The sequence below is a fragment of the Geobacter sp. genome (assembly GCF_030834625.1).
Taxonomy (GTDB): domain Bacteria; phylum Desulfobacterota; class Desulfuromonadia; order Geobacterales; family Geobacteraceae; genus Geobacter.
In genome coordinates this window covers 167213-224662 of the sequence record NZ_JAUQXO010000075.1, presented here as the reverse complement: position 1 = coordinate 224662, position 57450 = coordinate 167213, and the positions used below count along the sequence as shown (strand labels likewise).

The window sequence follows — 57450 nt, the reverse complement described above, 5'->3', positions numbered from 1 at the left end:
TTACCATCATTCTGAGGATATTCATCCGCCGGGCATACTCCAGGGAATCGTCAAAGCTTCTGCGAATAATGTCGCGGGCCGTGGAATAGCCCAATGCCCGCAGGTGCTGTGCGATTTCCAGGGCCTCCCGGCGTTCGTCCCTGAGATTGAAGATGAGGAGGTCGCGGGTCTTGCTCGCCTCCACGTCGGGCCGCTTCTCCAGGGCGTTCAGGAGGGTGAGAATGTTGAAGGCGAAGCCGGTGGCGGGCGCCGGGTACCCGTAGCGCTCCGTCAGGTTGTCGTAGCGTCCGCCGCTGCAGACCGCCTCGCCCATCCCCGTCACAAATCCCTCGAACGTGAGGCCGCTGTGGTAGTCAAGCCCCCGGATCTCGCCCAGGTCCAGGGTGAGGTGGTCGGAAACGCCATGTATGTCCAGGATGTCCAGCACCTGGGCGATGTTGTCCAGGGCCCGGCGAGAGGAATCAGTGGTCACCACCCGCGCCGCCTCGGCCAGAACCTCGCGCCCCCCGAAGAGCCGCGGCAAGGCAGCAAGCTCATCCTTAACCCGGTCCGCGATCGGTTCGGTTTCGAGAATAACCCTGACCGCCGACGAGTCCTTCTTGCCGACCGCCTCCTGGAGCCTCCGGCGCGCATCGTCACCGAGGCCCGAGGCTGCCATCACTCCGCGGATGAAACCCACATGCCCCAGATCCACCTTGAATTCCTCGAACCCCAGCCCCTTGAGGATCTCCACCGCCATGGCCACCATCTCGGCGTCGGCCTCGGGAGAGTCGAGGCCGATCAGCTCGACACCGGCCTGAAACGTCTCGCGGCTCCGGCCCGATTGGAGTTCCACATGCCGGAGCACCCGGCCGTTGTAATAGAGGCGGTGGGGGAGGGGATACCCCCGCATCCGCGTTGCAACAATGCGGGCCACCTGGGGGGTGATGTCGGACGGGATGGCAAGGAGCTTGCCGGTCTGCCGGTCATCGAAGCGGAAGGTCTTTTCCCTGAGCTCCTCGCCGAGGCCGGCGGCCATTACCTCCTGGAACTCCAGGAGCGGGGTGATGATCCGGCGGAAGCCCCAGAGCTCGAACACCCTGCGGATTTTCCCCTCAATGTAGCCGATCTTGTCAGCCTTTTCGGGGAGAAAGTCGGTGACCCCCTTGGGGAGAGGGGCTTCTATGGGAGCGGGATTCGTCAACGGTATTCTCGGTTCGGTGGTGCGGAAGATAGTGAAAAAACGCGCAAAACGCGGGAAATCCTAGCAGTATAGAGTTCTGATGTCAATCAATTATATCCACGAAGACCAACGGAAAAGGGGGCACATGAGCACCCCCTTTCCCGGTATTCCGAGGTTCCGTCAGCGGTAAAGGTTACTTACTCTACCCTCTTCACCGCCACCATGCTGGCGCCTTTGTCCAGGAGCCCTTCCTTCTTCACCACTTCCAGGGCCACAAGCTCCTTGCGGTCGGTGTCATAGAGGTAGTCGGCCAGGTAGTTCTGGCTCTGCTTGGTGTGCCAGATCTCGTCCAGGGACGACCCGTTCCAGGCGAAGGCGTAGACGCTGCTCTTCTTGTAGGCGCGGTTGTTGCCGATGACGAACATTCCCTCGTTCTTCGGCACGACAACCTCGCCCGCCGGCGTTACCGTGATCCGCTGCTCCAGGAAGACCCAGCGGAAGGGGTCGCCGGAGGTCCGGACGTTGGCCAGGTCTTCCCGCTTGAAGTACGTCTGCGAGCCACCGAACTTGTCGGCGCTCCGCCACAGCTCCTCACCGGTGGCGGAATAGACGATGAGGTAGCCGTCGTCGTTGATGACCACGGTGTTGCTGTTCCCCGCCGCGTCGCGGAACCGGTTGAAGTTGTACAGATAGCCGAAGCGGGGAAGCTGGAAGGGGTTTTTCAGCTCGAAGCGGTCGCCGTTTTTCACCAGTTCGTGGACATCGCCGTAGTAATCCTTGTCGGAACTCATCTGCTGGGCGTAGATCTTGTGGTCCTTCCCCTCAAGGGCGATCCCCCGGAAGTAATAGGGGAGCTTGGTCGCAACCCGCTTGAGGGAATCCTTGGCAGCCACCCACACCTGGGATGAGAGAGATTCGCCGTCCATGATCGTCACGTAGGCCTCGGGGGTCCCGTCACCGTCCAGGTCGGCCGAATCGACCCCGAGCACCCGCTCCCGCGGCGAAAAGGCCACCTCGGCCACCAGCTTCAGAACGTCGGCCTTGCGGTAGAGGCGCAGGGCCTGCTCGTCGGCCATGTAGAATTCCCGCGTCCCGTCGCTCGCCACCTTGCCGGGGGCGATGCCGATGAGAGTGCCTGACAGCCGCTGGCTCATCCATCCCCCCGACGCGGTCCGGGTAAGCTCCTGGGGTTTGACGATGTCACTCGTGGTGGATGCCTTCACCACATCCGACGCCGGCTGGGACGTTGACGGCCGCACCACATCGGAGGCGGGAACCGCCACGGGGGCTGCGACCGCTGCCGGTTGCGGAACCATCACCACCCCTGGTTTCACCTTGGCGGCGATCTCGGCCGCCATGCTCTGGCCCAGCTTGCCGGCGGCGGGTATCAGCTCGTCCTGGCTTTCTCCCTGCTGGAAGGCCCGGGCGATGACCCGGCCGCTCGGGTCCTTGGCCACTGCGTCGAGGCTGAAGACCTTGCCGAAGGCGATGTAGCTCCCCTTCACCAGCACGTCGGCCCCCACCGGGGAATCCACCGACAGCACCGAATCGGTGCTCAGGCGCGACGCGAACAGCGTCTGCAGCGTTGTCTTGAGCTCATCCTTGTTGGTGGCGCCGGTCACCGCAAACTCCGACACGTAGACCCTGATCTGGGCGGCAAGAAGGGGGGAGGCAATCATGAGGGCCGCAAGTAGCATTACGCAGAGAAAAGAAAGTTTTTTCATCATTGCTCCTGGAGGCTTTGTTACTCGGGTGTTCAGTAACGGATCAGCGTTTCGTTCTCAGCCTCAAATAATCGTCAACGGAGATTTCCGTATCCCGAAGAATTGACCGGATCAATCCTCTTCCCAGGTCTTCGCCTTTGTGGAAAGGAATAACCGTGCATCTGCCGTCCGGATGGCTGTAAAAACAGTGGCTACCCTTCTGTCTGATCTTTTCAAAGCCAAGCAGGAGAAGGATTGCTGCCATGCCTTCGGGAGAAATAATCGGCAACTTGCTCATACCGCCAGCTCAAGCTGATGAGCACCGATAAACGTATTCTGGGGGATGCTGTTCTTGTTCTGTTCAACGTCAAGACAGAGCGCGATGGCTTCTCTGATTCTTTCGTCAAGTTCCGAAAGGGTCTTTGCCTGGGTATGACAGCCTGGCAGCGCCGGCGCCGTAGCGACATACAACCCATCCTCATCCTGTTCTATAAGGACTGCGAAATGATATTTTTTCTTCGGCATGTACAGCCTCCTGTCTTGCTGCCATTCACCTCTGAATAGTTTGGGTCGGCCAACCGCCTGCGCTCGATGGGGGCCCGCCGGTTCAGATTGGCGAATCTCTATGCCGTTTTGACGATTTCGGCCAACAGCGTGCCGGGGCGAATCTGAAGAATTATTGCAAACCGCCACCACCATGTCAAAGCATTAGTCGTCGATCGGATTGCGCCAGAGCACGCCGCAACGAAAAGAGGGGAGAGTCGCCTCTCCCCTCGGGGTACTGCTGGTGCGGGACGGCTTAGTTGCCGCCGCCACCGGTGCCGGTCATGATATCATCAAGCATCTTGTTGGCTTCTTCCAGTTTCTGGTCCAGCTTCTTGAGATCTTCGGCGGAGTAGACCTTCTTCCCCTTCTTGATCTCGGCGTTGAGCTTCTTGATCTTCTTCTGGAGGGTATCGACCTCGGTGGCGCAGTTCTTGGACGCCAGGAGGCACTGATCTTTCTCTTCCTTGGTCATTTCTGCAGCGAGAACCGGCATGGTAGCCGACATCATGAAGGCTGCCATAACCATAACGGCCATTTTTTTCATTGGGTTACCTCCGATACGGATAATTGAATCTGCGTGTGTCTTCAAGTAAACCAGCCGGCGTTCCGATGTCAACTGGTCCGTTGGGGAAGGGCAGGCCCTTCCCGCAATGGGACCGTTGACACTTAGAACGCGTAGTTCAGCATGACGCGGGCCTGATAGGGATCGTCAGCGTCTTCTGTTGCGCCTTCATCATAGTAGTCGCCCAGGACGAAGTAAGCACCCTGGATGCTGGCGGTCATGTTGTCGAAGAGTTTGTAGCCCACTTCGGCGTTCACTTCGGTGCCCAGGTAGTTATCGCCGTCGTTGTTGGCGGCGGCGGCAAAGCCGGCGTTCACGTTCGCGAAGAACTTGGGGGTGATGTTGGCGTCATAGCCGACGAAGCCGCCGATGAAACCCTGGTTGTTGTTGTTGAAGGTGTTGACGATAGACCGGTCGGAGTTGATGTTGTACTTGTTGCGGAGCATGATCTGCATGTCGGCAGCGTAGAAGCTGTTCTCGCTGGCAGCCGAAGATATGGACTGGAAGGCGCTGCTGTCGTCGTTGGGGCCGGTGCTCTTGTCGCCGGAGGTGTAGAGGGCGGCGAGCTTGAAGGTGCCGATGCCGGCTTTGGCCTTGAGGGTGGCGCCGGCGGCAAAGGCGGAGAGATCGGTGCCCGTGCCCGGGGTGTCGCCGAACTGGTACATGCCGAAGACGCCCAGGGTGACGGGGGCGAGATTGAACTCGCCGTTCAGGCCGACCATGTGGGTGTAGGTATTGTCTGCTGCGCGGTCGTCGGTCAGGAGGTAATAGGAGCCGCCAACCTTGATGTCCTTGGTCAGGTTGTACTTGGAGTCAAGGTTCAAGAAATCACGGGTTGCCTTGCCGGGGAGGGTTCCGCTGTCATTAAACCGGAACCAGCCGAGGGAGTTGGTGAACCCGGCGTACTTGGCGGATACGAGGGCGCCGGCCATGTCGGCGTTGACCAATATTCCGCCGTAGGAGTCGATCCAGGGCTGAACACCGACCTTGGCGTTGATGGCGGTGGAGGGGATATTGAAGTCCAGGTAGACGTTCTTGGTCTCGAGGTTGGTCTGGTCGGCGCCGAGTCCGCCACCGGAGTTGCGTCCCGTGCCATAGGCTGAGTCACCCCAGCGGGAGTCGATCTCGAAGTGGGTCACCAGCTTGAGGTCGTCGTTGGCCTTGGCGATGTACATGAGGCGGGCCCGCTGCTCCACGTAGCTGCGGGTGGAAGCGTTATCAACGGGAATGATTTGTCCGCCCGTGCCTGTGCCGAAGTTGTTTACATACCCGAACACCCGGAACATGCCATGGAACTCGTTCTCCAGCGCCAGGGCCGGAACTGCCGTCGCAGCGGACAGGGCGCAGGCGGCGGTTGCTACCAAAAGCTTCTTTTTCATCAGTTGCCTCCTTCATTGGTGATAAAAACTGCAAGTGAGAGTGGTGTTGCCAAAAGTAGTGCTCTGTTCTGCCGTTTCGTCGATCACCACCTTTCTCAAGAGAAATGTCCAGACGTAACTGGCTGAGTACCCCCTCCAAAAACAAAAACCCTTTTCGCCCTTCTCAGGGAGGGGAAAAAGGGGTCTTTCAAATGACGCGCACTACCTCCGGGGAAAGCCCGGCGGCCGCGTGAGTGCATGCAATAAAGTGAGAATGGCGTGTAGACATCGGCACCTGTGTGTTCATGTCAAGGGTGAGATTCTACTTATTAGTTGTTTGCTGTCAATGGCAAAGTGCGTGGGCCACGATGCCATCGGTGCGAAATCATCAGGTGCTGCTTGATGAACATTACGATCTTGTTACGTTTTTGCTGCAAAAGAGTAAAATTGCAAAATGCTGTTTTAAAATTTTAGGCACACTATAGTAAGTTTCAAGGGAAAGTCAAGAAAAAAAACCCGGAAAGTCAGGCCTGTAAAGGTTTTAACCCCTTAATGCCCCATCTGGCAGAGCTCGGTCAGGACCCCGCGGCTCGTCTTGGGGTGGATAAAGGCGATACGGGCGGCGTGGGCGCCGTTTCTCGGCAAGCTGTCGATCATCCGGGCGCCGTCGGCAACGAGCTTCGCGATGGCTCCTTCGATGTCCTCCACTTCGTAGGCGATATGATGGATGCCGGGACCGTTCTTTTCAATGAACTTCGCCACGGGGCTGTCGTCGGCCGAGGGTTCCAGGAGCTCGATCTTCGATTCGCCGATCTGGAAAAAGGCGACGGTAACCTTCTGCTCGGCGACGTCCTCGGTACCCATGAAGGCCATGCCGAGGCTGTCGCGGTAGAAGGGGATGGCGTCGGCGAGGGATTGGACGGCTATGCCGATGTGGTTGATTTTTGTCAGCATTGAAAACCTTTCTTGAATAACACGGAGAAACGGAGAGCACGGAGAAAATCAGAAGATGATGCGTCTTATCCCCTCTTTCAGGTATTTCGTATAGAAGTTCAAGAGAAGTCCAACTCTCAATCCTGAAAGTTTCAAATAGGTCTGAAGCTGTGCCTCATGCACTGGGAGGATGGTGTCAACGCACTTCAGTTCAAGTACTATTCTGTTTTCGACAACCATATCCATACGGAGACCATCATCGAGGCTGACATTCTTGTAACGTACAGGCAAAACCTTCTGACGCTCGACCTGTAAACCAGCTTCTATCAACTCATAAGTAAGGCAGGCTTCGTAAACAGATTCAAGAAGTCCGGGACCAAGAGTGCTGTGAACGATGATTGCTTTGCCAATTACCAGATCCGTTAGCCCGGAATCTACTAGCTTTTTCTCCGTTTCTCCGTCTCTCCGTGTTATTCCCATAAAAATTACAGCACTACTGTCTCCCGGTGGACGCCGAATACGTCGCGCAGGACGTTGGCAATTTCGCCGAGGGTGGCGTAGGCCTTCACGGCGCCCAGGATGGGAGGCATGAGGTTGTCGGTCCCCTTGGCGGCAACGGCGAGGGCTGCGAGGGTTTCTTGCACTTTCGCGTCGTCGCGGCCGGATTTCATTCCGGCAAGGGACTTCTTCTGGGCGATCTCCACCTCTTCCTTGATCTTGAGGAGTTCCGGGGCCGGCTCACCGGTGACGGTGAATTTGTTGACACCGACGATGATCAGGTCGTCGGTTTCGATGGCCCGCTGGTAGGCGTAGGCGGAGTCCTGGATCTCTTTCTGCTGGAACCCCCGGGAGATGGCTTCGACGGCACCGCCGAGGGAGTCGATCTTGTTGATGTACTCTAGGGCGGCCAGTTCGATCTGGTCGGTGAGGGATTCCACCAGGAAGCTGCCGGCCAGGGGGTCGATGGAGTCTGCCGCGCCCGATTCGTAGGCGATGACCTGCTGGGTGCGAAGCGCTATGCGGACGGAGTCTTCGGTGGGGAGCGCCAGGGCCTCGTCGCGGGAGTTGGTGTGGAGCGACTGGGTGCCGCCGAGGACGGCGGCCAGGGCCTGGATGGTGACCCGCATGATGTTGTTGTCGGGCTGCTGGGCGGTGAGGGTGCAGCCGGCGGTCTGGGTGTGGAAGCGGAGCATGAGGGACTTGGGGTCCTTGGCGCCGAACCGCTCCTTCATGATGGTGGCCCACATGCGGCGGGCGGCCCGGAATTTGGCCACTTCTTCCAGGAGGTTGTTGTGGGCGTTGAAGAAGAAGGCGAGCCGGGGGGCGAATTCGTCCACGTTAAGGCCGGCCTTGATGGCCGCTTCCACGTAGGCGATGCCGTCGGCCAGGGTGAAGGCCACTTCCTGCACGGCGCTGGAGCCGGCCTCGCGGATGTGGTAGCCGGAGATGGAGATGGTGTTCCACTTGGGGACGTTGTCCTTGCAGTAGGCGAAGATGTCGGTGATGATCCGCATGGACTCCTGGGGGGGGTAGATGTAGGTGCCCCGGGCCATGTATTCCTTGAGGATGTCGTTCTGGATGGTTCCGGAGATCTTGTCCGGCGATACCCCCTGCTTCTCGGCCACGGCGATGTACATGGCCAGCAGGATGGCGGCGGTGGAGTTGATGGTCATGGAGGTGGAGACCTTGTCCAGGGGGATGCCGTCGAAGAGGACTTCCATGTCGGCCAGGGAGTCGATGGCGACCCCCACCTTCCCTACTTCGCCCTGGGCCATGGCGGCGTCGGAGTCATACCCCATCTGGGTGGGGAGGTCGAAGGCGACGGAGAGGCCGGTCTGGCCCGCCTGGAGCAGATATTTGTAGCGCTCGTTGGACTCCTTCGCCGTGCCGAAACCGGCGTACTGGCGCATGGTCCAGAAGCGCCCCCGGTACATGGTGGGCTGGACCCCCCGGGTGAAGGGGTACTGGCCCGGGAAGCCCAGGTCCTCCTCGTAGCCGGGGTAGTCGTCGAAGCCGGGGGTGAAGCAGCGTTCCATCTCGATATTGGACGTGGTGCGGAATTCGGCCTTCCGCTCGGGGGCCTTGGCGATATTTTTGGCCACGACAGTATCCTGCCATGCCTGTTTCTTGTCACTGATGCTCATTAATCTCTCCTTCTGGTGCGGTGGATGGCGTCATGTCCCCTGATGAAAACGACAAAGGGAGTGTCATGGGGCAGTGACGCAACGGAGCAGCTGGCTAGAGGATTTTCTTTACCAGTTCCCATGCTTCGGCGTTCACCTCATCCGGATGCCTGCGGGCCGAGGCGTCGATTCTGACCCCGTGCCACCGGGAAATTTCCTTGAGATAGAAGTCACGCATCTTCTGGTAATACTCGAGGCCCCCTTCGTGGTGGATCTGCAGGACATCCTCGACCCGCTCGTAGGCCTCTTCCGCCGGGACGTCGAAGAAGATGGTCAGGTCGGGATAAATCTCCGAGTCGAAGAGGAAACCCCGGGAGATCTTTTCCAGATGACGCAGGGTGTCGAAGTGATGGGTGTGTCCGTTTACCCAGGCGTTTGCCAGGGAGGATATGCTCGATTGCTTGCAGAGGACAATCTTGTCCTGCTCCAGCGCCGGGGCGACGACATTCTTGAAGATCTCGGCACGGACCGCACCTTCCAAAAAAAAGTCTGCCTGGATATCCTTGCCGAACGGCCAGTTGAAAACGTTGTCGATCCCCAGTTCCTTAGCCCGGCCGGAATCGGGGTTCGCACATTCAACAACGTCGTACTTATTTTCGACGAGCGCCTTGTGCAGCGCCACGATGCCTGCCTTGACCTGCTGGCCGGAGCCGCTTATTCCCTCAAGAACGATGAATTTTCCTTTTCTCACGGTACCCTCCTGAACGTTGGTATGTTTGTCTGGTGAGGCGTAATGGGCCGGCGCCGGGTAACGGTGATGCGTCCGGCCCATCCTGTAGTGCCCGTATACAGACTGACCCCGCCTTTTCGGGCAGGGTCAGCAGGTACGGTGAGGGCTCCCGTTCATCGCGCGGAGCCCTCTGCGTATCCATCCGCCCCGCGCCTAGAGAACGGCCTTGAGATAGGCGGCGGTCCGTTCGCGCTTGACCTGATCCAGCTCTTCCGGATTCACCTCAACGAATTTTTCGTCGGGCGTAACCTTGAACAGGGGCTGTCCCTTCTGGACGATGCTCCCGTCCGCCCCCTGCATGATGATCTTGTCGATGGTGCCGGAGAAAGTTGCCCGCACCGTGTTGAACATCTTCATGACCTCGATGATGTAGAGGGGCTGCCCTTTTTCGAAGTGCATCCCTTCGGTCACGAACGGCGGAAGGCCCGGCGCCTCCTGGCCGTAGTACATGCCGCCGCACATGGCGACAATCTCGTCGGCCTTGGTGGCCGGCGGCGGCACCAGTACCTTTTTCAGCCTGACCTGTAATTCCGGATCGTGCAGGTGGTCGGGGATGGTGACTTCTAGGTCTTCTTCCACCTTGAAGTCCCAGAACTTCACGGTCTCGGCGATGATGAACAGCATGCCGAGGAGTTCAAGGCCTGCCTCGAAGCCCACGTGGGCGGACTGGATCTCGCTCCACTCATCGGCGGAGAACCCGCCTTGGGGCTTCTCCTTGACGAGGATGGCCGAAAGGGTGTCGAATTCATGGAGCCCCAGCTTGAAGCGCTCGGACAGGGTCGTGTAGAAGCGAAGCCCCCTCTGGAGCAGGTCGTTGTCGTGGCTCCAGATGACGTCGGCCGCCGGCGCGGTGGGGTCGAAGGACATGTTCAGGTAGTCGTAGGTGTCGGCCAGGATCACGAAGGGGTTGTCGTGCCAGACCACCTTCCCCTGTTCCAGGGTGAAGTTCTTCCGGTTGATGGAGAGCCAGCCCGAGAGCAGATGCGGATCTTCCAGCAGCCGGTCCATGGGGCGGGTGACCAGTGTCCCCTTGCGGTCGAGGATGGCGCCCATGTCCTTGACGGCCTTGGGGTCATCGGGGAACTGCTCGGCCATCTTCTTGGCGTAGGCCTTTTTCATCTGGATGAAGGCGAAGACCGTATCGATTTTGCTGGCCTCTTCCTTCAGCTGGCCCACCAGGGTCAGGTAGGGGACGACAAAGCGGGTGGTCGGCTTGGCCATGACGTTCTGGCCGAGGAACCAGTTGACGAGACCGTAGTGGAACTCCAGGTTGGTGGCCAGGTCGGTGCCGCGCAGGGAGGTCTTGCCCAGTACTTCGGAGAGCTTCAGGTAGCTGGCGAGACGGTCCTCGCCCTTGGTGAGGAGCAGGGCAATGTTGGAGTCGTAGGCCCCGGCCACCTTGTAGCGCATGAACATGCCGGTGTCGGGGTTGACCATGCAGATCCCCTGGTCGTCGCGGATCTCACCTTCGATCGGCTTGGACCAGTAGCGGATCATGCCGCCGGCGTGGGGGGAGAGGGAGGAGTCGGTGGCGTTGAGGCGGGCCTCGGCGCCGGCGCCGAACCGGGGAATCCGCTCCGGCTTGGGGAGCCGCTTCTTGTGGCGCACCAGCAGGGCCATGGCCTCAACCAGGGATTCGACGATGAAGAAGTCGTTCTTGTCCTTGGGGTTGGTGAACTTGAGGGAGTAGCAGAGCTCGGAGACCCGGTGCTCCACCTGGATGCGGGTGTTCACTTCCATGAAGTAGTAGCGGTCCCGGTCGACGATGCACTCGAAGGTGGAGGCGGAATCGAGACCCACGGCGACGCCGAACTTGGCGGCATCTTCTTCCATCCGCTTCAGGACCTTGAGGTCGCTCTCCAGGGCCTTCACTTCGGCCTTGCGTCCGGCCTTCTTGGCCTTTTCAATGGCCAGGGCCAGCCCTTCCTGGGTGACGGAGATCTCCAGCAGTTTCTGCTCGTGCATCTGGAGGGAGCAGTCGCGGCCCCCCATGGAGACGCACCACTCGCCGTTGCCCAGGAGCTGGATCTCGTTGTGGCGGGTCTGCTCGATGTTCAGCTCCACCAGGACGTTCTTGTTGTCGCCGACGCCGTTGGCCTTGACCTCGTTGAGAACCTCCCGGACCAGGCCCGGGGCATCGACGGCCGCCTCCTTGATCTGGGCGTCGGTCGGCTTCTTGATGTTCAGGAGGGAGGCGCCGAGGATCCGCTGCCCCTTGCCGCCGCCGCCGCCGATGGCCTTGAGTCGGATCCGGCTGCCGGGGTATTCCCGGAACATGTTCTCGACTTCCACCTGCACCTGTGCGGAGAGCTCCTCGATGGAGTAGAGGTCGATCCCCTTTGCGTAGGAGGCGTAGAGGATCTCGTCGGCCAGTTCCTCAAGGGAGAGCTTGGTGTCGTTCAGGACCTTGGCATCAACGTCGAGCCCCTCGGCCTTCACCAGGGCCAGGAGCGCTTCCCGGCTCGGGTGCTTCTTGACCAGGGTCAGGGCGGTGACGTTGTTGATTCCCGGTGTGACGCTGACGCCAACCTGGAGGGCGGTCCGCTTGGCCTCGTCCTTCTTGCCGGCATCGGCCTGGGTGCGGGAGTTGGGACCCATGAACGACAGGCCGGCGTTCTCGATGGCCGCCACGAACTCCTCGTCTTCGGCCATGAAGCCGTAGCCGGCGAAGATGGCATCGTAGTTGTTGTCCTTGGCAATCTGGATGATCTGGCCGATCCGCTCGACCCGCTCCTCCTTGCTGGCGCCGGTGTAGTCGGGCACCCGGTGGACGCGGGTGGAGTCGGTCAGCTGGCGCAGTTCGGGGGCCAGGGCGTTGGCGTAGACGATGGAATCCTTCTCGGAGAGGAGGATGCCGTAATGGGTGATTCCCATCTCTTCAAAGACATCCATGGCCTCCTTGCGGATGGGGCCGCGGCAGACGATGAGCGGCTTCAGGTCCTCACAGGCAAAGGAGCGCACCCATTCGGAATCGGACATGCCCAGACGGCGGTCCCGGTGAATCAGGGGGTTGTTCATGTAAAGGTCGGTCATTGGTCGCTATCTCCAATCAATCGAATTAGAAAAAACTTTTTAATAACACGGAGCAACGGAGCACACGGAGAAAAACAACATCAAAAAAATAAAATGACAAAAACTGGTTCTGTTTAATTCTGTAAAACAATTTGTTTTCTTTGCTGTTCTCCGTTGCTCCGTTGCTCCGTGTTATTTGATTCGTTAATAGAACTCGCGCTGCGGGCCGCACATGGGGGACGGCTTGTAGTGCCGCATCAGGAAGGCGATGTTTTCGCCGAGGACCTGGCGCAGGTCGGTCGGCATAACAATGGAGGAGATGGAGCCCAGGGCCAGACCTTCCTTTGGGTTCATCAGTTCTTTTTCGTACCGCTGGTTCAGGGCAGCTTCCTGACCTTTCAGCCACTCGGCTGCTTCCTTTTCGGCATCCCGCTTGGCGGCGCCGGGGTCCGTGCCGGCCTTGACCCGCTCCTCGGCCCCCTTTTTGACCATCTCGGCCATGGCGCCACGAATCTTGCGCAGTTCGTCCTTGTAGACGAACTCCTTGCCGGCCGGCCCCATGACTGCCAGACGGGTGGTGGGGAGCGCCAGCACCAGGTCGGCGCCGGTGGGGTAGTTGTTGTAGGAGGCGTAGGCGCCGCCGAAGGCGTTGCGCAGAATCAGCAGAATCCGCGGGGTGCGGACATCGACGATGGCGTCGAGCATGGAGCGGCCGGCCTGGACGATGCCGCGGCTTTCCTGCTCGCGGCCCGGCAGGAAGCCGGTGGTGTCTTCCATGAAGATGATCGGGATGTTGTAGATGTTGCAGAACCGGACGAAGCGGGCGATTTTCACCGCCGAGTCGCAGTCGATCTGGCCAGAGGCCACGGCCGAGTTGTTGGCCACGAAGCCCACCACCTGGCCCCCCAGGCGGCCGAAGGCGGTAACCACTTCCCTGGCCCGTTCCGGCTGCAGCTCGAAATAGTCGCCGTGGTCGCAGATCTGCTGAATGACGATGGAGACGTCGAACGGCGTGTTGAAGCCGGTGGGGGAGTTGAAGGCCTTTTTCAGCAGGGTGTTGATCTCCCAGGTTCTGCGGTCCAGGGGATCGCTGGTTTCCTGGAACGGTGCACCCACGCTGTTGTTGTCGGGGAGGTAGGAGAGGAGCCGCGTCGCCGTGCGCAGGGCCGCCACTTCGTCGCCAACGGTGAGGTCAGCCACGCCGGATTTGCCGTGGACCTTGGGTCCGCCAAGCTCATCGGGGGTGATGTCCTCGCCGAGGACCGACTTGACGACGCCGGGGCCGGTAAGGCCGAAGAAGGTGTCGCTGGGCTGGATTACGAAGCTCCCCTGGCGGGGGAGGTAGGAACCGCCGCCGGCGTTGAAGCCGAACATGCACATGATGGAAGGGACCACGCCGCTGATCTTGCGGAGTGCCGTGAAGGCTTCGGCATAGCCGTCGAGACCGCCAACTCCGGCAGGGACGAAGGCGCCGGCTGAGTCGTTCATGCCGATGAGGGGGATTCCCTTCTCCCCGGCTAATCTGAAGAGACGGGCCAGCTTGTTGCCGTTGGTGGCGTCGATGGAGCCGGCGCGGACCGTGAAGTCATGGCCGTAAACCGCCACATCGCGGCCGCCGATATTCAGGATGGCAGTCACCAGGGAGGCGCCGTCAAGGTTCTTGCCCCAGTTCTGGTACAGGACGTTGGGGGCCTGGTCGGAGAGGACCTTGAGCCGCTCCCAGACGGTCATCCGCTTCTTGAAATGCTGCTTTTCGATCTGATCTATGCTGACCGACTTGATGGGGCGCTGGATGAGGTCGTATCCCTCCTTCATCGCCTCTTCGTAGGGGCCGGTCGTGCGGGAGATTTCGCCCGGAATGGTGAATTCTACTTTCTCGGGGGGGTCGAAGGGGTTCTTGAGTTGCGGTTTGATTGCATTCTTAGACATTGCGGCCATCCTTCCGGTGAGTAGATTTTATCAACAGTTCCATTGCGCAAATCCCTCCTGTTGAGTTCTTGTGAGCGGTTGTGCTTGAATATGTATACAATTTTGCATAAAAAAACAGGTTATTTTAAAGGGGGGGAGTGGTCAGCGGGTAACCACCGCCAGCACTTTGACTTCGTTCCCGTCTTTGGAGAGGAGTCGGTGTCTGAGGGATGAGTCGAAGTAGACGCAGTCACCCTCCTCGAGGGCGATCCGTTCGTCTTCGAGGAGCAGCTCCGCCGTTCCCTTCATGACGAAGAGGAATTCTTCGCCGTCGTGGCTGTAGGTGTTTTCCTCGGCGACCTTCTCGGTGACGGTGAGGAGAAAGGGTTCCATCTTCTTGTTCTGCTTGCGGAAGGAGAGGGATTCGTAGGAGTACCCCTGACTGGTGCCGGCCCGGGAGATGACCCGGGGGATAACCTTGCGCTCGCCCCGGCGGACCACTTCGTAGCGGTATTCCTCTTCATCCTCGGAGAAGAAGAGGCTGATCTTCACGTCGAAGAACTTGGCGATCTTGGACAAGGTCGCGATGGGAGGAGAGACGTTGTTGTTCTCGATCTGGGATATGAGGGCAGGAGAAAAGCCGGTTTCGCGGGCAACCGCCTGGAGTGTCAGTTTCTTGGCCAGGCGGAGCTTTTTGATCTTGGCCCCGATGTTGTATTCGGACATCTGCTACCCCGTGGAAGAAAGAAATAAAACCGGTTTTTATTCAATGTTTACATACCCTAAAGAGGTTTGTACTGTCAATAAAATAATTTTTATCTTGACTTAATTTATCAGGATAGACGGGGGATTGTGGGGGCGAGGAAACAGAAAAGAGGCTGTCCTCGGGGAGGCTTTAGAACGACTTTTTCAAAGGGTGAAGACGGGCCGGCGGAACAGGGATGGAAACCCCGTCCCGCCGGTTCGATTGGTTATTTGCGGATGGAGCGGGCGAGGATCTCGACGGTGTGCATGACGCGGGTGCGGTTGCCCCGTTGCTTGAGGCCGTCGGAGAGCTGCATCATGCAGCCGGGGCAGCCGGTTACCACTGCCTCGGCGCCGGTCTTGATGATGGCGGCGCTCTTCATCTGGTTGATGGCCAGCGAACTTTCGTAGTGGTAGACGTTGAAGGTTCCGCCGAGGCCGCAGCACTTGTCGGCCCCCTCCATCTCTGTCAGTTCCACGCCGGGGGTCCCCTGCAGAAGCTCCCGGGGCTGTCGCGTGATGGCGCGGGTTCTCAGGTGGCACGGGTCGTGGTAGGTGACGCGGATGTCGCCCCCGGCGCCGGTCTCCTCGGGATTAAGCCCCAGTTTCTGGAGGAGCTGGGATGCATCCACGGTCTTGTCGGCAATGGCCTTGAGGCGGGCCGCCAGTTCCGGATGCCGCTTTCCCATCAGGTTGGGGTAGAACTTGTGCAGGGCGCCGCCGCAGGTGGCGCAGGCGGTCATGATGTAGTCGGCCTCATACCGTTCCAGCGCGGCCAGGTTCTTTTCCGCCAGACCCCGCACCGTGTCCAGGTCGCCGCCGGACATCCCCGGAAGGCCGCAGCACTGCTGGTTCTTCGGAATGATCACCGTGCACCCCAGATGGCGGAACAGGGCCAGGGCTGCCTCCCCCACCTGGGGGTAGCAGAAGTTGGTCATGCAGCCAACGAAATAAATGATGCGCGGCTTCCCCGGCTCCCCTTGGATCACTTCGGGGTGGCGGTCCATGAACGGCTTCTTGGCGATGGGGGGGATGTGCCGCTTCCCTCCCACGAAGGGGAGCGGAAAGCGGAGGCGCAGCCCCGAGGTCTCCGGTATCTTGCGGAAGAAGAGGGGCCCCAGGATGCGGGCCGCCGCGGCGCCGAACTTCATCAGGGAGCGGTTTCTGATCACCCGACCCACCGCCGCGTGGAAGGTGGTGAGACCCCGCTGGCCGGAGAGGGCCTCTCGTGCCACCATGACGATCTCGTCCGTGGGGACGTCGTTGGGGCACTTCTCCACGCAGCTGCCGCAGAGGAGGCACTTGGACATGGCGGCATAGGTGGCGTCGTCCAGTTCGATATCACCTTTGAGAAGGTGCTGGGCCAGGGCGATCTTTCCCCGGGCCACGGCCGGCTCCTTGCCGAAGGTGGCGAAGGCGGGGCAGTGGGCCCGGCAGGCGCCGCACTTGACGCATTTTTTCAGTTCGTTTTCGACTCGTTTCAACGGGTCCACGTAAAAAAACCTTTCACCACGGTGGATTCTACGCAACTGGGAACATCTTCCCCGGATTGAGGATGTTGTTGGGGTCCAGGGCCGCCTTGATGGCCTGCATGGCCGCCACCTGGGCCGGTTTCAGCTCCAGGTGGATGTAGGGCTGCTTGGCCAGTCCCACGCCATGCTCGCCGGACATGGTGCCGTTCAGGTCCAGGGCCGCCTGGAACACCTCGGCGATGGCCTCGTGGGCCTTCTCCTCCTGCCCCGGGACGGACTTGTCGATCATGATGTTGACGTGGATGTTGCCGTCGCCGGCATGGCCGAAGTTGACGATGGGGATTGCGTACTTCTGCTGGATCTTCTCGATGGCCCGGATGACGTCCGGCACTTTGGAGCGCGGGACGACGATGTCCTCGTTGAACTTGTCCGGGTTCACGTCCCGAAGGGACGGCGACACCAGCCGCCGAACCTTCCAGAGGGCCTCGGATTCGGCGGCGTCCTTGGCCACCTTGCACTCCACGAGCCCCAGGGGCCTGATCAATTCCTGGATGCGGGCCGCCTGCTTCTCGATCAGGTCCCGATCCCCGTCCACCTCGATGAGGAGCACGGCCCTGCCGCTGGCCGGAATCCCCAGGCTGAAGCGCTTCTCCACGCACTGGAGGGTGGCGTAATCCATGAATTCCAGGGTGGTGGGGATGATCTTGTTGCCGATGATGGTGGAGACCGCCTTGGCGGCGCCGTCGATGGAGTCGAAGATGGTCAGCATGGTCTTCTTCGCCTCGGGAAGCGGCAGGAGCTTGAAGATGATCTTGGTGATGACCCCGAGGGTCCCCTCGGAGCCGCAGAGGAGCCGGGTCAGGTCGTACCCCACCACCCCCTTGTAGGTCTCGCCGCCGGTGCGGATGATCTCGCCGGTGGGGAGAACCACCTCGAGCCCCATGACGAAGTCCCGGGTGACGCCGTACTTCACGCAGCGGGGGCCGCCGGCGTTCTCGGCCACGTTCCCCCCCAGGGTGGAGAACTTGAGGGAGGCCGGGTCGGGCGGATAGAAGAGCCCCAGCTTTTCCACCTCCAGCTGGAACTGCTCGGTGACCACGCCGGGCTCCACCTCGGCGATGAGGTTCTCGGTGTCGATGCGAAGGATGCGGTTGAGCCGCGTCACCACCAGGACGATGCCTCCCCTCTTGGGGAGCGCTCCGCCGGTGAAGCCGCTGCCGGCCCCCCGGGGATAGACCGGGAACCTCTCGCGGTTGGCCAGCTTCAGCACCGCCGAAACCTCGTCGGTGCTGGCGGGGTGAACCACCGCTTCGGGGAGGAATTCCATCTGGGTGGCGTCGTAGCCGTAGCAGATCAGGTCCTGCCGGTCCGTGGCCACGTTGTCGACGCCGACGATGGTTTTCAGTTCATCGATTATGCGTTTGTCGAGCATTGGAAACCCTCGTTTTGAATAACACGGAGAGACGGAGAGCACGGAGAGAAACCTATCAAATCAGAAATGGTTTTTCGAATACCAGAGAATGGCAATCCTGGCGTTTTTCCCGAAAAACCATATGTTTTCGGTTTTCTCCGTGTGCTCCGTTTCTCCGTGTTATTTATTTTTTTGCTGCAACAGGCAACACCGTTCCCCCTTCGGGGATGACGTATGCGGTGTAGTCGGCCGGGAGGAGTTCCGTCGCCTGTGCCATGGCCTCGTCAAGGATCCTCGCCGGCGTCATTCCCATGGTCCTGACTTCCTCGGGGGGAAGGTCCGAGACGAGGATGACGCGGAATTTCTGCGCCTTCTGCAGCAGGGAGTAGGCGGTCTGGCCGTTGATCTCGTAGTGGCTCCGCAGCCGCACCTCGAAGGGGGCCAGATCCTGGAACCGGAACCAGTCGAAGAAGGTGGCGTTGCCGTAGCCGTCCCGGCACTGGGCCAGAAGGACCATGACGCCGCCCTCCTTCAGGGCCTGGCTGCCGTACTCCATGGCCTTGTGGGACTGGATGACGTTGATGTCCTTGGGGAAGCCGCCGCAGGAGACCACGACGAGATCTGCCTTCTCCCGGAGCGGCCAGGCGAACCGCTCGGCGTAGTACCGGCACCCCTCTTCGTGGGCATCCCGCCAGGGGCCGGCAAAGGCGGCAATGATCCGCTTGTCCGGGGAAAGGACCGTGTTCAGGATGAATGCGGGCTCCACCATGGCGCACGCCTCGACCATGGCTCCGTGGACCGGGTTCCCCGCCAGGTTGCCGGTGGTGGACAGGGGGTTCTTGCCGGTCCCCGCGCCGGGATTGAGCACGGCGAAGTGGCTTGCCATGCAGCTTGCCCGGGCGGCAACGCCAGGGAGGATGCTCTTGCGCCCCCCGCCGAAACCGGCGAAGTAGTGGAAGCCGATGGTGCCGGTGAGGATGACCCGGTCGGCCTCCACCACCCGGCGGTTCACGGTCACTTCTATGCCGTTGGAGGTCCGGCCGATGAAGGCCAGCTCCCCGGGGTCGTCACAGTCGTGGTCCACGATCCTGATCCGGCCGTGGAGGGGGCCGGCGATCTTTTGGTGCTCGTGCTCCGTCTGCTTCCGGTGGATGCCGAGGGCCACGAGGATTTCCATGTCCCGCTCCCGGATGCCGGCGGCGGCGAGCCGCTCCACGAGGATGGGGAGGTAGACCTCGCTCCCGGTGTAGCGGGTGATGTCGGAGGTGACGATGACGACCCGTTCCCCGGGGCGGAAGGAGCGGATCGTTTCGGCGCACCGGTCGAGGGCTGCGCCGATGATCGCCTCGGGGGGCTCCGTCGCCTCGGCAGCCGCCGGGCGGACCACCCCCAGGAGTCGGTCCGGGGGAAGGTTCAGGGGGAACGAAATGTCGCCGTAGTGCAGGTCCATGGAGTGATGATGGTTCCTCAGAAACCCTTGTGGTACTCGGATACCTGGCGGGCGAAGTTGCGGCCGAACTCGAAGCATGCCTCCTCGTCGGTCAGGGAGGGGCGGTAGGCGATCTGCATTCCCGGTTCTACGGTCTGGAGCCCCATCCGCTTGAACTCCTCGTAGGCTTCCTTCACGGCGCCGCCTCCCCAGCCGAAGCTGCCGAAGGCCCCGACGATCCGGTTTTTGGGGCGCAGGCCCCGCAGGTGGGTGAGGTATTCGGCAACGCTCGGGTAGAGGATGTTGTTGAGGGTCGGCGAGCCGATGAGGGTGCCGCGGCACTTCCAGAATTCCTTGATGGCGGCGCTGGTGGGGGTGGCCCGCAGCTTGATGACCCGGCAGTCGAGCCCTTCGGCCCTGATTCCCTCGGCAATGGGAACCGCCATCTTCTCGGTGCTCTGCCACATGGTGTCGTAGATGATGGCCACCGCCTCCCGGGCCTTGCCGTTGGCCATGTCCAGGTACATGTCGAGTACTTTGCCGGGGTTCTTGCGCCAGATGAGGCCGTGGTCCGGGGCGATCATGTCGATCTGGAACCCCTTTGCCTGGATCTCGGCGATCTTGTTCTTGATCATCTGGCCGAAGGGCATGAGGATGTTGGCGTAGTAGTCGACGACTGCGTCTTCCAGTTCCACAGTGGAATTGGAAGTCTCGTACTCGTCGTCGAAGCGCACTGCCGAGGCCACATGCTGGCCGAAGGCGTCCTGGGTGAAGAGGACCTTGTCCTCGCGGGCATAGGTCACCATGGAGTCGGGCCAGTGGAGCATGGGGGTTTCGAGGAATTCGAGGGTCCGCTTCCCGATGGTGAGGGTGTCGCCCGTTTTGACCGTCTTCACGTTCCAGCGGGAGAGGTCGAAGAAGCGCTCCAGCCCCTTCTTCCCCTTTTCCGAGATGTAGATGGTGGCGTTGGGGGTCAGGTCCATGACCCGGTCGAGGCTCGTGGCGTGGTCGTTTTCGATGTGGTTGATGATGACGTTCTTGATCCGTGCCGGGTCCACCACGCCGCTGATGTTCTTGAGGGTGTATTCCGCGAAGTCGTACTTGACCGTGTCGATGAGGGTGATCTCCTCGTCCATGATCAGGTAGTTATTGTAGGTGGTCCCCCGCGGGGTCTCGTAGCCGTGGAAATCGCGCACCGCCCAGTCGACGGCGCCAACCCAGAAAATGTCCTTCTTTATTTCAACAGCTTTCACTGGCATATCCTCCTGTTGTGGTTTTTGCTGAAGCTGTGCCGCCGGGGCAGAGCCCCTGCGGCGATGGAAAGGGTAAAACGAGAGCGGGAGCGCCTCGGCGCCCCCGTCGTCGTTCATTGCAAGAAATCTGATCTATTCAACTTCCTCGAATTGATCCCTGCCGACACCGCAAACGGGACAGACCTCGGGAGGTTCCGATCCCTCGTGAATGTAATCACAGACAACGCATCTCCATTTTTTCATCCTGCCCTCCTTTCACGGTGAGTGTCATGAACGACAGTCGGGGCATATCCCGCTGAAGTTTATGGAATAGTCGATCATGGTAAACCCGGCTTCTGTCTCCGTTGGCAGCTGAATCTGGTCAAAGGCCGGATTATGGATGTCATGGATCTTCTGGCAGTGTATGCAGTGGATGTGATGATGGCGGACCGTGTCGGCGTCGTAGCGCGCCTTGGACTCGGGATTGCTGATCTTCTGGACCACGCCGATTCCCACGAGGGTTTCCAGTACCCGGTACACGGTGGTGCGGGAGATCCCTCGAAGTCTTCCACGGACCGCATCATAGAGCTGGTCGGCGGAGGGGTGGTCCGTGCGCTCGGCCAGGGCGTCCAGAACGACGCGGCGCTGGACGGTCATGGCCAGGCCGTTTCGGCGGCACCCTTCCTCAAGGTGCCGGAGTTTTTCGGTTTTGAAGGTAGCGATACTATTCATGCTAGATGGTACTTTATTGCAAGCTGTACAGGCAGTCAAGTGGATTCACATGCCGTTGACGGTCTCCCTTGATCCCCGTCTTCCCGAGGGGTTGGGTCGGGATCAGGCCATTTTAACATTGACAAAACCCCGCATATCCTATAACTATTTTGCGCTTTTTGCTCAATTCTAAGCCGTCTGGCCCGGAGTAAGTTTAACGCCTTTCGCAGGCTATTTTTTTAGGAGGTTGGTAAATGGAACAGTATGCAGTCTATTTCGCCCTGGCCTGTGCCGTGGCGGCCGTCGTCTACGGTCTCGTTTCGGCCCAGTGGATTCTGGGGCTCCCCCAGGGCAACGAGCGGATGCGCCAGATTGCCGCGGCGATCCAGGAGGGGGCCGGCGCCTACATGAAGCGCCAGTACACCATCATTGCCGTGGTTGGAGCCATCATGTTCGTGCTCCTGCTGGTCACCCTCGGCGTCAAGACCGCCATCGGTTTCGCCATCGGTGCCCTCTTCTCGGGACTTACCGGTTTCATCGGCATGTTCGTTTCGGTCCGGGCCAACGTTCGCACCACCGAAGCGGCCAAGTCCGGCATCCATAAAGCCCTGAACGTCGCTTTCAAGGGGGGCGCCATCACCGGCATGCTGGTGGTCGGTCTCGGTCTTCTGGGCGTTGCCGGCTATTACCTAGTGCTGCAGATGCTCATGCCGGACGCGCCGGTCAAGGATGTGGTCAGCCAGCTGGTGGGTCTCGGCTTCGGCGGCTCGCTCATCTCCATCTTCGCCCGTCTCGGCGGCGGCATCTTCACCAAGGGGGCCGACGTGGGTGCCGACCTGGTGGGGAAGGTGGAAGCCGGCATCCCCGAGGACGATCCCCGCAACCCGGCGGTCATCGCCGACAACGTGGGGGACAACGTGGGTGACTGCGCCGGCATGGCCGCCGACCTGTTCGAGACCTACGCCGTGACCCTGATCGCCGCCATGCTTCTGGGGGCCATCGCCTTTACCGGCAATACCAGCGCCGTCAGCTATCCGCTGATCCTTGGCGGTATATCCATTATCACCTCGATCATCGGTACGTTCTTCGTCAAACTCGGCGCCAGCCAGAAGATCATGCCGGCACTCTACAAGGGGTTGATCGCGTCGGCCGTTCTTGCCTGCATCGCTTTCTATTTCGTCACCGCCCAGATGTTCCCCCAGGGCCTGACCAACGCTGACGGGCAGACCTTCAGTGCCACGAATATCTTCATCTCCGCCATCGTCGGCCTGGTGGTGACCGGAGCCATTTTCTGGATCACCGAATACTATACCGCCACCGAGTACGGGCCGGTACGGCATATCGCCGAAGCCTCCACCACCGGCCACGGCACCAACGTCATCGCCGGTCTCGGTATCTCCATGAAGTCCACCGCCCTGCCGGTGATCGTCATCGCCGCCGGCATCATCATTTCCTTCAACGCTGCCGGAGTCTACGGCATTGCCATTGCCGCGGTCTCCATGCTCTCCCTCACCGGCATCGTGGTGGCCATGGACGCCTACGGTCCGATCACCGACAACGCCGGCGGCATCGCCGAGATGGCCGAACTGGATGACTCGGTCCGCGCCGTCACCGATCCGCTGGATGCCGTCGGCAACACCACCAAGGCGGTCACCAAGGGGTACGCCATCGGTTCCGCCGGTCTGGCCGCGGTTATCCTCTTCACCTCCTACGTCGATGAACTGAAACTGGTTGGCAAGTCCATCAGCTTCGATCTGTCCGACCCCTACATCATCGTCGGCCTGTTCATCGGCGGCATGCTTCCCTATTACTTTGCCGCCCTCTGCATGGAAGCGGTCGGCAAGGCGGGTGGAGCTGTTGTCGTCGAGGTCCGGCGCCAGTTCCGGGAGATCAAGGGAATCATGGAAGGGACCGGCAAGCCCGACTACGCTTCCTGCGTCGACATCGTCACCAAGACCGCTCTGAAGGAGATGGTCATCCCCGGCCTCATCCCCATCGCTGCGCCGGTCATCGTCGGTTTCACCCTCGGCCCCAAGGCCCTGGGGGGGGTCATCGTCGGCACCATCGTCACCGGCATCTTCGTCGCCATCTCCATGACCACGGGGGGCGGCGCCTGGGATAATGCCAAGAAGTACATCGAGGACGGCCACTTCGGGGGCAAGGGGGGAGAAGCCCACAAGGCCGCCGTCACCGGCGACACCGTCGGCGACCCCTACAAGGACACCGCCGGCCCGGCCGTCAACCCGATGATCAAGATCATCAACATCGTGTCGCTCCTCATCGTGCCGCTTCTGGCCAAGATGGGGTAGGGCGAACGAGCCTTGCTGCAACGCACGAAAGGGCGGCCGGAGACACTCCGGACCGCCCTTTTTTTATAGCCATCCTAACTGCCGCGCCGCCGGCAACGGATTATTGGGGGTGGCAGTTCCTTCGTTGCGTTTCAATTAATGAGGCGTGCTGCATGACTTCAGTTTCCCATTTTCGAAGAGGGAGATAGATTCGAATTGCGCGCAGGTTTTGCCATCAATCTGTATTGACCTGGAAAGATTGCAGGTGTTCAATTGTCCCGTTGCGTAAAAGCTGACTTGGTCATGCTGATTGCAAATTATCTCTCCATAATTGAAATAGTCACTTGTGACGCAGCTTTTGAGCATTCCGGTTTCGTACAAGTTGATAGTCTCATACTGTTTACAGTTAACTCCGCTTACCGCAAAATTATCTTTGAGCGTGCATGTTTTCAATGTGCCATTCTGATGATAGATAATTTCAGAACCGGGAGTGCAAATGGATTGGTCAATACCCAAACATGTTCCGACATCGGTTATGGCTATGATGCTCAGCATGATAATGGTGTATCTCATAATACCCTCCTTTTGCCCAATCAGCGCCTTTCGCCCCGTAACACCGGGGGACACCTCTGGTGATCATGCCAGGTATAACTGTGCAACCGATGCATGGGCGAGCCCCCCGCTCATATCAGGAATGATGCTCAGTTCCAGCGCTGTCAGCCCGACGAGATCGACAGCATAGTCTTCTACCTCAAGGGTATTATGGGGAGAGCTGAAGTTATACTGCTGACGCACAATCTCCCGGTACGATTGGCCGCCGTCCGAGGACCACCGCAGCACGAACTCATGGGTACGTTCCTTCTCCTCTTCCCGAAACACCAGAAAAATTCGCCTGACCCGCAACGGCCTGTCAAACAGCAGACGGACGGTCTGCTGGCCGGATTCCGATGCCCTCCAGCCAAGTCCCTCAGTGGGTTTGAACGCCGATTCGATCGGGTGTGACGGGTCCTCGGATGTGAGTTCCGCCACAGCAAGGGTTTTCAGGTCCAGCCAGTTTTCATCGGGGGGTATGACATCCTCAATGCCCTGGGTGATTATTCGTTTACGCATGGTATTTACTCCTCTGACTCGTAGCCGCCAATCATTGCGAAAAGATCAGTACGCTGTAGGGACCGATGGAAAGCGCGGCATGGAAGGGAAAGCCGTCACACTCACCCGGTTCGGCGACGACGTCGGTGCTCGGGTGACCGTGGAAGTCGTCGCTGTAGCCTTGCCAATCGCTGTTGAAACGGAGCTTCCAGGTCCCTGCGGCCGGGAAGCCGATGACGTAGCCATCCTGGGGCTCGCGGAAAAAGTTGGCGACGACCACGACGTCATCCGCCGGTCCCCCCTTGTCCCAACGGTGGAAGGCGATGACCTTGCGTTCTTCGTTCAGGTGAGAGACCTGGGTGAACTGCCCGCAGAGGCCGCGCGTGAAGCCGTCGCGGTTGAGCCGCAACTGGATGAGGTCACGATAGAGCCGAACGATGCCGTGGAACTCGTCCTTTTGGTCCCAGTCGAGGGGGACCGTGTCGCGGAACCATTCGCCTTCGAGAAATTCCTGCCCCTGGAAGAGCATGGGAATGCCGGGAGCCGTGAAGACCATGGCGGCGGCCAGGGTCGAACGTTTCCGTGCGTACCACCCCTTGGGGTCGTTCGGGTTGATCTCCTGCGGCACGCGCGCCCGGCCGTTCGCCACCTCGTCGTGGGATTCGCTGTAGATGACCCGGTCGAAGGCGTCATCGTTGTAGCGGTAGCAGATGGCGTCGCGGATTGCGGCGAGTGAACGCTGTTCGTCCTCGGATGTGGTCACCGCCAGGCGGATGGGGTGGACGAACATGGCGTCCCACTGGGAGCCGAAGCCGGCTCCCCCGGCGTCAACGTCCCTGGTGAGCCAGCTGTTGTTCTGCAGATCCTCGGCGATCGTGATCCGGCCCGGAAATTTATCAGAGACCTGGCCATTGATCCACTGGAGCAGGCTCCACCCCTCGGGCAGGTCCTGCTCTTCGGAACCATGGAGAGTGCGGATGAATTGGGTGCAGTCGTAGCGGATGCCGTCAACGTGGTATTCCTCGAGCCACATCATGACGTTGTCGAGGAGGTATTGACGGACCTCGCCGCGGCCGTAATCGGGCCGGGTTTCCCCCCACGGTGTGATGGCCCGTTCGTCATTGTAGAAGTAGATGCCGCCGCGATCGTTCTCGCACCAGCCGTCGAACTGCCAAAGATCCAGGTCGCTGGGGCCCAGGTGATTGTAGACAACGTCGAGAATCACCCCGATACCCTCCTGGTGGGCGCGCTTGACGAACTGCTTAAACGCCAAAGGCCCGCCGTAGGCGATCTCCACCGAAAAGATATGGGCGGGATTGTAACCCCACGACCGATCCCCCGCAAACTCGCCCACCGGCATGATCTGGATCGCATTGACGCCGAGCTTTTTCAAATGACCCAGACGCGCGGAAACCGAGGTAAACTCGCCCGGCCTGTCATCGTCATCCTGGTCGTTGAACGTGCCGACATGCAGTTCGTAGATAACCAGCTCGTTCCACGGCGCGAGCTGGAATTCGTCCCCTTGCCAGTCGAAGCCCCGATCGTGAACGATGGCGTTGCCGATCGAACTGGTCACCTCGCGGGCATAGGGGTCGATGCGCTTTAACTCGCCCTTCTCCGTGGTCAGCAGAAACTTGTACTCATCGCCCACATGGGCCTCTGCCACATCAGCGTACCAGTATCCGTTCTCCTCGGCTTGCATGGGATGTTTGCCGCCGTCCCATCCGTTGAACGAGCCGATAACGGACACTCGCTCTGCATGGGGCGCCCACACGCGGAACGCGACCCCCCCACCGTGGGGGATTGCCCCCATTCCCGTGATCTTTGTTCCATCGCTCATGGATCCACCTCCGCTTTTCCCGCTTGGGGTAATTCAAGGGTGAAATAGAACGTTGCGCCCATGTCCGGCTTTCCCTCCGCCCAGATTCGCCCGCCGTGGCGCCTGACGATCCTATCCACCGTGGCCAGGCCGATGCCGCTCCCCTCAACGTCCGTTCCGGGGAGCCGCTGGAACGGAATGAACAGCTTGTCTACAAACGCCATGTCGAAGCCCGGTCCGTTGTCCCGTACAAAGAAAGCCGGCTTCCCGGCACTATCCGTCACGCCGAATTCGATGACCGTCTCCTCCCGGTTGCCGGTATGCTTCCAGGCGTTTACCATGAGGTTGTCCAGGACAACCCGCAACAGTCCTGCGTCACCGTGGGCCACGATTCCTTCCGGGATTCTGAAGGAGACCCGACGCTCCGGCGCCGTCACTTTCAGCCCCATGGCAACGTTCTTCGCCATAGTGCTCAAGTCAACCTTTTCCTGGCGCATTTCGACGTGGGCGATGCGTGAAAAATCGAGCAGGGTATCAATGAGCCGGTTCATCCGCAGGGTGCTTTCGTACATATCCTCAATATATCGGCGGCATTGCTCGTCGAGTTTGCTGCCGCAGAGTTCCTGAACCACCTGGCAGTAGCTGTTGATGAGTGTCAGTGGTTTGCGCAGGTCGTGGGAGACCGTGTAATTGAATGCCTCCAGTTCGATATTCGCGGCGACCAGTTCGGTGGCGCGGGCGGCCAGGTCGGTGTGCAGAATGTCGAGTCTCTCCTCCAGCTGCCTGCGCATGGAAATATCGATGATCGCAACGCGGCACTCCTGCCCCGATGCTGCGGCCACGGCTTCGATCTGCACAAAGAGCGGGTGCTTTCCCCCTTTCAGGAGTGCCACTTCACAGACCTCTTTGGCCCGGCTTTCCAATACCCTCGTGAGGAACGCGGCGAAGGCGGGACGGGCCCCATCGGCGACGAACAGCTCGAAGCGTCGGCCCAGCAGCCGGGCGCGCTCTATCCCGAGGAGCCCTGTCGCGGGGAGGTTGGCGGCCCGGACAACACCGTCGCGGTCGAGGGTGAAGTAGCCGACCGGGGCGAAATCGTAGAGGTCGGTGTACTTTTCCAGTGCCGTCTCCATCTCTTCCCTAGCCTGGCGGAGCTCTGCATTCTGCATCTCCAGCTCGATCTGGTGGACCTGCAGTTCGTGAAGGAGCCGCTGCGTCTCATCGCCCGTGCGGGAAAAGCCCGCTTCAGGCGTTTTCGCGGTCAGCTGTTCTTCCGCACGGCGGCGAAGCTCGGCGGCCGTTGTTGACAGGTTCGTGTCCTTGTCGGTTTGCATTGTCGGCCTTTATGATTCAGGTTGTCAGGCTAGCGGCGGAAGAACTCTTCTTCATTCCTTCCAGATTCACGCCATGGGGTTGAACTGTCCGGACACTCACTGATGACCTGTCCCGATCGACCGCTGGAGCGTCACCTGGTTCTTATGCTCCTTTGTCTTGAATGCGAGGTAGTCCTCCCTCTCCAGCTCGAAGAGCTGTTTCCGGTAGCGGCTCGTAAGATCGTACCACTGGCTGATTCTCTTGCCGAAACGGCTTTCCTCGGGATAGTGCATGGTATTCATGAAGGACTGGATCGCGAAATAGTACCGGACAGCGTTTCGCTCAATGGCGCCGCGACGTCCGCCGATATAGACGGGGTTGCCGTTATTGTCTGTTCCGGTCACCGTGAACCCCACCTTGCTCCGACCAAGTGTTGCAAAATAGCTCTTTTCCGCCAGGCGAAGGGCAAGGCTGCTGCTGTAGGCATAACTGACGTGGACAAAAGTCCTGCCCCCGTCAAGGGGAAGGGCCTCGAACGTCATCCGGTGGTCTTTCGTGCCGAAAGGTCCTCCATCGGCACTGAGAATGATATCCAGATACCCCTGCTGCTGGGCAACGGTGCGGTAATGGTACGAGACGTGACGCGTGTCTTCCGGAGGCTGGTAAACTTTGCGGCCCAGGTAAAAGGTCAGCAGCCAGGCGTCCGGCAGTTCCCGGTAAGTGCATGCCTTGACATTCGGGTGGAGGGATACGACATCGCACCAGTTTGCCGGAACCTTGAGCGTGTTGGCTACGGTGCTGAAGGGGTAATCGAAAATCCCGTAGACATCCACATGAACTCTGTCGTCCCGCTCGAAGGACTCCAGAAAAAGAGGAAGGCCGAAGCTGTTTCTCTCCAGTTTGGCCATGTTCCGGCGATAGGTATCGAGCAGAAGCTCTTCGCCTTGGCGAGACTTTTCGACAGCCGAAGCAGAGCCGGCACACAAAAGAATCGCAGCGGCGACCATGAACAGGCAGATTTTCAGAGTGTTTCTGATCGTATGCATCGGATTCACATGTTTCACTCCCACCATAATGAAACCACGTAGACACGATGTTACAACCATCGGATGAATAAATTCACAAACCACTCCCTGAACCTGGGCAATAAGGGTCTATCTTTCCACTCGTCCCAGTGGATCTGCCGGGAATCCGCCAGGTCCCCGGCAAACATCGTCTCCATTTCGACGGCAAACTCCTGGCTCAAAATGACCGCATTCACCTCGTCATTGCTCAACATGCTCAAGAAGTCCATGTTGGTTGAGCCGACGGTTGACCAGACCTTGTCAATCACCGCGGTTTTCGCGTGCAGCAGAGAGGTGCTGTGCTCGTAGACCTTCACTCCCGACTTCAGCAGCACGGAATAATGATATCTCTGGGCATGCAATGCCAGTTGGGAATCGGTGGTCCCGGGGAGGATGATCTTTACGTCAACACCCCGCTCGGCGGCATCCGTGAGGGCCTTCAGGATCTGGTCGTCAGGGATGAAGTAGGAATTTGTCAGGTGAATCGAATGTTCTGCAAACGTAATGGCTGACACATAGACAATAAACGGGATCCTGTTGGTCTCTCCCGGGGTGCTGCCGACCACCCGCACCAGGGCATTCCCTGCGTCTTTCAGGTCGGGGAAGTAGTTCCGTTCGGAACGTTGTGGTCCCTTCTGCTTCACCCAGGTGTCAAGAAAGAGCTTCTGTAATTCAGCCACGGCCGGCCCTTCGATCTGAACGTCCGTGTCACGCCAGTGAATTGGCGCTTTCCCCTTGTGTTTCCGTTTGAGGGGACTGCTCGAATAAACCTCGCTGATGTTGATGCCCCCGATAATGGCGACGGTGCCGTCGGCTATCAGGATCTTGCGGTGGTCCCGGTGTGTCAGTCCCCAGTTTTCCCGGTCTTCCAGTGGATTTATCGGGTTGAATTCAACCACCTCTATCTCGCCGTCGCGCAGGCGCTGGAAAAAGGCAGCGGGGGTAGTGATACTCCCCACACTGTCATAGATGAGATTTACCTGGACACCTTCCCCCTGTTTTTGCAGCAACAGATCGGCAAACCTGCGGCCTGTTTCGTCATCGTCAATGATATAGCTTTCAAGGTTTATATGGTTTTTGGCATTCTGGATTGCCTTGAACATTGCGGCATAGGTGGCCGGGCCATCGGCCAGCAGGGTGACCCTGTTACCCTTCGTGAGCGGGCTATCGGTTACCGACTCCACCACGGCAGTGTGGCGTCCCAGAACGTCCGTTGGGTCGGCCGATCGCTTCAGCCGTTCCATGACAGCCTTGCTTTTCTGGGGAGATAACAGACCCTTGGACGAAAGGATCCGACGAGGCTTCTGCGCCGTCGGCGCCCCATCAATCACGTCAGAGACGTTCGGCAAGGTCGCGCATCCCGTGCCGAGGCCCACGATGGATACGAACAGAATGAACAAAAAGAAGGGCGTGGTGATTGTCATCGTGTCCCGATGAGCCTCCCTTTCATACCATTTCCTCACCCTCGCGCTGCTTCTACCGCCTCTGCTCCCGCCGTGGAGGCAATGGTGTTGAACCTGATGTCCGGCGCTTTCTTGAGCAGTTTCATTGCCCCGATCAGAACCCCGAAATGGACGGACCTCAGATGGGTGTCCAGGTCCTCGCGGCTCTTCCACTCCTCTATGAAGAGAATAGTGTTTTCAGCCTCGATATCCACGTAGCAATTGCAGCTTATGCAGCCCTGCTCCCGCCGAATCGGGGCGAGTATTGCCTTGAAGGTCTGGAGGACCTCCTTCCGCTTTTCGGGTGGCATCGTTATCTTGATAATGGCGTCGATCATGGGCCGTATCTTTCAGACATCACGCAGTTGATGGCAGGGAACTATCATGATCTCCGCCCCTGGATGAACCCGACAAGCACAACAATAATGGCGATGACCAGCAGGATGTGAATAAAAGAACCCAGCGTGTAGCCGCTCACCAGACCCAGCGCCCAGAGAACGATCAGTATCACAGCTATTGTCCACAACATGAGATCCTCCTTCCTGATTGCCTATGATCACTGCCGGCTGGAGCATCACCATGCCGGCCGGCAGTGATCATTCAGTCTCTTTGGTCTTTGACTCCCACTACTCGATGGTCATCTGGTTCTTTACGCTCTTCACGCCGTTAACGTCTTTGGCGAATTTAGTGGCCAGGTCCTTTTCAGTTGCGCTTTTGGCCTTGCCGGTCAAGGTAACCACACCATTCTTCGTGGTTACCGAGGTATTGAGAGCACTGGTCGAGCGGTGATTGAGCAGCGTCATCTTGACCAGGGCGGTGATGGAAGAATCATCGATCTTGCCGCCCATTGTCCGCGTCTTTTTCGAGGACTTTGTCACGGTTATCTCATTGGTGACATCTTTGACCCCTTCGATATCCCTGGCATATTCAGCCGTCAATTCCTTTTGTGCCTGGCTGGGGGCATTGCCTCGCAGGGTCACGATGCCGTCTTTGACGTTAACCTCGGTTTTGAAGCCGCTCACGCTGCGATGGTACAGGAGTGTGGATTTAACCTTTGTGGTGAGCCACGCATCCGACATATCAGTTGGGCGCTCCCCTTTGACTTCCAGCCGGTTGTCAATGCTCTTGACTCCGGGCAGGCCCGCCACAGTTTCCTGGGCCAACGACTTGTGGGATTCCTCCGAGACGGTCCCCGTCAGGGTGACGACACCGTCCTCGGAATCGACCTTGACCTTGTCGTCCTTGAGGTAGGTCTTGAACACATAGGACTTTTTGGCTGACGATTCGATGCGGTCATCCAGCTTGGACGCATGGGCAGGAACGCCGATCGCCAAGAGGGTGACGGCAATTGCCATCAGAAACAGGGAATAGAGTGTTTTCATAGAAATGTTCTCCTTGTAGTAATTATCAATGTTTTTTCATCATCTTCTTTGCCGGTTTTTTTTCACCCGGCTGCATGGACATCATCATCGTCTTCATTTTCTTGAACTGTTCGTCGGTCAAAGTACTCCTCACTTCTTTCATGGCCTGTAACATTTCCAGATGATGGGCTGTTTTTATCCCTTCGATTTTCTTGACTGCAGAACTGGCTTTCTCCAGATCAAAATCTTTCACTTCCATGATTTCCATGAGTTCCATCTCTGCAATCTTCACGTCGGCTTTGAATCGGACATGCTTTTTTTGCATTTCCCGATGGATGGGCTTCAATTTCATGACCTGGTCATCGGTGAGCCCCATCTCGTCTGCATGATCGAGGCACATGCCCATCATGTCGCCCATCTTGTCCATGGGGCCCATTTCCATCATCGGTCCATGCCCCGCCTTCTGCTCCTTCATGGGCATATCCTTCATCTGCGAAAAAGCGGGCACCGCAAAAACAGCTGTCAACAACAATGAGAGTAGTATTCTTTTCACAATTTCCTCCTTTACACGGGGAGCCGGTCTCCTATTCTCCCAGAACCTTCTTGACCTCGCCGATCTTTTCCTGGGCTTTGCCGGCTAACTTTTCGGCTTTACCTTTGGCTTCCAGCTCGGGATTATCGGTGACTTTCCCGGCGACCTCCTTGACCTTGCCTTTCACTTCGTGAAACTTTCCTTCCGCTTTATCCCTGATGCTCGATTTCATGGTAACCTCCTGTCTGTTATGCTGATGAATTTCTTGCCAGTCAAAGGGTTGGAATCTGACCTTTTCCAACTCGTAGAATTCTCTCTGCCGCTTTTCCAGGGCTCACCTCCTTTGATGCGCAATCATGGGATTGCACTTGTAGTTAATCCAACCACGGCAACGTAAGACCTGAAGATCATTTACAGAGGTCTTCGTCCCTGAAATGGTGACGGCTCACTTCCCCACGTGGATGGTGGAAAGGGAACTGAGAATTCCAAAAACGCTCAGGAGCCACAAAATCACGGCAATGACCACAACGGCATTCAAAATCGATTTTATGGATCCCGCCATGGGGATGAACCGGTTGATAACCCAGAGAAGAACACCAACCACGATCAGGACAATTACCACTTGAATTAACGGCATGAGCTAATACACCTCCCCCTTTTGCTTTCGGAAACAGGCCTCATCGATCAGCTTCCGGTTTTGTACTATCAACCGTGGCAGCTTTGAGGTTCAAGCTCGCCACTCTTTTTGAAAAAACGACGGAATCATCTTCTACATATGGCATCAGGCGTCTTGACCTCCTACAACTTCCCTAAGAGTAGCAGGATGAGCAGAATCAAAAGGATCAGGCCAAGCCCGCCACTGGGGTAGTAACCCCACTGTTTGCTGTGAGGCCACGTGGGCAATGCACCAATTAACAGCAAAATCAAGATGACGATCAAAATAGTTCCTAACATAGTAATTTTCCTTTCTCAGTTAACGTTACGCCTGGCAGATACGTTCAGTGTCTTTGTACATTTGAACTTTGAGGCTGTGCTTTGAACAGCAACAGCTCTTCTCCTTCAGAAAACACGACAGTGCTCATGTTCTGCTATAAAGTTACATCGCAACTAACGTACCAGAGAAGACCTGCGGGTACTGAGAGTGCAAGGGGCTGATTGTGCGGGGTAAAATGGAAAGGGAACGTGCAGGGACAGGGGAAAGCCGTCAGCGGTATCCGTCATATTTAACATAACTGCCATATATGACGGAACGCATTGAGTTGTATTGACGGTAGTCGCCAAGTGCGGCTGGCCGACAAGCCAGATGGTCATGAGATTCCTGGAGTCGAACGCGAAGTTGATGAAAGCCGGCAGGTCGGTTTACGGTGGATTGCCTGTATTGGGGTGATTAGCTCAGAGTTTTGGGAACCGGATACGACTGACCATAAGTGATCCGGAAACCGCGAAAAGCAGCACGAGCGGATGGAGAGTGAAGCCAGCAAACACGACCTGTCCGAACCAGAGTGACTCGTGCAATGCGCCCTGCGAGGCAGCCCAAAACATCACCATTACCAGCAGCAGTGACGTTGGAATAGGAGTGCCTTCGAAGTACTTTACTTTGCCTTCGTCCCCAGACAGCGCCTCGGCTGTAACATTGTAGCGCGCCAGGCGAGATACTCCGCAGGCAACAAAATAAGTCAGAACAATACGGTCGTATAAGCCCTGCATGCCGCAACCGTAGCCAATCACGGCCGGGGCTACCCCGAAGGAGATAACATCAGCAAGAGAGTCGAGCTCACGCCCCATTACAGAATGCTTCTGTCTCCATCGGGCAATCCGTCCGTCCAGGACATCGAAGACTAAAGCGGCAACGACCATGCCGCACGCGAAGTAGACATGCCTGACGTCGTCCGTTTGCAGGTACGTCAGCATGGAAAACAATGCCCCCGTGCCGCAGACCGCGTTCGCCAGGGTGAACCAGTCGGCAAGCTGGAACTCTCGAATCATGGAGAAGGGCTTTTGCAGTTTATCCGTCTTCATGGCAGACAAAATCTCCCACTGTTTCATGTAGTCAGGTCGGGGTTATCACAGTTTCACGTTCCGCAGCCGCAAGGCGTTGCTGATGACCGAGACAGAACTCAAGCTCATGGCGGCGCCGGCAATGATCGGGCTGAGCAGCAAGCCGAAGAACGGGTACAGTACCCCCGCCGCCACCGGAATGCCCAGCGCGTTATAGAGAAAGGCGAAGAACAGGTTCTGCCGGATGTTGCGCATGGTGGCGCGGCTGAGGCGAATGGCCTTGGCAATGCCGCGCAGGTCGCCATGTACCAGGGTGATGCCCGCGCTTTGCATGGCCACGTCGGTGCCGGTGCCCATGGCAATGCCGACTTCCGCTTCGCTGAGGGCCGGTGCGTCGTTGATGCCGTCTCCGGCCATCGCCACGTGCTTACCTTCCGCACGCAGTTTTTTGACATGGGCGACTTTTCCGGCCGGTTCGATCTCGGCTTCCACCGCATCCAGGCCGAGTTGCCTGGCCACCGCATCGGCAGTGCGCCGGTTGTCGCCGGTGAGCATGACAAGTTCCAGTCCGAGTTCGTGAAGCTCGCGAATGGCTTCTGCTGTGGAAGCTTTGATCGGATCGGCCACGGCCAGGATTCCGGCCGGTTTCCCATCGATGGCTACAAACATGACGGTCTTGCCATCTTGCTGAAGTTTCACGGCCGATGCTTCGAGTTGTTCCAGGCCGGTGATCTTTTCATTCCGCAGAAAATCCGGTTTGCCGACCATCACCGCACGATCAGCGACGGTGCCGATAACACCACCGGCTGTCACCGAAGAGAAGTCTTTCACCGCCTCTAAAACGATGCCTTGCTCCTTCGCGCCCTGAACTATTGCTGCAGCAAGCGGGTGTTCGCTGTTCTGCTCCAGTGAAGCGGCGAGCCGCAGAAACTCCTTTGCGTCAACACTATCGCCGGGCAGTACATCCAGGAGTTTGGGTTTGCCTTCGGTGAGAGTGCCGGTCTTGTCCACGACCAGCGTGGTGATTTTTTCCAGTCGTTCGAGCGCCTCGGCATTTTTCACCAGCACGCCTTCCTGCGCGCCACGTCCCACGCCGACCATGATCGACATGGGCGTCGCCAAACCAAGGGCGCACGGGCATGCAATGATCAGTACCGCCACAGCGTTGACGATGGCGTGGGCTAGTTTTGGCTCCGGGCCGAGCCACATCCAGATGACGAATGTGAGCACCGATACCGCCAGCACCACCGGTACGAAGATGCTCGCGACCTTGTCGGCAAGCCCCTGAATGGGCGCGCGGCTGCGCTGGGCCTCGGCAACCATGTTAACAATCTGCCCCAGCAGCGTATCGTTTCCGACCCGCTCGGCGCACATGACAAAACTTCCGGTGCCATTGACGGTGCCGCCCGTCACCTTGTCGCCGACGCTCTTTTCCACCGGGAGCGGTTCGCCGGTGATCATGGACTCTTCCACGCTGGAGTGTCCTTCGACCACCACGCCGTCAACCGGCACCTTGTCACCCGGAACCACACGCAGCCAGTCACCGACTTTCACCTGGTCGAGCGGGACTTCCCGATCGCCTCCCTCTGCAACGTGCCGTGCAGTGGGAGGCGCCAGGTTCAGCAACGCCTTGATGGCGCTGCCCGTACGGCTGCGGGCACGCAGTTCGAGCACCTGGCCGAGCAGCACCAGCACAATGATCACCGCTGCAGCCTCAAAGTAGATGGCAACCTTGCCCTCGTGCTGCATCGTGTGCGGGAACAGGTCGGGCATCAGCATCGCCACGGCGCTAAAGATGAAGGCTGCCCCCACTCCGATGGCGATCAGCGTGAACATATTCAGATTACGCGTCACGACTGACCGCCAGCCCCGGCGGAAAAACGGCCAGCCCGCCCAGAGTACAACGGGTGTGGTGAGTGCAAATTGCAGCCAGCGCGAAGTGTGGCTGTCCGCCCAGGATTGCCTGGCCAACGCTGGAACCAGGTGAGCCATCGCCAGGACAAACACCGGCAACGTCAGCGCTGCCCCGATCCAGAAGCGCCTGGTCATGTCATTAAGTTCAGCGTTTTCATCTTCATCAGAGCCCGCTGTCACTGTTTTGGGTTCCAGCGCCATGCCGCACTTGGGGCAATCGCCGGGATGATCCTGCTCGATCTCCGGGTGCATCGGGCAGGTGTAGACGGCATTGCCCTGTGGTTTCTCTTCGGGCTTCGCAGTGGCGGGCGTTGACAAAAACTTCTGTCGGCAGTGGTCACTGCAAAAGTAGAATTTCTCGCCGTCACGCTCGGCACTCAGAGCTGATGCTTCCTCCACCGTCATGCCGCAGATGGGGTCGATGGCCATATTTGATCCTTTTTGTTGGTGAAGCGGTATTGTGGGCATCCCCCGATTTTTAGTCCATGTCCTTCATGATCGGACATTGCGCTATGTATTCCTTGCGTTGAGGTTGTAGTCACCGGGTGGTGAATCGTTCCAACAGCACGAGAAGGGCGGTGAGTGCCGTTGCAAAGCCGACCACAAAAACGCCACGTGGCACGTGCAGCAGATCGGGAAGCAGCACTTTGCCGAGGTCGCCCCAGTTCTCGATCGTTCGTTTTGTCCATCCTGAAAGTTCGGCAAACATCCAGGAGCCGGCGATAAGTCCGGCCATGCCGAAAAGCGCGTCCCAGCTTCCCTGACCCAGCGCGACGGCGGCAGTGCCTGGGCAATAGCCCATCAGCGCAAAGCCCGCGCCGAAAAGGAGCCCCCCGATGATGTTTGAGCCGATTCGCGTTGGCTTGATGTGCAGGTTCACTTTGGCGAAGTGGTGCAACGTGAATACGCCAATCATGCCGACGACAATTGCGGTCAGCATGATTTTCGCGACGGTGAAGTCCTGGAGGAGCAGTTGGCCGATGAGAACATGGAATTTCCCCACGCCGCCTTTCTGCAAGAGGAAGCCAAACGCCAAACCAAACAGCGCGCCGGCGATCAGTTCGGGAGCCGCGTCCACGTGTAGCGCGGGATTTTTCCCCCATTTTTTTACGGCTTTGCCTGGATCAATCATCGTTTCCTCACCATTTAAAGAGGAGCATGGCCACAGCGATGCCGCCGATGAAGAAACAAATCACGGCGATCCAGGAGGCCAGGTTGAGCTGAAGCGTTCCGCTGATGCCGTGACCACTTGTGCAGCCTCCGGCAAGGCGAGCGCCAAAAGCCATGATCAGGCCGCCTGCAAATGCGACTGCCGCACGCAGCGTTATGCTGTCGCCGAAGCGTTCAGTCCACAGGGGCGAGAGCCATTCGTTGGTGAACTCGCCACCGGTGACGGCGGCAAGAGCGCCCCCGACGATGATGGAGATCACGAAGACAGCTTGCCATCCCACGCGTGGCGGGTTGTCTTTGAAGTAAACGAGTGATGCGGTGTGGCGAGGCGCGATGAGCTTGCCGAGAAAACCCGCGAGATGTGCGTAGAACGATGAGGCTCCAATGGGTTTATCGGAGAAGTAAAATGTCAGCCAGGAAAGCACTCCAATGCCTGCACCTGCCAGATAAGGCGACCAGGCTGGTCCCGCATAATCGCGCGCGTCCACAAGTGTCCCCGCTTCGGCTGCAGCGCATATGAGCAGGAGAGCAAGGGTGCCACTGAGATAAGAAACACACTTCGGAATCACTCGGCCAGGAGAACGCGTATTCGTGGGCCAGTTCATTTCATCCCCTTCTGCTCGATCTCTTTTTCAACCGGGAATCCGGCGTTCTTCCATGCTTGCCAGCTTCCGGGGACGTTGCAGACGCAGCCGAACCCTTCCTGTTTCAAAATGCTCGTCGCAATGCTCGCGCGATAGCCGCTGTCGCAATACACGGCCGTTGGCTTGGTTTTGTCCAGTGTCCCGAGGTGTTGGCGCAATTCGCCCAGGAAAATATGGCGGGCATTGGGGATGTGGCCGCTGTGCCATTCATCGGGTGCGCGGACGTCGAGAAGCTGCAGTTTTTCCCCCGCGCGCTTGATCTCATGCACCGTCATTTGCCCCACATCTTCCAGCGGCAGGCCGGCGTTATCCCACGCCTTCATCCCCCCGACGAGGTAGCCGGCGAACTTCGTGTAACCGGTGCGGAGAAAGAGACGGACGATTTCTTTGAGCGTATCGTCGGACTCCAGGACCAGAAGGATGGGCTTGGAGGGCTCAAGCAGCCAGCCAGCCCAGATCGAGAGCTGGGGTGTGCCGCCGATGTTGAGCGCGCCTTTGATATGGCCTCCGCCAAAGGCCAGCATCATGCGGGTATCGATGAGGACATTGCCATCGTCGCCCATTGCTTCTTGGAAAAATTTGGGGGGAAGCCCACGCACTGTCGGCAGGTTGCCAAGTACCACAGGGCCTTTGGTGTTCAGCTTCTTCATCCACGGATAATACGTGGGTGTAGGCGGCGCGGTGGAAAGAGCGTAATCGGTGAAGCTTTTCACATCTTTAAAGTGGAGGAAAGCATTGAAGCGCCGCTCATAACCAATCGTGCTGCTGAGCCGGTCGCCGATGTCCGCGCCGCACGGCGAGCCGTGACCGTGCGCCGGGTAGATAATGACGCCATCGCTGAGCTTCAGGTAAAAATCGCGCAGCGTGTGGAACTGTTGTTCGGCCAGTTTTTTCTCCTCGCCACTGCCGAGGAGGTCGGGCCGCCCGGCGGAATTGACGAAAAGCGAGTCCCCGGTGAGCACGCCCCAAGGCGCGTCCGGGTGATCCTCCTCCGCGAGAAGATACGCAAGGTGCTCCGGCGTGTGGCCGGGCGTGTGCCGAGCTGTAATGAGAACGGATCCGAACAGGAAGTTGTCTCCGTCTGCGATTTCCTCGTGGTCGAAACCGTATCGTGCGCCTCCTTCGTGACTGAGGAATATTTTCGCTGAATCGACACGCGCACAAAGCTCGCGCGCGCCACTGAGGAAATCAACATGGTTGTGTGTTTCAAAAATGTGCGTGATCGACACCTGCTTCTCGCGGGCAAGTTGCAGGTAGCAGTCAACGTCCGGACGTGGATCGAAGACTGCGGCTACTCCCTCGGAATCATCGCCGACCAGATAGGAAAGCTCGGCGATCCCTTCGGTTTGAATGCATTCAAAAATGAGAGCCATAAGGATTCCTCCTTTCTCTGACGGGGTTTCCCCCTGCCGGCTATTGCATTGCCATACGCGTCGACCACCACCGCCCGACGGCCTTTCGCGGGACGCTTTCTGCTCTTTCTTGAGATCAGGCGCCAACCCCGCGGATATCTTTCACCAAGCTTTTCATCGCGACTCTTCACTCTTCGCCCGCCCCACGGTTGGCGTTCATGGGCCAGACAATCAGCCAGATACCGCCTCCTTCATGATTTTTACAATCGTGTCCTCCACTTCCTGCGCCACCTCTGCAAGTTGCGGCGCGTTGAACATCGCCAGGAGAGTGGTCGGCTTCAGGGTAGCGAGAATGGTTTTACCCCCCTCCTCGTAAATGGAGATCCGGCACGGCAGTGCGGTGGAGATGCCCATGTTCTGGTCGAGCACCGTCTTTGCCTGGTGCGGCTGGCACACCTCGATGATCAGGCATTCACGGGCGAACTCCACCCCCTTCTTCGCCATGGTCTCTTTGAGGTTGTGTACCTGCATGACGCCAAAATTATTGGCCAGAACGGCAGCCTGCAAGGCAGCCGCAGCCTCACTCACGGTTTTTCCGGTAGATAGTTTGATCAGCATAGGTGTCGCCTGCTCTTTTCCGCTTGGTTCATCGACCCAGTATCCCTGGCGATTGTAATGGATATGGAGACTGGTCTCATAATCCCGAGTCAGCAGAGCCTCCTCCGTGTATTCCGGTGACTGCTTGATGGCCTCGCGGGGAAGATTGACGAAGACTTTCGACTCGATCCAACTCACGCGCTCGATCCATCTGGGCGAAATCAGGGCCTTTTTCCCCGGCCACCAGTTCCGCGTATCGATAATGAGATAGCGAATCGCCCACGTCTCGTCATCGATGATAAAATCCTCCACATGGCCAATATCGCCGTCCGCGGCCTGGATGTGATGGCCTGTCACATCCTGACTGCTGCGCAGATAGGGATCCCAGGTTTTCTCGCTTCGGCCGGTTTCTCTCCATTTTTCAGGGTCATGCACAATGAAGGGATAGGCACCCCACATGTTGGGGCCGCCCCAATACATCGGCCATCCATAAAACCCGTAGTAGGCATCCTCGAATTGTCGCGAGACGGGCTTGTCACTGTCCAGGGGGGGACTATCCTCAATCTGCTTCTTGGTCAGATTGATTTCGATGGTTTGCTTGTCCTTGTTCACGGCGACCATCGCATACGGGGAGATCAACACCTGCCTCCCCGTAAGCCAGTTTCCCGTGTCGGCGACCAGATAGCGAATCGTCCAGTGCTGGTCATCGAAATAGAATTCTTTGACCTTCCCTATTGCGCCGTCGAGGCTGTCCAGGGTGTAACCCTTCAGTGTTTTGGCTGTGCATAGCATAATGGTCTCCTTTGATCCTTTGCGGTTCGTGCTGGTTCACTTTTGGCGACGATCAAGAAGGGATTCCAGTCGGGAAGCAAACCGTCGGCGCAGGGCTACCACGCGCGGATGTTCCACCACCGCTTGCCATCGGCCTTATGGCGCCCCAGCCAGCGCCAAAGCCAGACCAGGGCGATAGCGAGCAGCAGCCCGCTGCCGACGATTTTGCCGGTGACGCCGACCCATTTCGCGGCCAAACGCCAACTCTCCCCTGCTATATAGCCAAGCGAGACGAACACGCTCGCCCAGACGATGCATCCCATCGCATTGTAGAGGAGGAACTTCTGATAACGCATGCGGCGGTCACCAGCAACGAAGGGCATCAACGGCCGCAACAGATGCAGGAAATGACTGCCGAAAACGGCCTTGCCGCCATGTTTCGCGAATAAACCATCCGCGCGATCAAGGTGCTCCTGACGCAGCCCAAACCGTCTCACCTGTTTCAGCAGCCATCCTCGTCCCAGCTGCCGCCCCAGTCCGTAGCCGATGCTGTCGCCGAGAATAGCGGCGATGGAGATAATAACGATGAGGACCCCCGGATCAAGCACCCCTTGCCCCGCAAAAAAGCCTCCCACCAGCACCATGCTCTCGCCCGGCATGACCAGGCCCAACAACGCCTGGCATTCCAGCGCCACGACAAGAAAGATCACGAGGTAACCCCAATGACCGAGGGATCCTACAAAACTGATAAGATAATCGAGCATACCTGCTTCGCTTCCTGAGGTTGACGATGATATCCGTTGGTGCCTTGAACAGAGCCGCCTCAGGTGCACCCACGCAGGAGAAAAAACACCAATAAGACAGGAATCGGGATTCCTAGGAGCCAAAGTAAAATCCACCCTATCTTTCCATTTTCAGAGTTACGCATAGCGATCATCCTTTCTCAGGAGATGTATGAAATAACCGAGCGTGTAGCCACTCACCAGCCCCAGCGCCCACAGAACGATCAGTCTCACAGCTATTGTCCACAACATGTGAGCCTCCTTTGCGATGGAATAGGAGTGTGCTTTTCACTTTCGCCTTAATCCACGCATCCGAGAATTCAGCGGGGCGCTCCCCTTTGACTTCCAGCCTGTTGTCGACACTCTTGACTCCTCGCAAGCCCTCCACCGTGTCCTCGGCCAATGACTTGTGGGATTCTTCAGAGACAGTCCCCGTCAAGGTGACGACACCGTCCTCAGAATCGACCTTGATGTTATCATCCTTGGCAGTTCTTACTTGATTTGTCCCCGGATCTCCCCATCGGGGTTGGCGTCGGTATGGACATTGACGTAGGTTTCACCCGATTGTATGTACTGCACCAGTTCATTGAACGATTTTCCCATGAGCTCGCCCGTCAGGTCATTTTCCGTAAGTGTCCCCTCGGCCAGGGTCCCGTTGAATTTCCCTTCTTTTTTTGGCCCTGTGTAGAGATTTGCCAGCGGCGGACCGCTGCTCCCCTTCTTGCCGCGGTGAATGTGTGCAGCGGTAGCATTCTTGATGTTCTTGACGCGCAGTTCGTATCTCATCTCCTTGCCGTCTTTGCTCAACTTGAACTTGGCTTCGCCCTTGGCCTTTGTCTCGATGCTCGGCACCTCCTCATCTCCCGTGAGTTTGGCGTGGAATTTCCTGTCATTGGCGAATCCGAGCGAAACCGCAAACATGGTGGCCAACAGTGCGAACAACAACAGTTTTACGTTTTTCATGTGTCTTCTCCTTTTCCCTCATGATTTCGTGAGTTTCTTGGCAACTTCACGGGCAGCGATCACGACCGGGTCCCAGACCGGTGAGAAGGGGGGGGCGTAGCCGAGGTCCAGATTGATCATCTCCTCCACCGTAAAACCGGCATGAAGAGCGGTAGCCAGGGTGTCTATCCGCTTGGCCGAACCTTCCATCCCGACGATCTGGCCTCCCAGCAGGCGGCCGCTCCCTCTTTCGGCCAGCACCTTGACGGTTATCTCCCCGGCGCCGGGAAAGTATCCCGCCTTGGTGCGGCTCTTGATGACGGAGCTGACCCACTCGATGCCCAGGTTCCTGAGCTCCTCTTCCTGGAGGCCGGTACGTGCGACTTCCACCTGACATATCTTTGTGACGGCTGTTCCCACGACCCCGGGAAACGTGGCGTAGCCGCCTCCCAGGTTGATGCCCGCTACCCGCCCATGGCGGTTGGCGACGGTGCCGAGGGCGATATAGAAGGGCATGCGGCTCACCAGATGAAACGACTCGGCGCAATCCCCTGCTGCCCAGATACCGGCAATTCCGGTTTCCATCCGCCCGTTCACGCGGATCGACCCTTTCTCCCCAAGGGGGATGCCGGCCGCCGCGGCAAGCGCCGTGTTGGGGCGAACCCCGAGGCCAAGGATGACGATGTCGGCCGGCAGGGTACGCTTGTCGGTGACGATCCCCGTCACCTTCCCGTCCCGTGTCTCGAACGCCGTGAGCTCCTCCTCCAGGTACAGAGTAACCCCCACATCCCGCAGCGCCTGGGATACCAGTGCCCCCATGTCCTCATCGAGGGTCCCCATCACCTGAGGCGGCCTGCTGATCAGGGAAACCTCCAGACCATGCCTCACCAGGGCTTCCGCCATTTCAAGGCCGATGTAGCCGCCGCCGACGACAACCCCCTTTTTCATGTTCCCTTTGTCGAGACGCCGGCGAATCTCCAGGCCGCTTTCGAGGGTGTTTACCCCGCAGATATCGACGGCATCGGCGCCGGGGAGGTCAGGGCAGAGCGGGACCGCCCCGGTGGCGATCAGGAGCTGGTCATAGGGCTCCCATGCGGATCTGCCGCTTTTCAGGTCGCGGACACGCACCGTTCTCCCCGCCGCATCGATCTCTTCCACCTCGTGCAGAACTCGCGCGTCGATTCCATCCCGCTCCCGGAATTTTTCCGGGGTGCGGATAATGAGCTTTTCTTCCTCGTCGACAACCCGGCCGACGTAGTAGGGGATCCCTCAGGCGGAAAAAGAGGTGTGGGGGCTCCGCTCGAAGACGACGATCTCCAACTCGGGCCGGCGACGCTTCGCCTGGGAGGCGGCACTCATCCCCGCGGCATCGCCGCCGATGACGACCAGTCTCTCTTTGGCCATGATTCGTACTCCTCTAGGGGGGGCCGTATCGCTTGGTTGCCTACCCCTTGATGAACGCGAGCAGATCCTCGTTGACCTGGTCCTTGAGGGTTGAGCACAGGCCGTGGGGTGCCCCTGGATAGATCTTCAGGGTCGCGCCTTTGATGAGCTTGGCCGAGAGGTTGGCCGAGGCGCCGATGGGCACGATCTGGTCGTCGTCGCCATGGAGGATCAGGGTCGGCACGTCCATCTTCTCGAGATCTTTGGTGAAGTCCGTCTCGGAGAAGGCCTTGATGCAATCGAAGACGCCTTTGAAGCCGGCCTGCATCCCCTGGAGCCAGAACGAATCCCGCAGGCCCTGGGAGACCTTGGCGTTCGGCCTGTTGGTGCCGTAGAACGGCGTGGTGAGGTCCTTGAAGAACTGCGAGCGGTCGGCGAGGACACCGGCGCGGATCCCGTCGAAGACCTCCATCGGCAGGCCGCCGGGATTGGCGGCCGTCTTCAGCATGAGCGGCGTCACCGAGCCGATCAGCACGGCCTTGGCCACGCGTTTCGTGCCGTGGCGGCCGATATAGCGGGCGACTTCGCCGCCACCCGTGGAGTGGCCCACATGGATCGCGTTCTTCAGGTCCAGCGCTTCGACGAGCGTCGCCAGGTCGTCGGCGTAGGTGTCCATGTCATTGCCATTCCAGGGCTGGCTCGATCGGCCATGGCCGCGGCGGTCATGGGCAATGCAGCGATAGCCGCGGGCACCCAGAAACAGCATCTGGTCTTCCCAGGCGTCCGCACTCAGGGGCCATCCATGGCTGAAGACCACGGGCTGTCCGCTCCCCCAGTCCTTATAGTAGAGCTTGATGCTGGTTGAGTTTTCTTTCCCGACATTTATGTAACTCATGGTGGATCTCCTTTTCATGGCACCAGCTCAACGTTCGCAGACAGCACGACAGTGCTCATGTTCTACCAAGAAGTGATGTCACAACTAATGAGCCAGTAGATGGACTGCGGATACTCTGAGATCCGAACCTTGCCGGAAACCTTCTCCTTGAACCGGTCACGGACCTTGAGTGCGATGTCCTGCACCTAATGCGTGATGGACTTTACCGCTCGCTTTTGTCCCCCGACCAAGTGTGCCGACTTCTCTCGGCTTCCCCCGTCATCTTCCTGGCCTGGGTTACGATGGACTGTACCTTTTGCGGGTGCATTCCCGCAATTCTCTCCAACCCTTTTTCTTCTGCAGCAGCAACCTTGGCAATTGTGTCATAGCTGGACTCGACCAAGCGCCGCGACAGGACTTCTCCTATCCCTTTGAGTTTTTGCAGCTCTTTCATTTGGTTTTTCATGGCATCCTCCCCTGACAACAGCTCGTAGTCCTGCAGAAAACACGATTGTGCTCATGTTCTGCTCAGAAGATATATCGCAACTAACGAGCCAGAGGAGACCTGCGGATACTGCCAGTGCAAGGGTTTGATTGTGCGGGGTAAAATGGAGGGGAAGGGTGCGGGGTGAAGGGAAAACCGTCAGCGGCAGCCGTCATATGTAACGTAACTGCCATATATGACGGGTACCATTGAGGCAACTACTCGCAATCCTTGTATGTTTTGCCGTTAGTGGCGGCGGATGCCGTATTTCCGCATCCGGGCACGAAGGGTACTGGGGTTGAGACCAAGGAGTATCGCCGCCCCGTTTTTCCCCTCTATGCGCCAGCCGGTTTTCTGGAGCACCTGGAGGATGTGATCGTGTTCCAGGTCGGCGAGGGCTTTGACGTCCTGTTCTGCCAGTTCCCCTGTATTGCGGAACGTATCGAACCGGTCCAGTACCTGGAGTGTGGTCCCCTGGCTGGTGATGATCGCCCGCTCGATGACACTTTCCAGTTCCCGCACGTTGCCGGGCCAGTGGTACTCCTGGAGGGCGTTCAGGGTCTCTTTCGAAACGGTCTCTATCTTCTTGCCTATTTTCTTGTTGTATTTGGCGACAAAATACGTGACGAGCAGCGGGATGTCTTCCTTGCGCTGCCGCAGTGGCGGGATCGTGATGGGGAAAACATTGAGCCGGTAGAACAGGTCTTCCCGGAACCTCCCCGCGCGGATCTCTTCCTCCAGGGTCCGGTTGCTGGCCGCGATGATCCGGACATCTACCCTGATGGTGCGGGGGCTGCCCAGTCGCTCGAACTCGCCGTCCTGGATGACCCGGAGCAGCTTGCTCTGCAGCTCCAGGGGCATCTCGCCGATTTCGTCGAGAAATATGGTTCCGCCGTCGGCCAGCTCGAAGCGCCCCATCTGCCGGGCATCAGCCCCGGTGAACGCACCCTTCTCACGCCCGAAGAGCTCGCTTTCGATGAGGTTCGCCGGCAGTGCCGTGCAGTTGACCGTTATCATCGGCCGGTCCTTGCGGGAACTCCTGCCGTGGATGGCCCGTGCGATCATTCCCTTGCCGGTGCCGGTCTCGCCAAGGAGGAGAACGGTCGCATCCTGGGGGGCCACCTGCTCGACCCGGAAGAATACATACTCCATGGCATTGCTTTGCCCGATGATCTCGCCGAAGTTGTACTCCCGGGCAACCTCCTGCCGCAGGTAGATGTTCTCAGCCCTGAGCCGGTCTTTCAGGTGGCTGATTTCCGCAAACGCTCCCTGGAGGGACTCTTCGGCCCCCTTGCGCTCATCTATTTCCCGCGAGAGCCGCACATTCGCCCTGGTCAGCTCTCCGGTCCGCTCATGTACCGCCAGCTCCAGCTCGTCATGGGCATTTTGCAGCGCCTCTTCCAGCTGCCTGCGGACCGTGCCGTCAACGATGGAGGTAAGGATAGAGCCGTCCATGCTTTCGATGGTGACCGCTACGCTCTGAAGTTGGCCATGGATCACCGTGCCGTCGTTTCTCGTGAGACGGATTTCACATCTGAGCATGACCTGTCGCTGCAGCGCCAATGCGAGATGGTTGGAAAAAATTTCCCGGTCGTCTGCATCGGCAATAAAACCGGCAAAGTGTCCGTTGACCAGCAGTCGCCGCTCTGTTCCCAGCAGTTGCGCGCCGGCCAGATTCACATCCTGTATCACTCCGTGGGCGTCAAAGGTGAAATAGCCGACAGGTGCAAAGTCATAGAGTTCGGCATACTTGTTGAGCGATGCTTCAAGCTCCTCCCGGGCTCGGCGCAGCTCTGCATTCTGCATCTCCAGCTCGATCTGGTTGACCTCGAGCTCATGGACGAGCCTCTTCGTCTCTGCCTCGGTCCGGGGCGGGGGGCGTTCCGCCCTGTTCTCACCCAACCGCTCTTCGGCACGGTGGCGCAGGTTGGCGGTATCCGCTGACAATCCCTTGTCTTTGTCGATTCCCATTGCAAACCCTTTGATTCAGGCTGAAGGCAGAAGGCTGAAGGCGGCTAGAAACAAACCACCCGTTAAGATTACTACACTTTTTAACTTCTGCCTTCAGTCTTCAGCCGTGAAATCTCCTCGCGCAGTTCCGCCTCCAGCGTCTTGGCCGCGGTGATGTCCGCAAAGGTGATCACCACCCCGCCGATGACGTCCTCCATGGTGCGGTAGGGCATGATGCGCACCGAAAACCAGCGCCCGTCGGTGGCGCTGATCTGCTTCTCCGAAAAGATCAGCGTCCGCAGCACCTCCTGCGCCTCTTCGGTCATGCCGGGATAGAGCAGGTCGCTGGAGATGTCGCTGAGCGGCCGCCCCACATCGCCCGGGATCAGCTTGAAGAGCTTGTTCGCCCCCGTGGTGAACCGCCGGACATGGAGGTCGTTGTCCAGGAACACGGTGACAATTTCCGTGCTGTTGAGCAGGTTCCTCATGTCGTTGTTCACCCGCGACAGCTCGTCCATTTTTGACTGCTGCTCGGCGTTCACCGTCTGCAGTTCTTCGTTCAGGGACTGCATCTCTTCCCGGGAAGTGGTCAGCTCCTCGTTGGTGGACTGCAGTTCCTCGTTGGTGGACTGCAATTCCTCGTTGGTGGATTTGAGCTCCTCCTGGGAGGATTGCATCTCCTCGCGGGTCGTCTGCAGTTCTTCGCGCACCTGCTGGAGTTCCTGCTCCAGTTCGAGCACCCGGGTGTTGCCTGCAGGAGAGGTCCTGGAGCGGCCTGGTGCTCTCTTTTCCGGGGGCGTCGCTACGTCGGTAAAGATGATCATCACCATCCCCCGCAGCGCCTCCGGCTCTTCGATCGCCTGGACAGTGACATCAACGGTCTGTGTGCCGCCGTTCTCCCCGATCTTGAGCCCCTTGAGGGTGATCGCCTCCTTGTGCCGGACTGCCTTCTGGAAGGCGCTTCCCAGATCGAAACGGAGCCCTTCGCGGGCCATGGCGAAAATATTCCAGTTGGCCTTGCCGGCCGCCGGCTCAAGATATTTGCCCGTCCGCCCGCTGATGTAGAGGATGTCACCCTTGTCGTTGACCAGCACGGCGGGCGGGGAAAAGTGCTGCAGGAGCAGCTGGTCCGCCAGCGACTGGAGGTTGGCCGCAGGTTTCATCATCGTCAACTCCTTGGAAACTCCCGGCAGTGCCGGTACAAACGAAGAGGGAAACGCCACCGGTTCGGGCGGCAGCAACGATTCGCGCCGCCGGAAGAGTCTCGACTTGGTGTTCAGCGGCGTGAAGAGATCGGTAAAGGTGCTGACGGTCTCCGCGCTCCCCAGAAACAGGATGCCGCCCGGGTTCAGGCTGTAGTGGAAGAGCGGCAGGAGCTTCTTCTGCAGTTCCGGCGTCAGATAGATGAGAAGGTTGCGGCAGATGATGATATCCAGCTTTGTAAAGGGGGGGTCCATGATGACGTTCTGCGTGGCGAAGGTCACCATCTCCCGGATCTCCTTGCCGACCCGGTAGCCGCTCCCTTCCTGGATAAAATACCGGCGGAGGCGCTCGGGAGACACGTCAGCGGCGATGTTGGCCGGATAGACCCCCTGGCGGGCCTTGTCGATGGCGTCCCGGTCCAAGTCGGTGGCAAAGATCTGCAGATTGAAACTCTCCGTGGGCTTGACCTGTCCCAGCGCTTCCTTGAAGGCGATGGCCAGCGAATACGCCTCCTCCCCGGTGGAGCAGCCGGCTGACCAGGCGCGCAGCACCCCGCCGGCCGGGCAGCCCGCCAGGAGTGCCGGAATGAACTCTCCCTTCAGCTGTTCCCATGCCGCCGGGTCGCGGAAAAAGTTCGTCACACCGATCAACAGTTCCTTGAAGAGGAGTTCCACTTCCTGGGAATTCTCCTGCAGATAGCGGACGTAGGCGGCGATCCGGTCGATCTGGTGAATCCCCATGCGCCGCTCGATCCGTCGGTACATGGTGGTCTTCTTGTACAGGGAGAAGTCGTGGCCGGTCTTGGCCCGCAACAGGATGAGGACTTTCTCCAGGGCGCTCTGGTCCTTCTCCTCCAGGGGGCGCTCGGTCCTGGTGAGGACGCGGGCGTGCCGGAGATAGTCGATGATCTTGACCGGCAACTCCTCCGCCGGGGCCACCAGGTCGGCCAGCCCGGCATCGATGGCGCTGCGGGGCATGCTGTCGAACTTGGCCGAGGCAGGTTCCTGCACCAGTACCACTCCCGCGTTTTCCTTGATTGCCCGCAGCCCCATGGTACCGTCCGAGCCCATGCCGGAAAGGATGACGCCGATGCTGCGCTCCTGTTGGTCTTCGGCCAGGGAACGGAGGAAGAAATCGATAGGAAGGCGCAGGCCGCGGGGCGCCGTCGGCTCGAACAGGTGCAGCACCCCGTGGAGAATGGACATGTCCTTGTTGGGGGGGATCACATAGACGCAGTCGGGCTTGACCCGCATCCGGTCCCTGGCCTGAAAGACCGCCATCCCGGTGGTGCGCTGGAGCAATTCGGGCAGGATCCCCTTGTGGGTCGGGTCCAGGTGCTGGACGATGACAAAGGCCATGCCGCACCCTTCCGGCACGTGCCGCAGGAACTGCTCCAGCGCCTCCAGCCCGCCGGCGGAGGCGCCTATGCCAACAATGGGAAGAGGGGGGGATTCGTGCCCTGAGAGCGCGTTTTGTGCTGGAATCGTGGCGGGCTCTTCATCAGGGCTCTTTGGTGGGGGTTGTTTTTTCATGAGACAAAGTATAACAGCAGTTCGTTGCCCCGCCATCAACTATACTTTGTCATGGTGGCAAAAACGGCAGCATCCAGGTGATAATACGGAGTAATTTGACCGAAAGCAGAATGAGGGGGGCGCTCTCTGCGTTTCCCCCTCACCCCTGGCCACCCCCTCGGGAAGAGGGGACTGTTGTGTTGTCTTCGCGAAACCAACTTACGGGGTTATTCCCGCACGTAGATGTCCTGGTCCGATTCGTGAACCATGGTCATGACGTGGCGGTACTCCTCCTCGATCATCGCCAGGTGTTTCTCGGTCTCCTTGATGACCCGTTCGAAGACGGATTTGACAAGGGGATCGATGATGTCCTTGGCAAGGAACGTGTACTGGTCGATGCATGACTTCTCTTCCTTCATGGCCAGTTCGAGGGCCTGCTGCTCCGGGGTCTCTTCGCCGACGGCCTTCATGAGGGCCGTGTACGTGGGGTTCTTCGTGTCCGGGGGCTGGGCCATGTAGGTGGCGATATCGCCGAATTCCCCTCCCTTGTAGTGGTCGAAGAACGCCTTGAGGTGCCCCACCTCCTCGTTGGCCAGAAGATCGAAGACCTTCTGGGCCCGTTCGTTCTTGGTCACCGAAGCCGCTTTCCGGTAAAAGTCCATGCTGTCCTTCTCCCCCTTGATGGCGAGCTTCAGGGCCTCCTGAATCGAATACTCTCTACCCATACCGTTACCCCCTTTCATCCCATTCGATGTCGTTTGGTTGAAAGTATAGCGGCAAATTGTCGCCGTTCAACAAGGGTATTTATTTGTCGATATCCAGCAGGTCGTTCACCACTACCCCCGCCATGGTGAGCCCGAAGATGCTCGGGATGAAGGAGATGCTTCCGAGGATGTTCCGGCGGTGCTCGCAGGAAAAGCGCTGCTCCTCCTTGTTGGGGCAGATGCAGTTGGAGCGGCAGCCGGCATCGGCCACGGCCTGCTCCCGGGGCTCCTCGGTGGAGTAGACCACCGTGACGCCGCTTTTGATCCCCTGCTTGCGCAGCAGTTTGCGGACCACCCGGGCCAGGCCGCAGACGCTTGTCTTTGAGATGTCGGCCACGCGGATCTTCGTCGGGTCCAGCTTGTTGGCGGCCCCCATGCTGGCGATGATCCGCAGGTCCCGTTCCCGGCAGCTGCGGATCAGGTGGAGCTTGCTTGTGATGTGGTCGATGGCGTCCACCACGTAGTCGTATCCCCCCGCGAGGAGGAAGTCGCTGTTGCCGGCCTCGTAGAAATCCTTGTGGGGGACGATGTCCGCATCCGGATTGATGAGGCGGAGCCGCTCGGCCATCACCTGCACCTTGGCCTTCCCCACGGTGCCGTCCAGGGCGTGGAGCTGGCGGTTTACGTTGGTGAGGCAGATGTCGTCGAAGTCCACCAGGACGAGCCGGCCGACACCGGCCCGGCAGAGGGCCTCGGCGGCGAAGCTTCCGACCCCCCCCAGGCCGAAGACGGCCACGGTTGATTGTCGGAGCCGGTGGAGCTTCTCGGGTCCGATGAGGATCTCGGTGCGGGAAAAACGGTGGAGTGCGGACATGGAAATACCTCGCTTCAAAGGGATGAAAGGCGGAAGATGCGAGCGGCGTTTGCGCTCGTCACCCGGGCCACCTGGTCAGGCGTAACACCCTTCAGTTCCGCCAGGCGGCGGGCCGTCACGGCAAGAAATGCCGGCTCGTTGGGGGCGCTGCGGAAAGGCTCGGGGGTCATGTCGGGAGCGTCGGTTTCGAGGAGAAGGTGTTCCAGGGGGATTTCCCGGGCCATGGCCACGGGCCTCACGGCGTTGCGGTAGGTGACGGTCCCCGCCACGGAGATGAGGAGGCCGAGCCCGATGCACTCCCGGGCGATTTCCACGCTACCGGAAAAGGCGTGCATGACCCCGCCGACGCGGGAAACCCCCTCCTCCCGGAGGATGCGGAGGAGGCTCTCGAAGGCCCTGCGGCAATGGATGAGAACCGGAAGCCCCGCCGTCACCGCGATCCGGAGCTGTTCCCGGAACGCGGCCTCCTGGACAGCGCGAGGGGGGTGAGGAACCAGGTGATCGAGCCCGATCTCTCCGAGGGCAACGGCCGTTCCGGCAAGGCCGGCGAGCCGCGCCAAGGCGTCGTCGTCGGCCTGGTCCGCCGCCATCGGGTGGATGCCGAAGGCGGGAAAGATCCCGTCATGTTCCACAGCCAGGGCCGCGATACCGTCCCATCCCCCGGGGGTGACCCCCGGTATGATGATCCGCTCAACTCCTGCCTGCCGCGCGGCGGCCAGGACCTCACCGAGGCGCGGGCGGAGCGTTGGATCATCCAGGTGGCAGTGGGTATCGGTAAGCATGAAAGCGCTCCGCAATCCGGCAACAGGGTCGGGGAGTGAAGGAGGGGCGGGCTGCCGGAACGAATCCGTGCCCGGGCAAGTCTAGCCTCGCCGGGTGAAGTGGTCGGCGAGGGCGCCCGTCATGGCAGCGAGGGTGTATTCCCGGGGTTCGATGTGGACTTCGATCCCCAGTTCCCGGCAGCTTCTGGCGGTGATCGGGCCGATGGCGGCGATCGTCACCCCCTCCAGCAGGTGGAGCAGGCGGTTTTCCCCGAGGATGGCGGCCAGGTTGTCCACGGTTGACGAGGAGGTGAAGGTGGCGCAGTCGATGCGCCGCTCCTCCAGTTCGGCGATGACGCCGGCGGGGAGGGCATCCGGCGTGATGTTGCGGTAGGCGACCGGCGCCTCAACCTCTGCCCCTAACTCTGCGAGGCCTTGCGGGATAACGTCTCTGGCCCGATCCCCCTTGGGGAAGAGGATCCGTTTTCCCGTGATATTCTCTGAACGGAACACCTCCACCACCCCTTCGCCCTTGTAGTCGTCGGGGATCAGATCCGGCCGGATGCCGAAGGGGGCGAGGGCCGCGGCCGTCTTGGGACCCACGGCGCAGACCCGGCAGCTCCCCAGGGCGCGTGAATCCCGCCCGGCAGCGGTGAGCCGTTCGAAGAAGAAGCGGACTGCGTTGACCGAGGTGAAGACGATCCAGTGGAACCGATCCAGTCGGGCTATGGCTGCGTCGAGGCCGTCCCAGCTTTCGGGGGGTACGATGGCGATGGTGGGGCATTCCACGACCCGGGCACCGAGGGTGCCGAGCATGGCGCCGAATTCTCCCGCCTGGTCCGCGGCCCGGGTGACGAGAATGCTTCTGCCGAAGAGGGGACGGTTGTCGAACCAGCGGAGCTTTTCCCGCAGGCGCACCACCTCGCCCACCACGGTGATGGCCGGTGCCCGAAAACCGGTCCGCCGGGCCTGCTCGGCGATGTCGGCGAGGGTGCCGGTGAGGACTTCCTGCTCGGGCCGGGTTCCCCAGCGGATGAGGGCAACGGGGGTTTCCGGCGGCCGGCCGTGGGCCATGAGGTTTTCGGTGATCTGGGGGAGGTTCTTGATCCCCATGTAGAAGACCACGGTGCCGCTTCCCAGGGAGAGCCCCTCCCAGTCGATCTGGGAGATCTCCTTGTCGTGCCCCTCGTGGCCGGTGACGAAGGCGACGGAGGTGGTCACCCCCCGGTGGGTGAGGGGGATGCCGGCGTAGGCAGTGGCGCCGATCCCGGCCGTCACCCCGGGAACGATCTCGAAGGGAATCCCCGCCGCCACGAGGGCCTCGCACTCCTCACCCCCCCGGCCGAAGACAAAGGAGTCGCCCCCCTTGAGCCGGGCCACCACGTTCCCCGCCAGGGCCTTTTCCACCAGCAGCGCGTTGATCTGCCACTGCTCGCGGTTGTGGAGCCCGCCGACCTTGCCGGCGTAGATCAGCTCGGCGTCGGGCCGGGCGAAGCGGAGGAGGTCATCGTTGGCCAGGTAGTCGTAGATGACCACGTCGGCAAGCCCCAGGCACTCCTTTCCCCTGACCGTGATGAGGCCCGGGGCGCCGGGGCCGGCGCCGATGAGGTAGACAAGACTATTTGGGTGGGATGTATGGGACATGGGGTCAAGCTAAACGGGGATTTCCTTCTCCCGCGCCACTTCCCGCTGGTAGACCTCGGCGAGGATCTCGTGGGCGCCGTCGGCGAGGAGCTTTTCCGCCAGGGCGATGCCGAGCTTCTCGCAGTCGGTTACCGGCCCGGAGATGGAGTCCTTCACGGAGCGCGTTCCGTCCACCGAGGCGACGAAGCCGGTGAGGGAGAGGGTGTCGCCGGAAACCTGGCCGTGGGCGGCGATGGGGACCTGGCACCCCCCTTCGCAACGCCACAGGAGCGCCCGCTCGGCCCGGACCGCGTGGGCGGTATCGGGGTGGTTGAAGAAGGCGATGGTCTCTTTTATCGTTTCGTCATCCAGGCGGCACTCGATGCCGAGAGCCCCCTGGCCGATGGCCGGGAGCGACAGTTCCACCGGCAGGTACTCGGACACCTGGTCAGTGAAGCCGAGGCGCTTCAGTCCGGCGGCGGCCAGGATGACGGCGTCCAGGTTCTCTTCGGTGAGCTTGCGGATGCGGGTCTCCACGTTGCCGCGGATGACCACCATCTGGAGGTCGGGGCGGACCTTGAGGAGCTGGGCCTGGCGGCGCAGGGCCGACGTGCCGATCCGGGCCCCCTGGGGAAGGTCGGCGAATGTCACGCCGCGGGAGATGACCGCGTCGCGGGGGTCCTCCCGCTCGGTGATGCAGTAGAGGCCGAGCCCCTCGGGAAACTCCGTCGGCACGTCCTTCATGCTGTGGACCGCGATGTCGATCTCGCCCCGGAGCATCGCCTCCTCGATTTCCTTCACGAAGAGCCCTTTCCCCCCCACCTGGGCCAGGGGGACGTCGAGGATCTTGTCACCCATGGTCTTGATCTTGACGAGCTCCACCGCCATGCCGGGGTAGCGCTTTTCCAGCTCACTCTTCACCCAGTTGGCCTGCCAGAGGGCGAGCTGGCTCGCGCGGGTTCCTATTCTCAGCTGCTTCGGTGCCATTGCAGTCTCCTTTATGTATCGTATTCCCTTTGGTTGCCTTATTCTTCCAGCTCTCCCAGTTCCTCTGCCTCGGACCCCCCGGTCTGGAGCTCGAAGAGGGTGCGGATGGCGTCGATGTAGAGGTCGGTCCTTCCTCCCTGGCCGGCCCGCTTGAGGGTGGCGGTGGGGGGGTGGAGGAGCTTGTTGACGATGGCGGCGGTGAGGGCTTCCAACCGCTTCGCCCCGTCAGGGGGAAGGTCCTTCCAGGCGGCCAGGGTCTTCTCGAGCTCGGCCTTCCTGGTCTCCTCAAATTTCGACCGGAGCGCCACGATGGTCGGCGTCACCTCCAGGTTCGAGAGCCACTTGTGGAACTGGCCGATCTCCTCGTCGATGATCGCTTCGGCCTTTTTCGCCTCCTCGGCCCGCTGCTGCAGGTTGGAGGCCACCACCCCCTGGAGGTCGTCCATGTCGTAGAGATAGACGTTCTCCACGTCGTTCACCTTGGGGTCGATGTCCCGGGGGACCGCGATGTCGATGAAGAACATGGGCTTCATCTTCCGGCGCCGGATCACCTCCTCCACATCCTTGGGCTTGATGATGAAGTGGGTGGCGCCGGTGGAGGTGAGGACGATGTCGGCCTTGTGGAGCTGGTCGAAGAGGTCCTCGAAGGGGACCGGCTTCCCCTCGAATTCCTCGGCCAGTTTCACGGCCCGCTCGTAGGTGCGGTTGGTGACCATGACCCCCCGCACCCCGTTGGTGATGAAATGCTTGGCCGCCAGTTCGCACATCTCGCCGGCGCCGATGAGCATGACCGTCTTGTCGGAGAGGTCGCCGAAGATCTTGCGGGCCAGTTCCACGGCGGCGAAGGAGACGGAGACGGCCGACGAGGCGATCTTGGTCTCGGTCCGCACCCGCTTGGCCACGGAGAAGGCCTTGTGGAGGAAGCGGTTGAGGATGATGCCGCTGGTCTTGTACTCGGCGGCGTAGCCGTAGGCGGTCTTGATCTGGCCCAGGATCTGGGGCTCTCCCACCACCATGGAGTCGAGGCTGGAGGCGACCCGGAAGACGTGGCGGATGGCCGCCTCGCCGTGGTGGGTGTAAAGGTGGGGTTCCAGGGTTTCGGCGGGAATCTGGTGGAAGTCGGCCAGAAAGCGCTTGATCCGTGCCATGCCGCCGGCGATGTCGCGGGTCGTGATGTAGATCTCTACCCGGTTGCAGGTGGAGACGATGACCGCCTCGGCAATGTCCTCCAGGGCCAGGAGCGCCTTCAGGGGCTTCTCCATCTGGGTGGGCGCGAAGGCTACTTTTTCCCGTATATCGACGGAGGCGGTCTTGTGAGACAGCCCCACAACCACAATGTTCATGCGATCCTCTGAGCTATTTGTAGCTGTGCAGCCCCGACATGAACAGGTTCACGCCGAGGAAGGTGAACAGGAGGACGAAGAAGCCGACAATGGCGAGAATGGCGGCCTTCTTCCCTCGCCAGCCAGTGGTGAGCCTGCCGTGGAGGAGTGCCGCATAGACGAACCAAGTGATGAGCGACCAGGTTTCCTTCGGGTCCCAGCTCCAGTAGGTTCCCCAGGCGGATTCCGCCCAGATGGCCCCCGAGATGATGGCGAAGGTCAGGAGTGGGAACCCGATGGTGAGGCAACGGTAGTTGATCTCGTCCAGCACGTCCAGGGAGGGGAGCTTCTGGTACATGGGGCCAAGCTTTTTGTTTTTCAGGAAGTACTGCTGGATCAGGTACATGATGGCGGCGCCGAAGGCCACGGTGAAGGCTGCGTAGCTCAGGAACGCCATGCTGGTATGCAGCATGAGCCACTTGCTCTTGAGAGCCGGATTCAGCGGCATGATGGCCGACGGGAAGCCGGTGGAGCCGGCCATGATCAGGAACGCCAGGGGGGTGACGAAGGAGCCGAGGATGACGATCCGGTACTTGCGCTCAAAGAGGAGGTAGAGCCCCACGATGGCAAGGCTGAAGAAGGAGAGGGACTCGTGGAGGTTGGTGATGGGGGTGTGTCCCGCCTCCAGGTAGCGGTCGACCGTGTAGGCGCAGTGGACCACAAACCCCGCCGTGAGGAGCCAGCGGGAAACCTTTCCGAGTATCTCCCGGGGCTTGACGAGATAGGCCAGGTAGGCAACGGTGGCTGCGAGGTAGACGGCCAGGGTCAGCGTGAAAAGCAGGGCGTTCATGAAGGGTCCTCGGTCCTCATCCCCAACGCGGCCAGGGTGAAGCCGGGGCCGGCGTGGGTCGTGAGGAGGCGGTCGATCGCTTCGTACTCCCCCCGCCGGATCAGGCCGGGGAGGTCAGCGTTGGCAAGGGTGCGTAAAATCGCCTTATTGTAGGTGCGGTTGCCGCGGGCAGTCAACAGCTTTTCACGGACCGCGCCGAGTATCGCCAGTGTTTCCGCGTATTCGGGGCCGAATCGTTCCGCCAGATCGTTGCGGATAATTCGGGCCAAGGCCGGGCTCTTCCCCCCCGTGGACACGGCGACGAGAAGATCTCCCCTGCGGAAGACGGCGGGGGTCGTGAAGCTCCCGCGCTCCGGCGCATCGGTGGTGTCCACAAGGATGCCGAGGGATTCCGCTTCCCGGGCCACGGCCCGGTTCACGGTCGGGTCGTCCGTTGCGGCAAAGGCCAGGAAGGCCCCTTCAAGATCTCCCGCCACGTATGGCCGGGTGTGACAGACGATCCGCCCCTCCATTCGGAGTCCCGCCAGGCCGGCGTCGAGGGCAGGGGCAATCACGGTGATCCGTGCCCCCGCTTCGAGCAGGAGGAGGCACTTGCGTGCGGCAACGGCGCCGCCGCCGACAATAACGGCCTGTCGGTCACGAACATTCAGGTTGACGGGGAAATGAGCCATGGGCCTCGGTGTTCCTGGGGGTAGCGCAACGGACTTGTGTGTACCAGATTTCGCGCAGATTGCCAAGGGCCGGGGGGA

54 protein-coding genes and 3 pseudogenes (1 of these 57 running past the window's edge) are annotated in these 57450 nt (G+C 59.7%); 1 reads left to right on the top strand and 56 read right to left on the bottom strand.

The genetic code is table 11. The annotated features are described in order from the left end of the window. From RCH91_RS18795 to RCH91_RS18710, 19 genes are all read right to left on the bottom strand, one after another. Positions 1–1183 carry the 5' portion of an ATP phosphoribosyltransferase regulatory subunit gene (locus RCH91_RS18795; RefSeq protein WP_306536527.1) on the bottom strand. Its footprint begins 122 nt before the window's first position, so only the first 1183 of its 1305 coding nucleotides appear in the window; it begins with the start codon at positions 1181–1183; its stop codon lies beyond the left edge, outside the window. Positions 1184–1359: 176 nt separating this feature from the next. Further along, a complete protein-coding gene (locus RCH91_RS18790) occupies positions 1360–2886 on the bottom strand; it encodes a VCBS repeat-containing protein (RefSeq protein ID WP_306536526.1) in 1527 nt (508 codons plus the stop codon). 43 nt (positions 2887–2929) lie between these two features. Then, positions 2930–3163, bottom strand: coding sequence for a type II toxin-antitoxin system HicA family toxin (locus RCH91_RS18785; protein ID WP_306536525.1), 234 nt, complete (start codon positions 3161–3163; stop codon positions 2930–2932). Continuing rightward, positions 3160–3390, bottom strand: coding sequence for a type II toxin-antitoxin system HicB family antitoxin (locus RCH91_RS18780; RefSeq protein WP_306536524.1), 231 nt, complete (start codon positions 3388–3390; stop codon positions 3160–3162). The genes RCH91_RS18785 and RCH91_RS18780 overlap by 4 nt, the downstream gene beginning before the upstream one ends. A 274-nt stretch (positions 3391–3664) precedes the next feature. After that, entirely contained in the window at positions 3665–3955 is a 291-nt protein-coding gene (locus RCH91_RS18775; RefSeq protein ID WP_306536523.1) for a hypothetical protein, read from the bottom strand. Between the two features lie 122 nt (positions 3956–4077). Beyond that, positions 4078–5352, bottom strand: coding sequence for a histidine kinase (locus RCH91_RS18770; RefSeq protein WP_306536522.1), 1275 nt, complete (start codon positions 5350–5352; stop codon positions 4078–4080). A 528-nt stretch (positions 5353–5880) separates the two neighbouring features. After that, positions 5881–6285 carry a methylmalonyl-CoA epimerase gene (gene mce, locus RCH91_RS18765; RefSeq protein ID WP_306536521.1) on the bottom strand — a complete coding sequence of 135 codons (405 nt, stop codon included), beginning with the start codon at positions 6283–6285 and terminating at the stop codon, positions 5881–5883. A 48-nt stretch (positions 6286–6333) separates the two neighbouring features. Beyond that, on the bottom strand, positions 6334–6744 hold the full coding sequence (locus RCH91_RS18760) for a GxxExxY protein (RefSeq protein ID WP_306536520.1): 411 nt from the start codon (positions 6742–6744) through the stop codon (positions 6334–6336). 5 nt (positions 6745–6749) lie between these two features. Continuing rightward, the gene (locus RCH91_RS18755) at positions 6750–8408 is read right to left on the bottom strand and encodes a methylmalonyl-CoA mutase (RefSeq protein ID WP_306536519.1); all 1659 of its coding nucleotides are present in this window, start codon (positions 8406–8408) and stop codon (positions 6750–6752) included. 94 nt (positions 8409–8502) lie between these two features. Continuing rightward, complete coding sequence (locus RCH91_RS18750) at positions 8503–9138, bottom strand: dTMP kinase (RefSeq protein WP_306536518.1); 636 nt, start codon at positions 9136–9138, stop codon at positions 8503–8505. 192 nt (positions 9139–9330) lie between these two features. Beyond that, complete coding sequence (locus RCH91_RS18745) at positions 9331–12210, bottom strand: biotin carboxylase N-terminal domain-containing protein (RefSeq protein ID WP_306536517.1); 2880 nt, start codon at positions 12208–12210, stop codon at positions 9331–9333. Positions 12211–12393: 183 nt separating this feature from the next. Then, on the bottom strand, positions 12394–14118 hold the full coding sequence (locus RCH91_RS18740; protein ID WP_306536516.1) for an acyl-CoA carboxylase subunit beta: 1725 nt from the start codon (positions 14116–14118) through the stop codon (positions 12394–12396). Positions 14119–14259: 141 nt separating this feature from the next. Further along, entirely contained in the window at positions 14260–14823 is a 564-nt protein-coding gene (locus tag RCH91_RS18735) for a helix-turn-helix domain-containing protein (RefSeq protein WP_306536515.1), read from the bottom strand. A gap of 245 nt (positions 14824–15068) precedes the next feature. Further along, the gene (locus tag RCH91_RS18730; RefSeq protein ID WP_306536514.1) at positions 15069–16334 is read right to left on the bottom strand and encodes a (Fe-S)-binding protein; all 1266 of its coding nucleotides are present in this window, start codon (positions 16332–16334) and stop codon (positions 15069–15071) included. A 28-nt stretch (positions 16335–16362) separates the two neighbouring features. Next, the gene (locus RCH91_RS18725; RefSeq protein WP_306536513.1) at positions 16363–17745 is read right to left on the bottom strand and encodes an FAD-binding oxidoreductase; all 1383 of its coding nucleotides are present in this window, start codon (positions 17743–17745) and stop codon (positions 16363–16365) included. A gap of 163 nt (positions 17746–17908) precedes the next feature. Continuing rightward, positions 17909–19174, bottom strand: a complete 1266-nt coding sequence (gene larA / locus RCH91_RS18720; RefSeq protein WP_306536512.1) for a nickel-dependent lactate racemase — start codon at positions 19172–19174, stop codon at positions 17909–17911. 17 nt (positions 19175–19191) lie between these two features. Further along, positions 19192–20412, bottom strand: a complete 1221-nt coding sequence (locus tag RCH91_RS18715) for an FprA family A-type flavoprotein (protein WP_306536511.1) — start codon at positions 20410–20412, stop codon at positions 19192–19194. A 126-nt stretch (positions 20413–20538) separates the two neighbouring features. Continuing rightward, positions 20539–20649 carry a rubredoxin-like domain-containing protein gene (locus RCH91_RS21520; RefSeq protein WP_373694412.1) on the bottom strand — a complete coding sequence of 37 codons (111 nt, stop codon included), beginning with the start codon at positions 20647–20649 and terminating at the stop codon, positions 20539–20541. A gap of 24 nt (positions 20650–20673) precedes the next feature. Continuing rightward, positions 20674–21117, bottom strand: coding sequence for a Fur family transcriptional regulator (locus RCH91_RS18710; RefSeq protein WP_306536510.1), 444 nt, complete (start codon positions 21115–21117; stop codon positions 20674–20676). A gap of 233 nt (positions 21118–21350) precedes the next feature. On the opposite strand from RCH91_RS18710, the gene RCH91_RS18705 reads away from it, so the two are divergent. Beyond that, entirely contained in the window at positions 21351–23405 is a 2055-nt protein-coding gene (locus RCH91_RS18705) for a sodium-translocating pyrophosphatase (RefSeq protein ID WP_306536509.1), read from the top strand. A 135-nt stretch (positions 23406–23540) separates the two neighbouring features. Here the strand turns inward: RCH91_RS18705 and RCH91_RS18700 are convergent, their stop codons facing one another. The 37 genes and pseudogenes from RCH91_RS18700 to RCH91_RS18530 all read right to left on the bottom strand — a co-directional run bounded on the left by RCH91_RS18700 (position 23541) and on the right by RCH91_RS18530 (position 57372). Then, positions 23541–23957 carry a hypothetical protein gene (locus RCH91_RS18700; protein WP_306536508.1) on the bottom strand — a complete coding sequence of 139 codons (417 nt, stop codon included), beginning with the start codon at positions 23955–23957 and terminating at the stop codon, positions 23541–23543. Between the two features lie 63 nt (positions 23958–24020). Beyond that, complete coding sequence (locus RCH91_RS18695; protein ID WP_306536507.1) at positions 24021–24494, bottom strand: hypothetical protein; 474 nt, start codon at positions 24492–24494, stop codon at positions 24021–24023. Positions 24495–24525: 31 nt separating this feature from the next. Next, the gene (locus RCH91_RS18690) at positions 24526–26313 is read right to left on the bottom strand and encodes an alpha-amylase family glycosyl hydrolase (protein ID WP_306536506.1); all 1788 of its coding nucleotides are present in this window, start codon (positions 26311–26313) and stop codon (positions 24526–24528) included. Continuing rightward, on the bottom strand, positions 26310–27626 hold the full coding sequence (locus tag RCH91_RS18685; RefSeq protein WP_306536505.1) for an ATP-binding protein: 1317 nt from the start codon (positions 27624–27626) through the stop codon (positions 26310–26312). Before RCH91_RS18685 ends, RCH91_RS18690 begins: the two co-directional genes overlap by 4 nt. A 96-nt stretch (positions 27627–27722) precedes the next feature. Next, on the bottom strand, positions 27723–28661 hold the full coding sequence (locus tag RCH91_RS18680) for a hypothetical protein (protein ID WP_306536504.1): 939 nt from the start codon (positions 28659–28661) through the stop codon (positions 27723–27725). A 41-nt stretch (positions 28662–28702) separates the two neighbouring features. After that, positions 28703–30094, bottom strand: coding sequence for a cardiolipin synthase (gene cls / locus RCH91_RS18675; protein WP_306536503.1), 1392 nt, complete (start codon positions 30092–30094; stop codon positions 28703–28705). 35 nt (positions 30095–30129) lie between these two features. Next, positions 30130–30450 carry a putative quinol monooxygenase gene (locus tag RCH91_RS18670; protein WP_306536502.1) on the bottom strand — a complete coding sequence of 107 codons (321 nt, stop codon included), beginning with the start codon at positions 30448–30450 and terminating at the stop codon, positions 30130–30132. A gap of 44 nt (positions 30451–30494) precedes the next feature. Further along, positions 30495–30641 carry a lmo0937 family membrane protein gene (locus RCH91_RS18665; protein WP_306536501.1) on the bottom strand — a complete coding sequence of 49 codons (147 nt, stop codon included), beginning with the start codon at positions 30639–30641 and terminating at the stop codon, positions 30495–30497. 97 nt (positions 30642–30738) lie between these two features. Next, positions 30739–31494, bottom strand: a complete 756-nt coding sequence (locus RCH91_RS18660; RefSeq protein ID WP_306536500.1) for a BON domain-containing protein — start codon at positions 31492–31494, stop codon at positions 30739–30741. 25 nt (positions 31495–31519) lie between these two features. Continuing rightward, positions 31520–32026 carry a Spy/CpxP family protein refolding chaperone gene (locus tag RCH91_RS18655; protein WP_306536499.1) on the bottom strand — a complete coding sequence of 169 codons (507 nt, stop codon included), beginning with the start codon at positions 32024–32026 and terminating at the stop codon, positions 31520–31522. A 31-nt stretch (positions 32027–32057) separates the two neighbouring features. Beyond that, entirely contained in the window at positions 32058–32237 is a 180-nt protein-coding gene (locus tag RCH91_RS18650) for a CsbD family protein (RefSeq protein ID WP_306536498.1), read from the bottom strand. 213 nt (positions 32238–32450) lie between these two features. Then, the gene (locus RCH91_RS18645) at positions 32451–32642 is read right to left on the bottom strand and encodes a Thivi_2564 family membrane protein (RefSeq protein WP_306536497.1); all 192 of its coding nucleotides are present in this window, start codon (positions 32640–32642) and stop codon (positions 32451–32453) included. A 161-nt stretch (positions 32643–32803) separates the two neighbouring features. Continuing rightward, positions 32804–32959 carry a DUF3309 family protein gene (locus tag RCH91_RS18640; protein WP_306536496.1) on the bottom strand — a complete coding sequence of 52 codons (156 nt, stop codon included), beginning with the start codon at positions 32957–32959 and terminating at the stop codon, positions 32804–32806. A 312-nt stretch (positions 32960–33271) separates the two neighbouring features. After that, positions 33272–33361: pseudogene (locus RCH91_RS21515) on the bottom strand (AAA family ATPase); the annotation flags it as partial. A gap of 36 nt (positions 33362–33397) precedes the next feature. Further along, a complete protein-coding gene (gene pssA, locus RCH91_RS18635) occupies positions 33398–34024 on the bottom strand; it encodes a CDP-diacylglycerol--serine O-phosphatidyltransferase (RefSeq protein ID WP_306536495.1) in 627 nt (208 codons plus the stop codon). Between the two features lie 45 nt (positions 34025–34069). Further along, positions 34070–36346, bottom strand: coding sequence for a heavy metal translocating P-type ATPase (locus RCH91_RS18630; protein WP_306536494.1), 2277 nt, complete (start codon positions 36344–36346; stop codon positions 34070–34072). A 109-nt stretch (positions 36347–36455) separates the two neighbouring features. Then, positions 36456–37049 carry a YeeE/YedE thiosulfate transporter family protein gene (locus RCH91_RS18625; protein WP_306536493.1) on the bottom strand — a complete coding sequence of 198 codons (594 nt, stop codon included), beginning with the start codon at positions 37047–37049 and terminating at the stop codon, positions 36456–36458. Positions 37050–37056: 7 nt separating this feature from the next. Next, the gene (locus tag RCH91_RS18620; protein ID WP_306536492.1) at positions 37057–37575 is read right to left on the bottom strand and encodes a YeeE/YedE thiosulfate transporter family protein; all 519 of its coding nucleotides are present in this window, start codon (positions 37573–37575) and stop codon (positions 37057–37059) included. Positions 37576–37688: 113 nt separating this feature from the next. Next, positions 37689–39104 carry a rhodanese-like domain-containing protein gene (locus tag RCH91_RS18615; RefSeq protein ID WP_306536491.1) on the bottom strand — a complete coding sequence of 472 codons (1416 nt, stop codon included), beginning with the start codon at positions 39102–39104 and terminating at the stop codon, positions 37689–37691. 210 nt (positions 39105–39314) lie between these two features. After that, positions 39315–40472, bottom strand: a complete 1158-nt coding sequence (locus RCH91_RS18610) for a DUF302 domain-containing protein (protein WP_306536490.1) — start codon at positions 40470–40472, stop codon at positions 39315–39317. Positions 40473–40567: 95 nt separating this feature from the next. Continuing rightward, positions 40568–41215 (bottom strand): DedA family protein, encoded by a 648-nt coding sequence (locus tag RCH91_RS18605; RefSeq protein WP_306536489.1) that lies wholly within the window; start codon positions 41213–41215, stop codon positions 40568–40570. 180 nt (positions 41216–41395) lie between these two features. Further along, positions 41396–41485: pseudogene (locus RCH91_RS18600) on the bottom strand (lmo0937 family membrane protein); the annotation flags it as partial. Between the two features lie 94 nt (positions 41486–41579). After that, positions 41580–41705, bottom strand: a pseudogene (locus RCH91_RS21510) (BON domain-containing protein); the annotation flags it as partial. A 20-nt stretch (positions 41706–41725) separates the two neighbouring features. After that, a complete protein-coding gene (locus tag RCH91_RS18595; RefSeq protein ID WP_306536487.1) occupies positions 41726–42196 on the bottom strand; it encodes a CHRD domain-containing protein in 471 nt (156 codons plus the stop codon). A gap of 18 nt (positions 42197–42214) precedes the next feature. Continuing rightward, entirely contained in the window at positions 42215–43579 is a 1365-nt protein-coding gene (locus RCH91_RS18590; protein ID WP_306536486.1) for an FAD-dependent oxidoreductase, read from the bottom strand. Between the two features lie 40 nt (positions 43580–43619). Continuing rightward, the gene (locus RCH91_RS18585) at positions 43620–44453 is read right to left on the bottom strand and encodes an alpha/beta fold hydrolase (RefSeq protein WP_306536485.1); all 834 of its coding nucleotides are present in this window, start codon (positions 44451–44453) and stop codon (positions 43620–43622) included. 202 nt (positions 44454–44655) lie between these two features. Continuing rightward, positions 44656–44898 (bottom strand): helix-hairpin-helix domain-containing protein, encoded by a 243-nt coding sequence (locus RCH91_RS18580; protein WP_306536484.1) that lies wholly within the window; start codon positions 44896–44898, stop codon positions 44656–44658. Positions 44899–45162: 264 nt separating this feature from the next. Further along, positions 45163–46887, bottom strand: coding sequence for a sigma-54-dependent Fis family transcriptional regulator (locus RCH91_RS18575; RefSeq protein ID WP_306536483.1), 1725 nt, complete (start codon positions 46885–46887; stop codon positions 45163–45165). Positions 46888–46967: 80 nt separating this feature from the next. Beyond that, on the bottom strand, positions 46968–49601 hold the full coding sequence (locus tag RCH91_RS18570) for a chemotaxis protein CheB (protein ID WP_306536482.1): 2634 nt from the start codon (positions 49599–49601) through the stop codon (positions 46968–46970). Between the two features lie 206 nt (positions 49602–49807). Beyond that, on the bottom strand, positions 49808–50305 hold the full coding sequence (locus RCH91_RS18565) for a ferritin family protein (RefSeq protein WP_306536481.1): 498 nt from the start codon (positions 50303–50305) through the stop codon (positions 49808–49810). A 79-nt stretch (positions 50306–50384) separates the two neighbouring features. Next, a complete protein-coding gene (locus RCH91_RS18560; RefSeq protein ID WP_306536480.1) occupies positions 50385–51158 on the bottom strand; it encodes a tRNA threonylcarbamoyladenosine dehydratase in 774 nt (257 codons plus the stop codon). Positions 51159–51172: 14 nt separating this feature from the next. Then, a complete protein-coding gene (locus tag RCH91_RS18555) occupies positions 51173–51940 on the bottom strand; it encodes a TatD family hydrolase (protein WP_306536479.1) in 768 nt (255 codons plus the stop codon). A gap of 81 nt (positions 51941–52021) precedes the next feature. Further along, positions 52022–53563, bottom strand: a complete 1542-nt coding sequence (gene cobA / locus RCH91_RS18550; protein ID WP_306536478.1) for a uroporphyrinogen-III C-methyltransferase — start codon at positions 53561–53563, stop codon at positions 52022–52024. 9 nt (positions 53564–53572) lie between these two features. Continuing rightward, a complete protein-coding gene (gene hemC / locus RCH91_RS18545) occupies positions 53573–54529 on the bottom strand; it encodes a hydroxymethylbilane synthase (RefSeq protein ID WP_306536477.1) in 957 nt (318 codons plus the stop codon). A 38-nt stretch (positions 54530–54567) separates the two neighbouring features. Next, complete coding sequence (hemA, locus tag RCH91_RS18540) at positions 54568–55872, bottom strand: glutamyl-tRNA reductase (RefSeq protein WP_306536476.1); 1305 nt, start codon at positions 55870–55872, stop codon at positions 54568–54570. A 13-nt stretch (positions 55873–55885) separates the two neighbouring features. Beyond that, entirely contained in the window at positions 55886–56701 is an 816-nt protein-coding gene (gene ccsB, locus RCH91_RS18535) for a c-type cytochrome biogenesis protein CcsB (RefSeq protein ID WP_306536475.1), read from the bottom strand. After that, a complete protein-coding gene (locus RCH91_RS18530; RefSeq protein WP_306536474.1) occupies positions 56698–57372 on the bottom strand; it encodes a bifunctional precorrin-2 dehydrogenase/sirohydrochlorin ferrochelatase in 675 nt (224 codons plus the stop codon). Before RCH91_RS18530 ends, ccsB begins: the two co-directional genes overlap by 4 nt. Positions 57373–57450 lie beyond the last annotated feature (78 nt).

Coding starts and splice junctions, on each gene's coding strand:
- RCH91_RS18790 (WP_306536526.1), bottom strand. CDS start 2,886: ATGAAAAAACTTTCTTTTCTCTGCGTAATGCTACTTGCGGCCCTCATG.
- RCH91_RS18785 (WP_306536525.1), bottom strand. CDS start 3,163: ATGAGCAAGTTGCCGATTATTTCTCCCGAAGGCATGGCAGCAATCCTT.
- RCH91_RS18780 (WP_306536524.1), bottom strand. CDS start 3,390: ATGCCGAAGAAAAAATATCATTTCGCAGTCCTTATAGAACAGGATGAG.
- RCH91_RS18775 (WP_306536523.1), bottom strand. CDS start 3,955: ATGAAAAAAATGGCCGTTATGGTTATGGCAGCCTTCATGATGTCGGCT.
- RCH91_RS18770 (WP_306536522.1), bottom strand. CDS start 5,352: ATGAAAAAGAAGCTTTTGGTAGCAACCGCCGCCTGCGCCCTGTCCGCT.
- mce (WP_306536521.1), bottom strand. CDS start 6,285: ATGCTGACAAAAATCAACCACATCGGCATAGCCGTCCAATCCCTCGCC.
- RCH91_RS18760 (WP_306536520.1), bottom strand. CDS start 6,744: ATGGGAATAACACGGAGAGACGGAGAAACGGAGAAAAAGCTAGTAGAT.
- RCH91_RS18755 (WP_306536519.1), bottom strand. CDS start 8,408: ATGAGCATCAGTGACAAGAAACAGGCATGGCAGGATACTGTCGTGGCC.
- RCH91_RS18745 (WP_306536517.1), bottom strand. CDS start 12,210: ATGACCGACCTTTACATGAACAACCCCCTGATTCACCGGGACCGCCGT.
- RCH91_RS18740 (WP_306536516.1), bottom strand. CDS start 14,118: ATGTCTAAGAATGCAATCAAACCGCAACTCAAGAACCCCTTCGACCCC.
- RCH91_RS18735 (WP_306536515.1), bottom strand. CDS start 14,823: ATGTCCGAATACAACATCGGGGCCAAGATCAAAAAGCTCCGCCTGGCC.
- RCH91_RS18725 (WP_306536513.1), bottom strand. CDS start 17,745: ATGCTCGACAAACGCATAATCGATGAACTGAAAACCATCGTCGGCGTC.
- larA (WP_306536512.1), bottom strand. CDS start 19,174: ATGGACCTGCACTACGGCGACATTTCGTTCCCCCTGAACCTTCCCCCG.
- RCH91_RS18715 (WP_306536511.1), bottom strand. CDS start 20,412: ATGCCAGTGAAAGCTGTTGAAATAAAGAAGGACATTTTCTGGGTTGGC.
- RCH91_RS21520 (WP_373694412.1), bottom strand. CDS start 20,649: ATGAAAAAATGGAGATGCGTTGTCTGTGATTACATTCACGAGGGATCG.
- RCH91_RS18710 (WP_306536510.1), bottom strand. CDS start 21,117: ATGAATAGTATCGCTACCTTCAAAACCGAAAAACTCCGGCACCTTGAG.
- RCH91_RS18705 (WP_306536509.1), top strand. CDS start 21,351: ATGGAACAGTATGCAGTCTATTTCGCCCTGGCCTGTGCCGTGGCGGCC.
- RCH91_RS18700 (WP_306536508.1), bottom strand. CDS start 23,957: ATGAGATACACCATTATCATGCTGAGCATCATAGCCATAACCGATGTC.
- RCH91_RS18695 (WP_306536507.1), bottom strand. CDS start 24,494: ATGCGTAAACGAATAATCACCCAGGGCATTGAGGATGTCATACCCCCC.
- RCH91_RS18690 (WP_306536506.1), bottom strand. CDS start 26,313: ATGAGCGATGGAACAAAGATCACGGGAATGGGGGCAATCCCCCACGGT.
- RCH91_RS18685 (WP_306536505.1), bottom strand. CDS start 27,626: ATGCAAACCGACAAGGACACGAACCTGTCAACAACGGCCGCCGAGCTT.
- cls (WP_306536503.1), bottom strand. CDS start 30,094: ATGACAATCACCACGCCCTTCTTTTTGTTCATTCTGTTCGTATCCATC.
- RCH91_RS18670 (WP_306536502.1), bottom strand. CDS start 30,450: ATGATCGACGCCATTATCAAGATAACGATGCCACCCGAAAAGCGGAAG.
- RCH91_RS18665 (WP_306536501.1), bottom strand. CDS start 30,641: ATGTTGTGGACAATAGCTGTGATACTGATCGTTCTCTGGGCGCTGGGT.
- RCH91_RS18660 (WP_306536500.1), bottom strand. CDS start 31,494: ATGAAAACACTCTATTCCCTGTTTCTGATGGCAATTGCCGTCACCCTC.
- RCH91_RS18650 (WP_306536498.1), bottom strand. CDS start 32,237: ATGAAATCGAGCATCAGGGATAAAGCGGAAGGAAAGTTTCACGAAGTG.
- RCH91_RS18645 (WP_306536497.1), bottom strand. CDS start 32,642: ATGCCGTTAATTCAAGTGGTAATTGTCCTGATCGTGGTTGGTGTTCTT.
- RCH91_RS18640 (WP_306536496.1), bottom strand. CDS start 32,959: ATGTTAGGAACTATTTTGATCGTCATCTTGATTTTGCTGTTAATTGGT.
- pssA (WP_306536495.1), bottom strand. CDS start 34,024: ATGAAGACGGATAAACTGCAAAAGCCCTTCTCCATGATTCGAGAGTTC.
- RCH91_RS18630 (WP_306536494.1), bottom strand. CDS start 36,346: ATGGCCATCGACCCCATCTGCGGCATGACGGTGGAGGAAGCATCAGCT.
- RCH91_RS18625 (WP_306536493.1), bottom strand. CDS start 37,049: ATGATTGATCCAGGCAAAGCCGTAAAAAAATGGGGGAAAAATCCCGCG.
- RCH91_RS18615 (WP_306536491.1), bottom strand. CDS start 39,104: ATGGCTCTCATTTTTGAATGCATTCAAACCGAAGGGATCGCCGAGCTT.
- RCH91_RS18610 (WP_306536490.1), bottom strand. CDS start 40,472: ATGCTATGCACAGCCAAAACACTGAAGGGTTACACCCTGGACAGCCTC.
- RCH91_RS18605 (WP_306536489.1), bottom strand. CDS start 41,215: ATGCTCGATTATCTTATCAGTTTTGTAGGATCCCTCGGTCATTGGGGT.
- RCH91_RS18595 (WP_306536487.1), bottom strand. CDS start 42,196: ATGAAAAACGTAAAACTGTTGTTGTTCGCACTGTTGGCCACCATGTTT.
- RCH91_RS18585 (WP_306536485.1), bottom strand. CDS start 44,453: ATGAGTTACATAAATGTCGGGAAAGAAAACTCAACCAGCATCAAGCTC.
- RCH91_RS18580 (WP_306536484.1), bottom strand. CDS start 44,898: ATGAAAAACCAAATGAAAGAGCTGCAAAAACTCAAAGGGATAGGAGAA.
- RCH91_RS18575 (WP_306536483.1), bottom strand. CDS start 46,887: ATGGGAATCGACAAAGACAAGGGATTGTCAGCGGATACCGCCAACCTG.
- RCH91_RS18570 (WP_306536482.1), bottom strand. CDS start 49,601: ATGAAAAAACAACCCCCACCAAAGAGCCCTGATGAAGAGCCCGCCACG.
- RCH91_RS18565 (WP_306536481.1), bottom strand. CDS start 50,305: ATGGGTAGAGAGTATTCGATTCAGGAGGCCCTGAAGCTCGCCATCAAG.
- RCH91_RS18560 (WP_306536480.1), bottom strand. CDS start 51,158: ATGTCCGCACTCCACCGTTTTTCCCGCACCGAGATCCTCATCGGACCC.
- RCH91_RS18555 (WP_306536479.1), bottom strand. CDS start 51,940: ATGCTTACCGATACCCACTGCCACCTGGATGATCCAACGCTCCGCCCG.
- cobA (WP_306536478.1), bottom strand. CDS start 53,563: ATGTCCCATACATCCCACCCAAATAGTCTTGTCTACCTCATCGGCGCC.
- hemC (WP_306536477.1), bottom strand. CDS start 54,529: ATGGCACCGAAGCAGCTGAGAATAGGAACCCGCGCGAGCCAGCTCGCC.
- hemA (WP_306536476.1), bottom strand. CDS start 55,872: ATGAACATTGTGGTTGTGGGGCTGTCTCACAAGACCGCCTCCGTCGAT.
- ccsB (WP_306536475.1), bottom strand. CDS start 56,701: ATGAACGCCCTGCTTTTCACGCTGACCCTGGCCGTCTACCTCGCAGCC.
- RCH91_RS18530 (WP_306536474.1), bottom strand. CDS start 57,372: ATGGCTCATTTCCCCGTCAACCTGAATGTTCGTGACCGACAGGCCGTT.